We start from the raw sequence: 57,671 nt of genomic DNA on the forward strand, positions 1-57,671 counted from the left end.
AGCTAACCGATACTAATTGCCCGTGAGGCTTGATCCTATAACTGATCAGGCTGAACAAAGAAACAAACAAACGTGTGCGTCAACACGTTCTACTACAAACACAATCAGTGTTGTGCTTCTTTCTAATTGCTCAAAGACTGAGCCATACGAGCTTTAAGTCTGACGACCATAGCAAAGTGGTCCCACGCCTTCCCATCCCGAACAGGACCGTGAAACGCTTTTGCGCCGATGATAGTTGGTGGACACCCGTGAAAGTAGGTCATCGTCAGACTATTTATTACTAAACCCCGTCTTATACAGACGGGGTTTTTTATTGCCTAAAAAAATATAGCAAGTCACTGCCGAGCAGCACAGCGAGCTAAGTGATCTAAGGCATCTAAGTTAGCTAAGTACTCTAGGCAAACTAAGCAGTCTAATAAGCTAAGCGCCGTCAGCCTTCAAAGAAACTAATATTCACTCCGTGGCTAAGACCACGTCTTTATAAAAATGACGTACCTTTGCACACAGCGATAAATTTATAAAGTGCTGTCTTGTCCCATGCGCGTAGGGCGTAAATAAATATCATATAGGCTAAACCCATAAGAAAATACGTCAAACGAGACGCTGCTCAGCATACTCTAAGCACAGCAAGGACGGCTATTTTTGGCTGTGACCACGTACCGCAACAACAACTTGTTGCTATTGTTTCACAAAGAGCCGAGGCTGAGTCACTACTATCTGCTACCTAACATCTTTAAACTAACCACAACGTCTGTTATGGCACTTGTCATCTCAGCATGACTAGCTATCGCTTAGCGCTAGAGTGAGCGCTAGGCATTGTCAATCTATATAACGAGCATGCTTAACTATGCCCCTATCTTTATTGTTTTTTTGCAAAAAAAAGCCCCGACGCAGCGGGGCACTGGAGTTAAACGGTAGTCACAGCGCGTTAATTATTTTTAATGATATTACCAAGTAATCACGAGATCGCTTTTACTATGCGCAGAAACGGTTAGGTGTTTTTCATGAGAACGATTTTGGGAAGAAAGTGTGGCCGTGTATTTACCCTCTGGTAATTGAATATATAAGAAGGGACCCGTGTGTTGTTCAGTAAAAATGGTCTCGCCTTTGGCATTTTTGATCGTGACCTCGACATCACTCAAATAAGCTCGCTCTTTGGCTTCAGCAAACGTAAAGTGCACATTATAGTGTTGCGCTTCTTGCTTAATTTCGTACTGCTCTGACTGGCCATAACCCCCCGTCATATAGGCAATATCATGATCATTATTGCCTTTGCGAGCCGCCGCGTGCACATTGGTGTAACCCGTTATCAAAATACCAAAAGCGCATGCCGAAGCCAGCATAAATTGATTGAGCGTTTGACTGTCACGCTTTTTTAGCTTCTTGAGCTTTTTGAGTTTCATGGTAAATCTCCTGCAAACCATAACAACGAGCTAAATGAGATTCGTTCTTATGTATAGTCATGAACTAGTGTACTTGATAGCGGCGTGGCTAATTATTAATAAATGTAAGTATCACCTTACAAAATGTAACTAGTATCGATCTTTATGGCTAGGCGATGCGTTTGATGCCCGGGCCTTCTAACTGGCTACGTGAGTTGCTATTGGCAATGACCTTGATCGTGGTGGCAATCCGTTCCTTTAGGGCAGCTACGTGCGAAATAACTCCGATTAATTTACCTTCTTGATGTAGACTGGAGAGCGTATCGAGTGCCACATCCAGCGCTTCCTCATCTAACGTTCCAAACCCCTCATCCATAAACAAAGTGTCAATCTGTACTTTATTATTGGCCATATGCGATAAGCCTAGCGCCAGAGCAAGACTAATAATAAAGCTCTCCCCACCCGAAAGATTTTTGATACTACGCATTTCGCTTCCTTGGAAATTATCCAATACATGTAGCTCTAAAGGACTGGCTTTGTGAGTGATTAATAAATAGCGATCACTCATGCGCCTCAGTTGCTGGTTCGCAAAATGCACCATGATTTCAAATGTTAAGCCTTGAGCAAAAGCTTGATATTTACTGCCATCAGAAGAACCAATCAACTCGTGGAGGTCGCCCCAGCGTTGGTAGTTGGCAGAAACTTTTTCTATGCGTTTAAGCTGTTCACTATGCTGCTGGCGAGCTTGGTCATTACGACGAATTTGGTAGTTGATCTGGTTGTTTTCTTCTCGGAGCTTTTTAAGTTCATGCTGTTGTTGCTGGAGCTGTTCTTGTAGCTGCGTTAGATTTACATGAGCCGTGATATATGAACGTGTCTCGGCTCTTTGCTGACGCAGTCGTAGCATATCCTGTAATAAAGCACGTTTTTGCTCAGTCAAGAGATCGTTTTGTTTTTGTAAATCTAGTCTTTCAGTCTGAGTTAAATGCGCGGCTTCAAATTCGTCTATCGTCGCAAAACCACAGCGCTTTAAGTCTGTACGAAATCGCGTTTCAGCGTCCAGTAGTTCGCTTTGCAATTGGGTTCTTTCAGATTGGCTATTGGCAAGAATAGCCTGATTGTTTTGAACCTCAGTGTTTATTTTTTGAAAGGATTGACGTTGTAGTTCATAATATGTTTCGCTCGTATTGACCTGTTCGCTGCTTAACTTTTGCTCTTGATCAGGTATCTTATCTTTAAGTAAATCATAGCGTTGTTGAGCATAATCAGAGATACGCTGATTGAGCAAAGCGACTTCTTCATCAAGTTGTTTAATTTGCGTTTCAGCATTAAGTAAATCTGCTTTTTCTAGGGCAAATTCATAGTTTGCTTCCTGCAATTGCTCCTGATTGTGCGCTATTTCTTTTTGCGTATTGAACCAATCATCGCGCCTTTGTTTGAGTGCGTCTAGCAGTGCTGTCAGCTGCGACGCCTGAGAATCTTGTGCCAAGCTATCGGCGTCTTTCACATTAAGATCATAGGGACTTAATTGCTGGTTCAATTGAGAGATCTCATGGCCTAGTTGCTGTTTAAAATCCTCTGCCGATTGCGCCGTGCTCTGTAAATGTTGTTGCAAGCTGCTTATTTCAGATTTGAGCTCTTTATTGCTATCTTGATAAGTATTTAAGGTGTGTTGTACCGCTTTGTATTGCTCTTCGAGTTGATTAATATCGGCATGTTGCTCTTCTAATTGGCGCAGTTGTTGATCCAGTTCATTTTGTTTAATGCCTTCCTGCTCGAATAAGGTTTTACAAAACTCTAGTGCCTTTTGTGGCTGATCCTCATCATAAATCGCCAGGAATAAATAAAGCCAAGTCTCGTAATCTAGGGATTGAGCCTCTTTAGTATAGTCTTTAGCTACAATCATCTCTCGATGTTGCTGTGCCTTTTCGAGTGTTTGTTTGCGGCTGTTATCAAGATGCTTTACCTCAACGTTAAGCTCTTGAAGCTGTGCTTGCAAGCCTTGTATCTGTTCAAGGCAGTCTTTCTCTTGATGTTGCAGCTCAGCGATTTCTTGCGTTTTGGCGTGATAAAGCGCCTCACTCTCATGGTCAACATTGGGATTGTCGTGATCAATGCTGGGGTGATCTGTAGCACCACACAAGGGACAAGGTTCATGCGCTTGTAAACGATGACGATAATTCGCTAATTCTTTTTGTAACTGGAGGACTTGTAATTCAGCATTGGCCGCACGTAGCGGTGCTTCAAAAGTGTTAAGGGCTTCTTTTTGGCCTTGCACTTTGGTCTGTAAGGTCTGTCGATGGGCAGTTAGGCGTTCTATCTTTTCTACAAGTTGGCTCTGTTCAATCCGTAGACTTTGAAGATTTTCTATCCGTTTAATTTTTTCATCCCATGCGTATTGTCTAGTCACACTTTCATTTTTTAGTTGACTAAGACGGCTTATACTGCTGTTGGCTTGAAGTTGGACCAGTCTTTGCTTAGCGGCTTGCAGTGTTTGCAGCGATTGCTCGTGCTCATGCGTGTGTTTTTGAAGTTGACTGGTTTGCTCCTCAAGCTGTGTTTGTTTGCTGTTTAGCTCTAAGTTTAATTCTTGTAGGCGATGCTTGTTATCTTGCCACTGTAGGCTAAATTTCTGTACTAGCTTAACCGCTTGAGAAATGGCATTGAAATCCTGAATGAGCCCTTCATCGGTTTGGTGCTGGGTTTGTCTTTGCGTCAATTGCGACACCTTATTTTGCAGCTCTTCGATTTTGCTATCGATCTGCTGTATGACATGCGTTGAATCGGTTTGCACCTGTAGTTGTTGCTGCAATAGGGTTTTGTGCTTGTCAAGCGCCTCCTTTTTTTCTTGAATTTGCTGATCCAATGCCCGAGTTTTCTCCAGTTTAGGCATGAGCGTTTGATAGGCTTGCTTTGCTTCAGAAAAGCTCTGCTGCGCTTGGGCTAATTGCGCTTTCTGCTGTGCTAAACGTTGTTGCAATTCAGGCGCGAAGGTCTGCGCTTGTTCGATTTTTTGGTCTAATTGCCGTGTGGTATCGCGTAAATGGTTAAAACTTGTGTACGATACTTGGGCGCCTAAGGCCTGATTGGCACGTCTTAATTTTTGTTGTTGAGGCAGGAAGGCTTGAGAGGCGGCGCGTAGATTTTTCTTGCTGTGCTGATAGCTGGTAAATAGCTTTCGAAACTTATCAAGTTGCTCGTGATAGGAAATCTGTTGTTCCGTGTTTTTAATCGCTCTTTCTTGGCTGAGCGTTTGCTCTTGGAGTGCGTTGGCTTGGTGCTTTAGGGCCTGCTCCTCTGCCTCTGAAAGTAGATCGATACTCTCAAGCTTCTTAAGTTCAAACTTTTGGCTATTGTGAGCTTCGGTTTTGAGTTCATGCACTTTTTTGGAAATTTCTGCATAAATCGGGGTGCCTGTGATTTCTTGTAAAAGATAGGCTCGCTCCTTAGGGCTGCATTGCAAGAATTCGGCGAACTTACCCTGCGCTAATAGCACCGTGCGAGTAAATCGCTCATAATCCAAACCACTTTTCTCAATCGTTAGGGCCAGCACTTCCGAGGCCTTGCTCGCTAATAATTTGGCTTTATCGTCGTTGATATGCTGTAATTGAGCGATTTCATGCTTGTAATTTTGCAATTTGCCTTGTGGACTTCGACGCGCTTTATGCTGATACCAGTAATTGCGAAAAATCCCAGCACGCGTTTTATAAGTCACTTCAGCAAAACACTCGGCTTGTTGACGTGACATGATTTCGTTTTGGCTTGCATTGATCTGGCTCAGACGTGGCGTGCGACCATACAATGCCAAGCAAATAGCGTCAAGCAAAGTGCTCTTACCGGCCCCGGTCGGGCCTGAGATACAAAATAAACCCGATTCAAGATAAGCAGGATGGGTGAAATCAATAAACCATTCCCCTTCGAGTGAATTTAGGTTTTGAAAACGGACATTTAATATACGCATAGTTGCTGTGGCTTAAGAATTATTCGAGTGTTAAGTGATGAATGGCTTCTTGATAGGTTTGTTTAAGGGTCTGGCGGGCTTCACCTTGTATTTCGTGACTATCCAGACAGCGTTCAAAGACCTCCTCGTGACGTAGGTCTTCTAGGGCGGGTTGCTCCACCTCTACATTAAACACCTGATGGATTAAGCGTTGATTGTAGAGTTTTAGTAACTCAACTTGACTGCCTTGCAACGCCTGTTGCAGGCTGTGTTTGAGATTACTGGCCACCGCTTGGCCGGTATAGCGTGCTTCTAGCCAAACTGAGCAATTGTCTTGTTTAAGCTGCTCAATGCCCTCTAATAGTTCTGTCATATCACCTTGTAAACGCGCTAGACACTGAAACTTGGGGATCGCAATCGGCGTGACAGTAGACAGTGTGGCTCCCACAAACTCCACTATGAGCACTTCTTTTTGTTGAGCGGCTTCACCAAATCCCATCGCGATAGGTGAACCGCAATAGCGGATATGGTCTAAGCCATTGATTTTTTGGGGAACATGGATATGTCCTAAAGCGACATAGTCAAAACAAGCAGGAAAAATGTCGGCGCGTACGGCGCCTTCGTTACCTACATAGAGCTCACGCACCCCATCATCATCGGTAGTTTTGCCTCCCACCATGAAAAGGTGACCCGTGGCCATGAGTGGCACCTGATGTTGCTGCGCAATGAGTTGCGCTTGCTCAGCCACTGTTTGATAGTGCGTTTGGATGCCTTTGACAATATTTTGATCTTTGTCTGCGATGTTTTCAAAGGCTTCGACCTGACGGATATCGCGCTCATGTAAATAGGGTACGGCACACACCACTAACTCCACGTTCTGATCGGCGTTTTTGAGGACGAGAATTTCCTCTTCGGGTGCCGTCGCTTGGCCAACCACATGAATATTCATGTGTTTTAGTAAGAGGCGGGGTGCATTTAATAGTGTTGCAGAATCATGGTTGCCACCGACAATGATGCAGTGACGACAACAGGTATTTTGGAGGCGATACAAAAAATCATAATACAGCGCTTGTGTCGAAGCACTAGGGGTGGTGGTATCAAAAATATCACCGGCTACAATCAGCGCATCGACGTGTTGTTCTTGGATACATACTAGGAGCCAATCGAGCCAAGCCGAGAATTCAGCATGGCGATTTTTACCTAGCAGGCGACGGCCTAAATGCCAATCGGAAGTATGTAAAATTCGCATAAATATTGCTAATATAAAAGAATTAAAATTTCTCTAAAAAGGAATGCTTATGAGTGTTGATAAGCGCGAATATAAAGTCACAGATGCCGAGCAATTGCAGTTACTACAAGCACAACTCAAGCAACTGCTGCAGGAACAGCGTAGTCTATTGATATCCAGTATAGATGATGAAGGCTTACCGCATGCAAGTTACGCACCGTTTGTGCAGGTGCCAGAGGATCAAGGATTTTATATTTTTGTCTCAGAATTGGCGGCGCACACTCAGTATGTCTTAGATCGCCCCCAGGTGCAAGCCATGATCATCGAGGACGAAGCGCGCACCAAAAATATCTTTGCGCGTCTACGCGTGACCTATAGTTGTAACGCCCAAGAGATCAGTCGTGATGAGCCATCCTATGACCAAATTTTAGATGCGATGACCCAGCGTTGCGGCAAAACGCTGGAGTTATTGCGTAGTTTTGTCGATTTTAAATTAATCCGATTGCTCCCTTCTAAAGGCGTACTAGTTACGGGGTTTGGTAAGGCCTACCGAATCGATACCAAGGGGCATCTTGAGCACATTACCGAAAAAAATCTCAAACAAAAATAACGTACAATAGGGTCTATTGTTTTTTATATCAATTACTATGCGTATTTCATCTATTCTTCGTGCCTTGCCTTTATTGAGTTTGCCTTTGTTGGCGGCTTGCGCACAGCCCATTCTTAATGACATCAGTGACCAAGAGATTGCGGCTATGAACTGCAAACAACTCAGCAAACAAAATGATTATCTATTGCTCAAACTCGTGCAATTGCGTGAGAATCGTTTGCCCTTCAAAACCGACGATGATGTGGATGAAGCACGCCAAGAAGCGCAGCGTCGCCTCAAAAAAGTCGAAGAGAGCAGTGTTCAGAAATTTTGCACCTTTGGCTAATTGATTGCTTATCAGGTTTTCTATGAAACTAATTTCTTTGTCCAGTCTCATTTTGTCAACGGTTATGTTAGCCGCGTGTGGTAGTACCGAAGTTGAGCATAGTCGCGCCGCCGAATGCTCACGGATCAACTCCAAAATCGTCACTGCACCAAGCTCTACGCCCGGTATGGGCGGTGGCAATTTTATAAGTCGTAACCAAGCGAATCAACAAGCGGACGACGAAAGATCTAGAGCGCGTCGCTTAGGTTGTGGCACCTACTAGATCAATAACGCCATTTTTGATATTTGTGACATTCTCGCCATCTGCGCTATGAGCTCGTCTTTAGTCGCTGGATGAGTTGGTCTGAGCCGGATTATCTTGTAGCATGACTTGACTGACACCTTGATTGGCCAGGGTGTCAGCCATCTCATTGCCTTCGTTACCGGCATGGCCTTTGACCCAATGCCAATTAATGTGATGGGGCTCGCTCAGCGCTTGTAGTTTTTGCCAGAGATCAGCATTTTTGACGGGTTTATTGGCAGAGGTTCGCCAGTTTTTTTTGATCCAATTGGGTAGCCACTCGGTTAAACCTTTTTTGACATATTGCGAATCGACGTACAATTCAATTGTGCTGGGCTTGTTTAGGGCCTGCAATGCCTCGATTACTGCCATGAGCTCCATACGATTGTTGGTCGTATCTAGTTCACCTCCAAAGAGTTTTTTGTGATGCGAGCCGTAGGTGAGGTAGGCTCCCCAACCGCCGGGGCCTGGATTACCTTTGCAGGCACCATCGGTCCAAATTTTAAGTTTTGCTTCACTCATGATGGCTTTGCTTCTCGTAGTTCGATTGCGTCGAGTTCGTAGAAACTACAGGGTTATTTTTGATTTTTTTATTGTACCAAGGCACGCTTAATAAATGCATAGAGCAGACAGTCTTGCGACACCGCACCATATAAATGCTGCCACAGTCTGGCCACCAGCGATCGCCTGCTTGGTTCATAAAACGCCATTTTTGTAAGCGTCGCGCACTTTTAAAGCCTGGCTCATAACAGCCGAAATGACCCCGATCAATCTCAAAAGACAGTAATTGCATCCAGTCGCGCAAACGATGTGGACTAATATTGGGCCTGAGAACCGGTAAATAACCAGGGCTAAATTGATTGCGTAAACGCCACAGGCTGTGAGGATTAAACCCTGCAATAATGACCTGACCATTGTGGACAAGTACACGATCGATTTCGCGTAAAATTTGATGTGGGTTAGCAAAGAGTTCAAATATAAGCGGTAGAATAATAAGATCCACGCTCTCATTTGCTAAAGGCAATTTACTGCTTAGATCGCTGGCAATGATGTGCTGACGATCATAGGCGGGATCGGCTTGGCTGATAGCAAGTGGATGGGAAACCAAGAACTTCTCTCGGATGCGGTTGTTTTTGAGTAGGTTGTACTCTGCAAAGCCTATCTGTAAAGCACAATAACCAAAAATATTATCGACCAAGCTATCCGCTTGTTGCTGGATCCATGCGGCAGCCAACTGCCCTTGGGCGGTTTTTAACCATTGTGATAAGACGAGTTCAGGGTGTTGGTCTAGTGCTGTCAAGATCTCGTAATCCAAAAAAAACTATGACAAATTATAAAGTTTTTCCATTGCCTGCCTTTAGCGATAATTATATCTGGATTATCCAACAGGCTGACAAAATCATCGTCGTCGACCCTGGGCAAGCTGAGCCTGTTTTAAACTTAATTCAAGAACAATACCTGCAGTTACAGGCTATCTTAATAACGCATCATCATGCCGATCACACCGGAGGTCTATCAGCATTGCTGCAAGCCTTTTCGGTACCTGTATTTGGGCCACGTCACGAAGCCATTCAGGGCGTCGACCATTTGCTCGAAGAGGGCGATCGCTTTGAACTGATGCTTGGCGACTTGCGGATTTCTGTCTTGGATGTGCCGGCGCACACGGCGGGTCATATTGCCTATTTTGCGCAACCTCAAGGACAGGATCCATGGTTGTTTTGTGGCGATACGTTATTCGCTTCAGGCTGTGGTCGTCTATTTGAAGGAGATTCTAGACAAATGCTGCAATCCCTTGAAAAGTTTAAGAATTTACCGCAAAATACTAAAGTATTTTGTGCCCATGAATATACCTTAAGTAATATCAAATGGGCCTTAGCTGTTGAGCCCCACAACGCTGCATTACAGGCTTGGTCAACACGAGCTCAAGCGTTGCGTGATCAAGGGCAGGCCACTATTCCAACCACTATCCAACACGAGCTGCAATGTAATCCATTTATGCGTACAGAGCAGCCTGCAGTGATTCGCAGTGCTAGCGATTATGCTCAGCAGGATTTACAAGAACCTGTGCAAGTATTAGCGACTCTTAGGGAATGGAAGAATAATTTTTAGGATCAAGCATGAACATATTTCGGTACGCATTTATCGGTTGCTTAATCGCTCTAGGAGGCTGTGCTAGCACAGGTGGCAATCATGGCGCCAATAACGCTAAATTAGTTCACAAAAACTACAGTACTGTGTGGGAGCGCATTCGTGATGGCTATGGTATGCCAGAACTCAATGACTCCAAGGTTGATTACTGGGTAAATTATTATCGCAATCGCCCAGGTACCGTAGAAAATATGGCCGAGCACTCGCGCAAGTACATTCACTATGTGACGACGGAACTCGAAAAGCGCAACATGCCTACTGAGTTGGCGCTCTTGCCTTTTGTCGAAAGTGCCTACAAACCAACCGCCTATTCTAAATCAAAAGCCGCGGGGTTATGGCAATTTATTCCAAGTACTGGAACCGAATACAATCTCACCCAAGACTGGTGGCGTGATGACCGCCGTGATCCCGTGCACGCGACCCAGGCCGCCATCAACTATTTATCATACTTACATGACTTTCAAGATGGTGATTGGTTCCTAGCACTAGCATCTTATAACTGGGGTCAAAACGCTGTCAAAAGAGCCCGTGAATCGAATGCGGCTAGAGGCTTAGGCACTGATTTCTTGTCTCTAAAATTGCCTAATGAAACGCGCAATTACGTACCTAAGCTAATCGCCCTCAAACAAATTATCACCAATCCTAGCCAGTACGGCATCAATATCCCAGCGATACCTGATAAACCGTTTTTTGAAGAAGTCCCGGGCGGCAAAGACATGGATGTCGCCGTAGTTGCTAAACTAGCGGGTATGTCAGAGAAAGAATTTAAAGAATTGAATTCCGCATCGACTCGTCCCGTTTTATTGGCTAACCAAAAGCACTTTTTATTGCCAAAAAGCCGCGTCGCACAATTCAAAAAAAATCTGGCTAATTATCAAGGCGAATTATCAAGTTGGTTAGCTTATAATCCAACTTATGGTGAATCTTTAAGTAGTATTGCGCAGCGCTATGGGATTTCCTTGGCGCAACTCAAAACTCTAAATGGCTATTCTCCGCGCCAAAACGTGGCTATCTCGCAACGCGCTTTATTACTCCCAAAAACACCTGAGGGGTTAGCGGCACCTGCTGCCAACGCCGTGACTGCGCCTGTGGCCGCTTTACCGGATGCGATGCTAGCGCTCAATACCTCAAGCATCAAAGCTAAATCAGCACCAAGCCCAGTTGCGGAGAGCCGTCCAGTATTGGCCTCCAAAGCGTCAGCAGTATCGAGTCGTGACACCCATCTCGCGGTACCTACCGCGGCCCCAGCCTTGGCACAGCGCGCGCCGAGTCCAGAGCCTGAAGCTGCTACACCCGACCCAATGGCTTCTTTAATTGCGGCGAATAATGCCGCTCAAGCGGCCGAAGTCAGACAAGTGGCTTACAGCCCAGAAAATACGCATATGAGTGCTGTGCGTTCAGCGGTGTATAGCCCAAGTGACAGAGCGGTCGCGACTTCCCACGTTGTCCAGGCGGGTGACACCCTATATTCCTTAGCTAAACGGTATAATACCACCGTAGAAAATATTTCCGCCCTAAATAATCTCGGTGCCAGCGGTCTCAAAGCCGGTATGACGCTTAGATTGCCAGGTTCCGGAGTCAAGGGGTAAAATCACAATCTTTTAAAAGCCAAGGAATAATAATGGGTTTTTTAGCGAATAAGCGAATTTTAGTGACAGGTGTCTTATCCAATCGTTCGATTGCATATGGCATTGCCAAAGCCTGTCGTGAGCAAGGTGCAGAATTAGCACTAACCTATGTCGGCGAGCGCTTCAAAGAACGCGTAGAAAAATTTGCCGAAGAGTTAGGTACCAATATCATCATTCCATGCGATGTCTCTAAAGATGAAGACATCGAAAACACTTTTACAGAATTAGCCAAACACTGGATCGATGGTCTAGATGGTTTAGTGCACTCGATTGGTTTTGCGCCACGAGAAGCGATTGCAGGTGACTTTTTGGATGGTATGACACGAGAGAACTTTGCCACGGCCATGGATATCTCTGCTTATAGTTTCCCGGCAATGGTCAAAGCTGCACTTCCTATGTTGCAACAACGCAAGGGCGCTGTCTTAACCTTAACGTATTTAGGCGCCGAAAAAGCCCTACCTAACTACAACACGATGGGTCTTGCCAAAGCGGCACTCGAATCAAGTGTCCGTTATTTAGCTGTTTCTCTTGGTCAACATGGAATTCGTGCCAATGCCATTTCTGCTGGTCCTATCAAGACCCTTGCGGCCGCTGGTATTAAAGACTTTTCGGTGATCTTCAATTTTGTGGAGCAATATGCCCCGCTACAACGTAATGTCACCATTGAGGATGTTGGCAATAGTGCATCGTTCTTATTGTCACCATTAGCCAATGGTGTGACTGGTGAAGTCTTGCACGTAGATAGTGGTTTCCACGCTGTGGTACCTGGCATGGGCTACTAAGTCTGTATGAGTAGGCTGATTGTCCTAGATACCGAAACCACAGGGATGAATGCCAGCAATGGCGATCGTTTGGTGGAGCTCGGTTGTGTCGAGCTCATCAATCGCGAACCGACGGGTAACAACTTGCAGTTATATTTCAATCCTGGCCGAGACAGTGACCCGGATGCTCTCAAGGTGCATGGCCTAACCACAGAGTTTCTGAGTCAATTTAATGACTTTAAGAGCCATGCTCAAGAGATTCAGTCCTATCTCAAAGGGGCCGAAGTCGTCATTCATAATGCTAGCTTTGACGTGGCCTTTATGAATGCTGAGTTTGCGCGGGCTGGCTTACCAAATATAGAAGAGATAGCGGACAAAATCACCGATAGTTTAATGGTGGCACGCCGCAAATTCCCAGGCCAAAAAAATAACCTCGATGCCTTATGTACGCGTTTTAATGTCTCTAACGAACATCGGGTCTTGCACGGTGCCTTATTAGACGCTGAGTTATTGTCTGAGGTGTGGTTGGCCATGACGCGCGAGCAATTTGGCTTACTGGATAGCGCTTCACCTAATCAACGTGGCCGTCAGACGCCGACTCAAGCGCCTATGGTGACAGGGGAATTGCCCGTGATCATGGCCTCGCCAGAAGAACTAGCCAGTCACGATGCTTATTTACAAACGCTTGAACAAGATATTGGCACGGCTCCTGTCTGGCGTCAATTTAGTGGCTAAACACGGACATTAGGCGATCAGCCCCCCCTGATCCCATGACTAAAAAACGCCCCGCGGGGCGTTTTTTAGTATCTACGCAGCAGTTAGCGAGGCTTAACTCAGTGCTTTAATAGGGGATGATAGGTTTTTTTGCAGAGTGATGCTATCGAGCCATTGATTAAATTTATAACCCACACCCAGTTGTCGAGCTGTTTCACTAAAGCCATATTTACGGTGAAGATGATAAGAGCCCTGCATGTCTGTGCCACCTAACACCGCCATGATGGTATGCCATCTTTGAGCGGCTTCACAACATTGTAATAAGTCTGCTAATAATTGACTACCCAGGCCTTGTTGACAGTAGTCAGGATGCAAATAAATGGTGTTTTCTACACAAAAGCGCCAGCCGCTATGTTTGCGATAAGGGCCAATATAAGCCAGGCCCGCAATAATTTGCTCAATTTCTAGGACGCGATAAGGATAGCCAGCCTGCGTCAGCTCCAAAAATCGTTGTGTAAATTCTTCAAGGCTGGGCGGAGTTTCTTCGAAATTGGCGGTACTGTGCAAAATATAATGTGAAAAAATTGCATGCACTGCGCTCATATCTTCGAGCTTGGCATCGCGGATAAGGTACGGCGTTGCACTCATAGCGAATCCATAATAAATAATAGTTTTTGGATGACGATTAGCGTATTATAAGATAATAACAATCCAGTAATTTAGCTCAATTAGATTTATAGGCTATTGTCATCAATGTTACCTATTCAAGCATTAAACGATCACTTTGCCGTCGCGGGCTTATTGAATGAGCAAGATATGGCAGCGGTCAAGCAAGCGGGCTTCAAAAGCGTCATTATTAATATTCCCGACCAAGAAGCGGGTCCACAGCAAGCGCTAGCGGCAGATGTTATCCAAGCCGCCCAACAGCAAGGTCTAGAGGCGGTTTATCAACCCGTCGCTCCGGGACAACTTACACCTGAGCATATCCACGAATTTGCCGAGTATTTACAATCATTGCCAAGCCCTGTGTTGGCGTATTGCCGATCAGGAATAAGGTGCAGTGTTCTTTATAATGCAGCTATGCAACTTTCCAATCAGGAGGAATAACTCAATGTACAAGAAAATTTTATTACCCGTCGATGGCTCTGATATTTCCAAACACGCGGCCGAGGTTGGTATTGGCTTTGCCAAGCAATTAGGTGCCGACGTTGTGCTCGTGAGCGTGACGCAACCATTTTCTACCCTTGTTGGTTTTGATGGTATGGCGGCCTCCTATGCCATCTCTGATGGTGATTATGAGGAAGTTGCTCGCAAAGAGGCTGAACAATATATCCAACCCATTCTCGATTATGCTAAATCCCAGGACGTCAAAGCAGAGTCTTACGTCGTCTCAAATTACAATGTGGCCGAGGGTATTGTAGACGCGACCCAAGAGCATGGTTGCGATTTAATTTATATTGCTAGCCATGGTCGTAGTGGGTTATCCCGCCTCTTATTGGGTAGTGTTACCTCTAAAATTATCACCGTCGCACCAGTGTCTGTATTGGTTCATCGTGCGGTGACCCCCAACGCCGACGCTTAATCTTTAAGCGCCGTGTTCACCAAAAAAGCCTTGTTGCTTGATGCTACAAGGCTTTTTGGCAATTAGCTCATAAATAAGCAAACAATGGCCGTGAGGGCAAGGCCTAGGCCAAGGGCGTTTATTTTATTTATTTTTTCCCGAAAGAAAAGTGCACCTATCAATGTGCCCACGGTGATGACACCAATATTCATGGCAGTAAAGACTAAGGTAGGGCTGCTGTGCCAGACCTGATGCGCACGAATATAAAAATAAATATTAGCAAAATTAAAAATACCCATCACAAGCCCTAACAGCACACTCATGGGTGCAAGGCGGATCTTCTGAAGTAGGCAGTAAAGCACACTCAGTACTAAGGCTACGCTAAAACTCAAGAGTAAACCGCTAGCGGTATCGAGTCCCGATTTGGCAAACTGCTTAAAGAGAATATCAATCGCGCCATAACCCAGCCAGACTAGCAATAGTAAGGCCAGGGCCAGTCGATTGGCTCGGGTACCGCTGCCTTGACTCGGCTTATATAATAAGGCGGCAAGCGCCAACAGCGCCAAGATAATGCTAAAGAGTCTTTGCTGGCCTAAATGCTCACCAAAAAGCGTAGCGGCAGCCAAGATCGGTAAAAATAAGGATAATCGTTGGGCGGCTTCGGCCAGCACAATCCCGTTATGCTGTACTGCCTGACCCATCAACACAAACACTACCGGTAGTAAAACGCCTAGACCTAGCAGGGTAAGCCACTGATCCAGCGCCGCCGAGTGCTGCCAACCATACCAGGGGTTGGGGGCAAGAAACATCAGAATTAATGCAATGGCACTGACATAATTGCAGGTCACCATTAACACGATCTGTTGTTGCTGCTGTTTAGCAAGTTTTAGTAAAACACTGACAAAAACGCTGCAGCAAATGGCGAGAATGATATATGACATGGCTTTCTAAATCATCAGGTCAGCGGGTTAATGTAGACCACTATAAACACAAAAGCTCGTTACGACTTGGGTAACGAGCTTAGCTTAAAGCGACGACAATCTGCCCTTTGGCTTACTTTGATTCATAAACACTAAACGGGAAGTATTGTTTGTTGAGTTTCTCGTAAGTGCCATCGTCATGAATTTCTTGTAGGGCTTTGTTAAGATCGTTGAGAAGATCTTTGTCGGATTTACGTACCGCAAAACCGGTACCCGCACCGAATATATCTTTGTCGGCGTCGTTTTGGAGGGTATCGCCTAATAAGACGTAACCTTTACCGGCATCGCTTTTGAGGAATTCATTGGCAACACCACCATCGGCAAAAATCGCCACCACACGACCCGTTTTAAGATCATTTAAAGCATCTTCAAAGGTTTTGTAGCGACGGATATTGGCTTTGGTAAAATACTTGCTGGCATATTTGTCTTGGGTGGTGCCTTGTTGAATACCGATGTCTTTGCCGGCAGTGGCTTCTGGCGTGGTATTAATGTCTACCCCTTCTTTGCCGATTAAGACATTAGGGGTGGCCCAGACTTTGTCGGTAAAGGCAACCGCGCGTTTGCGTTCATCCGTGATTGACATGGACGAAGAGATGACGTCGAATTTTTTGGCATGCAACGCTGGAATAATGCCGTCCCAACTTTGGTTTTGGAAAGTGCATTTGGCTTGTAATTTGGCACAGATGGCTTTGGCAATATCAATATCAAAGCCCACGATATCGCCGCTAGGGGTAGTGGACTCGAACGGGGCGTAAGCCGCATCGGTACCAAAACGAATAGTGCGTTCTTTTGCTTGCACAGCCGTACAAGCAAAAGCGGCGATCAATCCCGCCGCCATTAAAGTTTTACGATTGCATTTAAACATATGATTTCTCCTCGGATGATTAGCAACATAATAAAGGAAAACTGCTTTTTATACTATAGTGGTCCCCTGCAATAGGCTAAAATCCTAGTTTGCTAAAAATCCCCATCAAAATAATAAAAGACGCCACTTGTCGTCTTCATAAACGAATATATGGACTATTTAACAATAATATATCAATATATGCCGCGAATATTAGAGGGCGCTTGGTTAACCCTCGAAATTGCGGTTTTTTCAGTCTTGTTTTCTATCTTGATTGGCGTGCTGGGCGCGTTGATGCGAGTCTCTGGCAGTCCAGTGCTCAATGCCATTGCAGCGACTTACTCCTCTGTGGTTCGAAGTGTACCCGATATTATCTGGATGTTGATGGTGTACTTTAGTGCCCAAATTGCCCTTAATTCTATGACGGAAGCGTTTGGTATGGGTGATATAGAAATCAGTCCTTTCGGTGCGGGAGTCTTTACCTTATCCTTTATATTTGGGGCCTTTTTTACCGAAACATTCCGCGGCGCGATTCTGGCGGTACCTGGTGGGCAAATTGAGGCGGCCTATGCCTATGGCATGAAACCGTCTGCAGTGATTAAACGCATTACCTTTCCACTCATGATGCGTTTTGCGCTCCCTGGAGTGCGCAATAACTGGCTAGTGCTCACTAAAGCGACGGCCTTAGTGTCCATTATTGGGCTGGATGATATGACGCGGATTGCCCAACAAGCGGGCAGCGCCACGCATTTGTCCTTCTTATTTAATCTATTGTCGGCGGTATTGTTCTTGGTGATTACGGCCAGTTCTTTGCAAGTGTTTAGCTGGCTAGACAAACGTTACCAACAAGGCTTTGTATTTGGAGAGGACAATGCTTGAGACCTTAGATTTATTTAAAGAAGCCTTGTTGCAATGCTTTAAAGGCATCCCCCTGACCATAGAGTTGACGGTGCTTTCTGTTGCTTTGGGCTTTTGTATTGCGGTGTTTTTGGCTGTCCTATTGCAAGGCCAAAATCGTCTGATTAAACGTTGTATTAATGGTTTTACCTTCTTTTTTACGGGCACACCTTTACTCGTTCAGTTGTATATTTTTTACTATGGCATTCCAGAGTGGAATGTGATCGGTAAATTAATGCATACCCCACAATTTGCTTTTCTGAAAGAAGGCTTTATTTGGGTACTCATCGCCTTAACACTCAATACAGCGGCGTATTCCACGGTGATTTTTGCGGGGTTCATACGCAATATGGATAAGGGTGAGCTCGAAGCCGCCAAAGCCTATGGTATGTCGTATAAACAGGCCATGCGCCGGATTATTGTGCCCTCTGCCTTACGTAAAGCGCTGCCAGCCTATAGCAATGAAGTCATTATGACCATGCATGCCACTGCCTTGGCGTCGGTCGTCACCTTACTCGAAGTGACGGGACAAGCGAATATTTTCAATCAGACGTATTATGAGCCCTTTATTGCTTATGGGGCGGCGGCAGTGATTTATTTTGTGCTCAATGGCATTATGATCATGGGCTTTAAACAACTCGAGAAAAAATATCTCAAACATCTCAGGGTCAGACGTGCTTAATGAGAGCGCTTGAGCTATGCTATTTGCTGTAGTTTGATAATCATTTCAAAAAGACGTCCATCTATGTTAGAAGAAATTGTACAAATCGCAGCCGATAGTCCGAATATCCATTACCAATTACACGCCCTAAAATTTGGCCCAACGGCAGTAGACGATCAGGCAGCGCCCAAAAAGGTCTATTTGCAAGCCAGTCTGCATGGTGATGAAATGCCAGGTTCTTTAGTGGCTTATTATCTGCATCAAGCCTTGCTGACCTTAGAACAAGAAAATCAGCTCAAGGCACAAATCATTTTGGTGCCGTTTTGCAATCCAATTGGAGCGGGACAATATGTCAACTATAAACATATCGGGCGCTTTCATTTAACGACAGGCCAAAATTTCAATCGTCTGCAGGCCGTAGACCTATATTCAGGCCTAAAACAACGCATCGCCGCCGACACTTGGCAATGGAGCACAGAGCCCACACAAAATGTCCAGAAAATCCGCAATGCCTTACTAGAGATTGTCTCGCAAACTCAGGCCAGTAATGCGGTTAATGCTATGCACTTACAGTTGCTCAAATGGTCTTGTGATGCGGATATTGTGTTTGATATGCATTGTGATATCGAAGCAGTTTTGCATATTTACACGACCCCCAATAGTTGGCCAGTATTTGAACCCTTAGCGCGACTCTTGAGAAGTCAATGTCAGCTTATCGGAGAGGATTCTGGGTGTGCCTCTTTTGATGAGGTCTTGTCGGTGCTGTGGTTACGGTTGCAACAAGACTACCCTGAATTAGATTTGCCGCAGGCTTGTCATAGTGCCACGGTAGAGTTTCGCAGTAACCATGATTTAAGCCATGAATGGGCGCAACAAGATGCGCAGGCGATTATCGATTATTTGCGTATACAGGGATGTATTGGCTCATCAGAAGCAGCGGCCACAGCCGCGGCCCCAGCCATTGCTGAATTGCCTGCCTTACTCACACCGCCGCATCCACTCACCGGTCTGTGCTATGTCAATGCCACAGCGCAAGGGATTGTGGTCTATCATGTTAAACCTGGGGATTGGGTTGAGCCTGATCAGGCACTTGCAGATATTATGAATCCTATGACCTTGCAAAAAACCACGGTATACAGTCCGGCCGCAGGTATCGTCTTTGCGAGGGGTGGACAGACGCTTGTCAATCCGCACATCAAACTCCTAAGCATTTCATGCCCAGAGCCTGTGGGCAATGGTCAGTTATCTCCTTAGTAAGCTCTACAACTCGTTGCAGAGGCGCTTAAATTAAGCCGCGTTCTGCAGTAGCCAATGTTGCAAGGCAATCAATGATTTAGCGTCGGTGATCTGATCATTTTGCAGAGCTTGCTTGACCTCTTGGCGACTCAGTAGGACTGTATCGACAAACTCGTCCTCATCACTGGCGACTTGGCTATTTTTTTGGAGCTCTGTGGCCTCGTATAAATACATAAGCTCATCGCAAAAGCCCGGTGCCGTATAAAACGTATGTATTAACTTGACCTGTTGGGCGGTGTATGGCGTTTCTTCGGCGAGTTCACGCAAGGCACAAGTCTCTGGCGCTTCGCCTTTGACATCCATTTTGCCCGCGGGCACTTCTAGCAAGATCTGTCCGGTCGGGTGCCGATATTGACGCACTAAAATCACTTGATCATCTGGGGTGACAGCCAGAATAGCGACGGCGGGACAGTGCCGCACGACTTCGCGGCTGGCTGGCTTGCCATTGGGCAGCGTTACCGTATCGACATACACATCGACGATTTGCCCCTTAAAGATTTCTTGGCTCTGGGTGGCTGTTTCTATGAGATGTGAATCAGACATATAGATTTCCTGAAAATGCAGATTCTATCATTATAAGATAGGTGAGAATAAACGCGCGGTGGCTTCAATCAGCCTATCGACAAAGGATTTCTCTTTGAGTGTTAGGGCTTGGGCAGATTGCAAACATTGCTCGAATTCTTGGATCAGCTGGTCGGTGACATCAGCCCCATAACAAGCCACCATTAATTCAAAGTTTAAATAAAAACTACGATTATCAAAGTTTGAGCTGCCTATAAAGGCCGTTTCGTGGTCAATCACCATATGTTTGCTGTGCAGCATCCGTGGCGTGTAAGCATAGACGTTGACGCCTGCTTTGAGCATATCTTCGTACCAAGACTGGCTCGCTTGTTCAACAATAAAACTATCGGGTTTTTGTGGTACCAAAATACGGACATCGACCCCACGTTTGGCCACAGAAGTCAAGGCATGTAGGGCCGAGATGTCTGGAATAAAATACGGTGTTGTTAAATAAATAAATTCTTTGGCTTGGTAAATGGCATTGACCATCACTCGCAACACAGGGGCATATTGATTATCTGGACCGGCTGGAATCAGCTGCATGGGATAGGTCACTGCGACATTGGCGTTGCTAGCCTCTGCATGAGTAGCCGCATGTGTTTTTTTGTGCTCAGTTTCGTAGGCAATTAACTCCACAAAGGAATGCAAATTTTTGCGCGTCGAATACGCCCAGTCTTCGGCAAAGAGTAATTCAAACCAATCTACAATAGGGCCTTTGACACGCATATGAGCGTCGTGAAAAGCCTCAGGATTAAATTTGAGATTCTCTTGGTCGGTGATGTTAACCCCTCCAAAAAAGGCCACCTGACCATCGCAGATGGCAATTTTGCGATGATTGCGCATATTAATTAATGATTGCAAACGTCGAAAATTAATATCGTGGAAATATTCTAAATGGCCGCCAGCCTCTGTAAATTCGCGCATATATTTACGGGTGGTTCTCCAGGAAGCAAGCGCGTCAATAAGCAGATAAACTTGGACCCCCTGACGTGCTTTTTTGGTGAGGAGTTCCTTGAAGAGTTGGCCCGTATGGTCTTTATTAAAGGTGTAGTACTCCATCAAGATGAGGTACTGTGCTTGATCAATCGCCTCGTATAGCGCTTGGAAGGTCTCGACGCCACCAGAAAGAACCTGAAAATCCGTGGCATAAGAAGCGGCATAATCGGTGAGTGATTCGGCCAGACAACTCAGCTCTTGATGGTGTGACTCTAGCACGAGCCCGTTTTGATTGTGTTGTTGTAAGTCAGGGTGACTACGGACCTTTTGTTTGCTGAGATTACGATAGTGCTGTTGGCGTTTGATCTTGCGCGGACCGAAAATATAATAAATGACAATTCCGAGACCCGGTAGGATGGCTAAGCAGAAGACCCAAGCGATAGTGGACGCGGGTGGGCGTTTTTCAAGAATGACCCAAGCGGCCAGTACGACGGCATAAATACACCAGACTAAGCCGATCCAAAAGTGCCAACTATCAAGCATGCAATTCACCTTTTTAGAGCTTTAGAAGTAGCAGTAATGAGCGCAAGTTACTTGGCTTACCGCCATGAAAAAATCCAAAGTTGCTTTAATTTGCATTATTCTATACCGAGTCCATGTCAATCATATGAAGTTTATGAGTAAACCTAAAATCGCTATTGCTGCCCTAGGCGGCACTATTAGCATGCTACAAAATCAAGAGGCCAGCCAAGGCGTCAAACCACAACTCACCGCACAAGACTTAATCGCCGCTGTGCCGCAATTGGCGTCAATCGCAGAGATCAGGGCACAGACCATCGCTTCAGTGGCCAGCGCTTATATCCGTTTTGAGCATGTATTGGCGTGCTTGGATTGGGCGCATCAAGCCGTGCAGGCGGGCGCTCAGGGCCTGGTTATCACCCAAGGTACCGATAGCCTCGAAGAGACGGCTTTTTTACTGGATTTATTATGGCCGCATCCAGAGCCCATCATTCTTATGGGCGCCATGCGCTCACCGCAAGCCTTGAGTGCGGATGGCCCCGCGAATCTGTATGCAGCTGTTTTGGCGGCTTTGGCGCCCAACAGTCGTCAACGGGGTGTGATGGTGCTGATGAACGATAGTATTTTTGAAGCGCGATGGGTTCATAAAGCTCATGCTACGAATTTAGCAGCGTTTAGTAGCTGGACTGGCGCCGCAGGGATGGTGCTCGAAAACGCTGTGCATTACTTTAAAGACGTGCCTAAACGCCAAGTGTTTGCAAGGCCGCCACAACTTGATAAACAGGTGTTATTGTGGACGCATAGCCTCGATGAAAATATTTCGGGGTTGGCGCAACTCATGCAGTCAGATCACTATGCAGGTGTAGTGTTGGCAGGGATGGGTTCAGGCCATTGCGATGATCGAAGCGCCAAGGTTTTGCATGACATTGCTGCCCATAAAGCCGTGGTCATGGCCTCACGCACGGGCGCTGGTAGCACCACGCTTAGGACCTATGGCTATGAGGGGGCAGAAATTGATCTACAAAGTAAAGGTGTCATTATGGCGCAGTGGCTAGCGCCGCTCAAAGCCCGTTTGTTATTAACGTTATTGTTAAGCTTAGAGCTGCCACTAAGCCGTTTTAGTGATTACCAAGCAAGCTTAGTTTATTAGCTTAGAGCGGGTGATTGCCATAGGTTTTTTTGTCAAAAAAGGCCAAGAGGGCGGCGCCTAATGAGCAGAGGCCAGCAATGCTGATGACTACCATGATATTCGTCTGAGCCAACAACAGACCACCGACAGAACTAGCAATCATAATCGAAAAATTATAAGTGGCCACCTGCATGGAGATACTGATGTCGCGGCCCTTATTGACGTTGCGCACAATGGCGGCTTGATTGGTCGACAAAATACCATAACCCAAGCCCCACAGCACAAAGGCCAGATGGCTAATGAGCGGTGTCCCCTTAAAGACGACCAACAACAGCATAGAAAGCGCTGTCATGGCAAATAAAATCACCGTCAGTTGCTGAAAGTATTGATCAATCCAGCGAGCAGCGATAAAAATCGTCGCAATTGCGCCCACCCCAAATAAGAAAAGTGCCGTTGGCACACCGCCCATAAATTGACTATCGCGAACCAAGACGGTGATATAAATATAGCCAGCATAGGCACCAATCACCCCAAAGCAGGTCAGCACCAATGCACTCACAACATAACGGTTTTTGAGCATGGACCAGACGGTTTCACTATATTTATGTGAGACCCCCTCAATAGAGGGTAAATAACGGTAAGCTAAGTACAATTGCGTCAGCAAAATGAGCGCAATCATAAAGAATTCCACCCGCCAGTGAGTCCACAAACCAATCGAACTAATAACCGGCATACCAATGCTGGTCGCTAAAGACGTGCCAGAAAATATAATAACGGTGGCACGGCCTTGATAACGACGATCCACCAAACGCATGCCATACGTCCCGATCATAGGCCACATAGTACCGGCGCAAACCCCTGCAAGCATACGGCAAGCGGATGTCAGATAAAAACTCGAGGAGATGGCAATAATGAGATTGCATACAGCAAAACCTGCTAAGAGTGTCATTAGCAGCGTCTTGCGATTGCATTTTGCCGTTAGGGCAATCATAGGAATGGCACAAAGTGCGGCTGGGAAAGCATATAGCCCGACCAAGTTACCCGCTTGAGCCACACTTACACCCAATGACTGCGCCATTTGGGGCAGTATGCCGCTGGGAGAAATCTCTGAAATCACGGCCATAAAGGTGACAGAAGACATGATGCATAGTACCCATAAAGGCAATGGGCGACGATCATAGCCCATAGTATTGGGCGCCGTCTCTGGGTTGGCTTGCTCAGTATCCATGCGTTAACTCCTAAGGTTTATATAGTTATTAGTGGTCGTAAGAGCGTTAGCATCGCTAGTATTGAACCTTAACGGATAGCAACAGTCGTTAAGGCGTTTTGAGACGCACTCGCTGTCAAGGAGTGCGATGAAAAAACAAAAGACCATACAAAAAACCACCTGTAAACAGATGGTTTCTTGTGTTTAAAAAGCGGTTTGCCCCCTGGGGCAGGTATTTGAAACTATTATACGATTTAGTTTTTTTCTTTGTCAAAGTATTTGGATTCTCTAGGAATCGCAAGACTGCAAACAAAGCAAATGATTAACATGATCACCACATAGACATAAAAGGCTTGTTCGTGACCAATATCTTTGAACCAGATCGCAATAGCAGGTGCTGAGCCTCCAAACACCGCATTCGCCAGTGCATAGGAGAAGCCAACCCCTAGCGCACGAATATGAGCGGGGAAAAGCTCAGCTTTGACAATGCCACTGATTGACGTATAAAAGCTCAAGAAGAACATCAAAGACATAATAAGCAGTGTTAATAGCACGGCGCTGTCTTTGACGGCTGGCATGGCCCATACCATGACGGGATAGGTCAATATAGCTAAACTCACACTGAAGATCAGCATAAACTTGCGGCGTCCTAATTTATCTGCGAAATGTCCAAACACGGGTTGGATGCACATTAAGAAGAAGAGGGCGATCGTCATCATGATAGAGACGTCAGAATCCTCTAGCGTACCAAAATGTGAGATATAGGTTTTGGTGTAAATAGTGAGTACATAAAAGGTCAGTGAACCGGCACCGGTAAGACCGACTACCGTTAGGAATTCACGCCAGTGCTCTTTAAACAAATTACGCAAAGTACCTGATTCACCCTTGTGCTTGGTTTTGTTTTCGTCGGATAGCGTCTCTTCTAGGCGACTACGTACCAACAATGAAAGTAAGCCGCAAACACCTCCAATCACAAATGGTAGGCGCCACCAACCATCACTCAGCTGCTCTTTAGAGAGGGCATACAACATAATCGTCGAGACGGCGCTGGCAATCAATTGACCGCCCACGAGGGTGACGTACTGGAATGAAGCATAGTAACCGCGGCGGTTTTTGGTGCCAACCTCACTCATATAGGTGGCCACCGTACCATACTCACCACCCACGGATAAGCCTTGTAGTAAGCGAACTAATAATAAGAGAATTGGCGCTATTTCACCAACACTGTTGTAGGTCGGTAAAATGGCGAATAAGAACGAACTGATCGCCATCAGTAAAATAGCAATCATCATGGAATGTTTGCGGCCATGTTTGTCGGCAATGGCGCCAAATAGCCAACTACCGATTGGACGCATAAAGAAACTTGCGGCAAACACACCCCATACATAAATCAGTTGGGTAGAATCCGACATATGCGGCGATGCCAGCGCATGTTGGAAATACGGCGCGAACATGGCATAAATATAAAAGTCGAACCACTCTACAAGATTACCCGTGGCCGCACCGACCACTCCCCGAATACTCTTTCTTTTTTGGGCCTCACTAACATGTGTGCTCATAAAAGCTCCTTTGATGCTAGGTCTCAAAAGTCTGACCTATGATTAATAATAAAAATGACGACAGCTCTGTTATTAGAAATATCAAAAGTAGTTTACAAGAAGTCAGGGCATGTCACTCTAATCACAAGTAGCTAGACACAAAATAAAAAGCAGAGAAGATAGGGGGCGCCTAAATTCTCTGCCTTTTGCCAAATTTTGCCGTAGCGTGATCTAGAACTCGTAACCGATTCTTGCCGCAAAGCCCCAGGCGTGGTTGTTACGCCCATCCACACTATAGAGGCTACTGCCATTATCACTACCTTTTTGGCCTTTAGCATTGTGGAATTTGAGATATTGGGCCCCTAAAGCTACACTCCAACCACTATTAGGTGCCTTGTAGGCAACGCCGGCGCCATACCCCATGAAGCCATCATAAGGACCCAAGACGCCCGGATAGTTACCGGCACCGGAGTCATGGGTGAGCATGATATTAGCGGCCCATTGTTCATTAAAGCGATAGCCAATGCCGCCGGATACCGTAAATTGGTCTTTTTGGTAGCGTAAGACTCGGAAACCTTTGGGGTTGATAGGGTTTTTGCCAAGCGCCCCTTGGGTTTGAGTGAGGTGAGCAAAGGTTTTTGGGGTACCTGTGACTTGTTTCCAGTTGACCCAACGCAAGTCAGCAAATAATAAGGTGTTAGGTGCAATCCCCGTTTGTAGGTGGAGGTTAACGTTTTGCGGACTGCGGAATTTATAAGTGGTTTTTTCGTCGAAGTAGGGGTTGCGATTATGGTTGTAAGCGGCCCATAGAGCACTTGTGCCCCATTCATTGGCGCCTGAACTATGGTGAATGGAGGAACGATATGTCACAGAAGCACGCATAGCGTACTCTGGAATAGAGTAGGACATACCTGCGACCCAGCCCCAGCCATTGGAGGGTTTGGTTTTTACATCGTATTGACCATAACCTTGGGCTAAGCCATTATCAACCCCACGCACTGCTAAACGGTTCCAGCTTCGATCGTAAGCCGGGCCGCCATAAATTTCAAAATTAGGGGTGACGTGATACCCCAATAACAGTGTTAAGTTGTGCGAGATAAAGTTAATTTGCTGCGTTGAACCGTCGCTGTTGTAATATTGACCATTGCCATGAGCGTCAGTGGCACCTTCACCACTACGAAAACGAGCCTTACCCCCAAATGGTTGGTCATACAAAATGCCCAAATCAAACTGATCAGATAGTTTGAGTTTAAGAGAGGCCTGTTGGAAAAATTGATTCTGAGAAATCTTACCTAAGCCACCGCCACTAAATTGGGTGCCGCGAGGCGCTCCTGGAGGTGCATATTTATCTGGCGCCTTACCACGCACAGAAGGGAGTACCCAACTCAAACGGGCTTCAGCGAAGTTATTTTCGTGAAAAAAGCTCTCGATGGATTGGCCGGTACGATCAAAACCCGCCGCCTGCGTATTGGCAAAGGGTAAAATGCCACAGCATAATACTAAGCCGTGTGTACTTGCTAATTTAAAAGTTTTGCTCTTTAGCATAGTCCTGTCTCCCGTGGATAGATTTGATTGTTGTTGATTGTTGTATTTTTTGCGTATTGGTATCTATTGTCTGAACTATGTAAAAAATCGTAAATAGCCACAAACCTTAATATGGCTATCCCTAGGAATTCAAAATTTCCTATTTTTGCGTCTTATTTTTATAAAATTTATTAAAAAACAAAGCGTTAAGAGGGCTAGCAAACATAGAGATCTCTGCCGAACACGTCGCAGTTAACAGCACTGTGGTTTTTTTGTAAATGGTAGGACAATCTAGCTGCTGGGTTTGAGCCTTACCCACGCAATGGGTTGAGGGCTTGTACAAAAAATTGACAACATAAAACCCCCTGTGCCTTCGGCGACAGGGGGTGATAACTAACACTCTCACTAAACAGAATTAACCCATCAATTCTTGAGCGGGGTCTTCTCGCTTAGGTGATTTGACCATATCCTCGCGTTTGATACCTAGCCACATCGCAATTGAGGCCGCGACAAACACTGAAGAGTAAATACCGAACCAAATACCGATGGTCAAGGCTAAACTGAAATAGTGTAAGCTGGGACCGCCAAAGAAGAACATGGTCAAGACCATCATTTGCGTTGAGCCATGGGTAATAATCGTTCGTGAGATATTTTGAGTGATGGATGAGTTGATGACCTCCACCACTGAGGTTTTGCGTTGCTTTTTGAAGTTCTCTCGAATCCTATCCATAATCACGACGGATTCATTGACAGAGTAACCCAAGACGGCAAGCACTCCAGCCAGTACAGGCAAGGAAAACTCCCACTGGAAGAAGGCAAAGAAGCCCAAAATAATCACAACGTCATGAAAGTTCGCAATCACGCCAGCAATCGCAAACTTCCATTCAAAACGAAAGGCCAAATACAAAATAATACCTAAGGCAACAAATAGGAAAGCCTTAATTCCATTGGTATAGAGCTCATTACCGACTTGTGGACCTACAAATTCAACGCGTTTAGCGGTGACTGCAGAACCTTGGTCGCGTAAAGCCTGTAGCACTTTCTCGCTTTGTTCGGCCGTGCTGACGTCTTTGACTACCGGCAAGCGAATCATGACATCACGTGAGGTACCGAAGTTTTGTACTTGGAAGTCTGAGTAATTGAGACTCGTAAGAGCATTGCGAACTTGGTCTAAGTCAGCAGGTTCCTCATAGGTGACTTCCATGACAGTACCCCCCGTAAATTCAATCGAGAGATTAAAGCCACGAGTAGCAATAAAAAATACCGCTAATGCAAAGGTAATTAAGCTAATAATATTTAGCACCAAGGCATATTTCATGAACGGTATGGTTTTGTGGATACGAAATACTTCCATGCTTATTTACCTTTTTTTGTATCAGTGTGAGTGCCTTGAGGTTCAATGGCCTTAGCCGTTGACGGTGTCCACACCGTACCGATAGAAATGTTTTTGAGTTTTTTGCGACCGCCATACCAAAGATTAACAATGGCTCTGACGCCGACTACGCTAGAGAACATTGAGGTCAAAATACCCAGACAATGCACGACCGCAAAGCCACGAATCGGGCCTGGTCCACTAAATGCCAAGAGCGCTAAACCCACAATGAGGGAGGTTAAGTTAGAGTCTAGAATGGTGGCCCAAGCACGATCAAAACCTTCATTAATGGCTTTGTGGGGGCTAGCACCATTGCGTAACTCTTCGCGAATCCGCTCATTAATCAAAACGTTGGCGTCAATCGCCATCCCTAGAGTTAGGGCAATAGCAGCAATCCCCGGTAAGGTCAGCGTAGCTTGGAGGGTTGACAAAACGCCTAATAAAATCAACACATTGAAAGACAAGCCTAAGGTAGAGAAAATGCCAAACAAGTGATAATAAATTATCATAAAGATGGCAATCCCAATAAAGCCATAAAGCGTTGAGTTAAAGCCTTTTTTGATATTCTCAGCACCTAGGCTAGGACCGATGGTACGTTCCTCAATAATAGACATGGGTGCAGCAAGGGATCCAGCGCGTAATAACAGGGCCGTATCTGCCGCTTGTTGTGGATCCATAGACCCAGAGATCTCAACTTGACCGTTGGGGATCTCACTGCGAATGACAGGTGCGGTGACGACCTGACCCTTGCCGTTTTCGAATAGGACAATGGCCAAGCGCTTACCAATATTGTTGCGAGTGGTTTCGCGGAAAATGCGAGCACCTTTGTCGTCGAGTGTGAGGTTGACAGTAGGTTGTTGGGTTTGTTGATTGCGGCCTGACTGGGCGTTTTCGAGATTTTCGCCGGTTAAGATAATCTGCCGACGCAAAAGCAACTTACGACCGTCCGTATCCTTGAATTGCTCGAGACCAAAAGGCACTGTACCAGATGCCATCGCGGTTTGTGCGGCGGGCGAATCATCCACCATGCGTAATTCTAGAGTGGCAGTACGACCGAGGATTTCCTTGGCTTTGGCGACGTCTTGAATCCCAGGTAACTGCACGACAATCCGGTCATTGCCTTGTTGTTGAATCACGGGCTCGGCCACACCAAGCTCGTTAATACGGTTATGGAGCGTGATGATGTTTTGTTTGAGCGCCGTATCTTGGATGTGTTGAATTTCTGAGGGTTTGATGGTGGCAATCAAATTGTAAACACCCTCATCGTCCTTATTGCTGTAATCAAACTGAGGTAAGCTGTTGCGCAATGCCTGCAGGGCCTTGTCACGCTGCTTGGCGTCTGTAAAGGTGGCCGTAATCGTTTGCTCGTTGCGTGATACCTCTTTAGCTCTAATGCCTTGGGAGTTTAGCTGGTTGCGAATATCCGTCGCGAGCGAGTCATAACGGCTTTTGAGGGCGCCCTCCATATCCACTTTGAGCAAGAAGTGAACACCGCCGCGTAAGTCCAAACCTAAGAACATAGGATTCGCGCCAATGGCACTCAGCCATTGCGGCGAGCTCGGTAATAAGTTCAGGGCTAACGTATATTCAGGCTCTTCAGCATTAGCGTTGAGGGCTTTTTCAAGATGGTCTTTGGCTTTGAGTTGCAAGTCTGTATTTGCAAAGCGAATGCGGATCGTGCCGATATTGTTATTACTTTGAAAAAAAGCGCCTGTGTAAGGGATCTGAGCCTGTTCGAGTTCTTTCTCGACGACAGGCAGTAATTCCGGTTCGATTTTTTTGGTGACGTTGGCGCTAGAGATTTGAACCGCGGGAGATTCTCCAAAAAAGTTCGGCAGGGTATAGAGAATACCAAAGATGAGCACAACGGCTACAAGAATATATTTCCAGATGGGGTAACGATTCATGCCAGACTCTTATAATAAAGAGGACCCGGCCAGAGGGCCGGGTGAATTAAGAAACTACAAGATACTACAGAGATTTGATGGTGTTTTTTGGTAGCACACTATTGACGGCACTACGTTGAACGATAATTTCTATAGGTTGATCAAATTTGCGGCTAATATCCACATGGATGTAGTTTTCGGAGACCTTGGCGATACGGCCTAAAATACCGCCGTTGATGACGACTTCGTCACCAATGCCGAGCGCTTCTACCATTGCTTTGTGTTCTTTTTGGCGTTTCATTTGTGGGCGAATCATAAAGAAATACAAAGCCACAAACATAATAATGATGGGTAAGAAGCTCAAAAATCCCGCTTGCTGTGATTGTGCTTGCGCAATGACAGAAGAAAACAGAGGGTGTAATGACATATATACTCCAGTTTAAAAGTATTGCTAGGCAATAGTAGTTAATAATTCGTAATAGATTTAACAGTAATTAAGCATTGTAGCGTTTTTAGACTTATGCTATGCCTTTTGCACGGTCTTCTTTGAATTGTTTTTGCCAGGTCCCAAAACGATTTTCCTCAAGCGCTTGGCGAATCTCTGTCATCAGATTTAGGTAGTAATGCAAATTATGTAAGGTGTTCAAGCGAGCCCCCGTGATTTCATTGGATTTTTGCATATGATGCAAATAAGCACGTGAGAAGTGTTGACAGGTGTGGCAAGTGCAGCTTGGGTCAAGCGGGCGAGGATCATCCTTGTAGCGCGCATTGCGAATCTTGAGGTCGCCATAGCGTGTAAAGAGCCAGCCATTGCGCGCATTGCGAGACGGCATTACGCAGTCGAACATATCCACCCCTTGAGCCACCGCTTCGACCAAGTCTTCGGGTGTGCCCACACCCATTAGATAGCGAGGCTTATCGTCGGGTAAACGATGAGCGATAAATTCTAGAATACGCTGCATATCTTCTTTGGGTTCACCCACAGACAGGCCGCCAATCGCGTAGCCATGAAAACCGATATCGGTGAGTCCGCGTAAGGATTCGAGTCGTAAATCCTCGTACATACCGCCTTGCACAATGCCAAAAAGCGCATTGGGGTTGCCTAAACGCTCAAACTCATCTTTAGAGCGCTGCGCCCAACGTAAGGAGCGTCGCATAGAATGTGCGGCCACTTCGGCACTCACCGCTGCTCCATTGAGTTGATAAGGGGTGCATTCATCCAGGACCATCACAATATCGGAGTTTAGATCCTTTTGAATTTGCATAGAGATTTCAGGCGACAAAAATAAGCGCTCGCCATTGATCGGAGAATAAAAGGTCGTGCCTTCTTCTTTGATTTTGCTACGTAAGTCACTCAAACTAAATACCTGGAAACCGCCAGAGTCTGTGAGGATAGGTCCGTGCCATTGCATAAAGTCATGCAAGCCACCGAATTGCTTGATGATTTCGGTACCTGGCCGCAACCATAAATGAAAGGTATTGCCAAGAATCACTTGCGAGCCAATCTCTTTGAGTTCGTGCGGCAACATCGCCTTGACGGCTCCATAAGTGCCGACAGGCATAAACATAGGCGTCTGGACGGTGCCATGATTGAGGGTTAACGTAGCGCGACGTGCTTTGCCGCTGGTGTTTAAGACCTTAAAAGATAAACCAGTCATGTCAGTGTTGGATTTCTGAAAGTCGCACTAGGACTAGCTAGTGCCTTGATTTTAAAAAGGAACAATAGGATTTTAGCGCGGTTCTATAAACATGGCGTCGCCGTAACTAAAAAAGCGATAGCGCGCTTCGATGGCATGTGCATAGGCCTGCTTAATGGTGTCAATGCCCGCTAAAGCAGAGACCAACATTAAAAGCGTTGATTGTGGCAAGTGAAAATTTGTGAACAAGCCATCAATCACTTTGAATTGATAACCCGGCGTGATGAATAGGCGCGTGTCATCGCTATGCGGAATGGGACAACGTTGCGGTGCTTGCGGATCCTGATCTTGCAGTAAACCGCCTTGACTCGCGGCCGATTCTAAGGCCCGAAGACTGGTGGTGCCCACGGCAATCACGCGACCGCCTAGGCGTCGAGTCTGGGCAATCGCTTCTGTGACTGAGGCATCAACACGATAACGCTCGGCATGCATAATATGGTCTTTGATGTATTCAACGCGAACTGGCTGGAAGGTGCCAGCGCCGACGTGTAAGGTCACATAACAGCTATGAATGCCAAGCTCTTTAAGTGTTTGGAGCATGGCTTCATCAAAGTGCAAACCTGCCGTTGGCGCGGCGACAGCGCCAGGATCTTTAGCGTATACCGTTTGGTAACGTTGTTCATCGCTGCTATCATCATCGTGCTCAATATAAGGCGGTAAAGGCACATGCCCATATTGATCGAGAATATCCAAGATGGGCTGTGTAAAGCGCAAAGCGAATAAATCATCTTCGCGGCCGGTCACCATGGCTTGGATTTGGCCATCGGCAAAATACACGGTGCTTCCTGGTTTAGGGGCTTTGGCCGCACGCAGATGGGCTAAGGCATGATAATCATCGATTAACCGTTCTATTAAGGCTTCTAATTTGCCACCGCTGGCTTTCTGCCCATATAAACGTGCCTTAATCACTTTGGTATTGTTAAAAACCAAGAGATCATTAGGTTTTAGGAGGCTAGGAAAGTCGATAAATTGCCGATCATGATATTGCCCTTGCGAATCAATATGTAAAAGGCGGCTCTGGTTGCGTTGCTTAGCCGGACTTTGGGCGATCAGTTCGCTAGGCAGATGATAATCAAAATCTTGCAGGGTGAAATTAGGCGCAGTGGCAGGCACGCTCTGGGCGTGGGCTAAGTGCTGGCTGGCCTCTACATCCCTTGCTTGTGGATCCTTCATAGATGGTTGAGCTCAAAAATTCTAAACCTCTATTATAAAGCCTTGTGTAGCCTTGAAATTTAAAGCCTGGCTTTTGTTTATTTTTAGGGAAGTGAGCCAGCTTATTGGTAGAATAGGCATACATCTGTTTGTGAACTTATTTCTGAGGATTATTATGGCTGTTCATGAAATCAATCATCCCTTAATCAAGCACAAAATCGGTTTAATGCGTAAAGCCGAATTAAGTACTAAAAGTTTTCGTGAATTGGCCCAAGAAATTGCTGCTCTCTTAACGTACGAGGCTACCAAGGATTTTCCTCTAGAAGAAGTCACGATCGAAGGTTGGAATGGCCCGGTTCAAGTCCAAAAAATCGCTGGCAAAAAAGTCACCATCGTACCGATTCTGCGTGCAGGTATTGGTATGCTCGATGGCGTTCTAAGTCTAGTCCCAGGTGCCAAGGTAAGTGCTGTGGGCTTGGTGCGTGACGAGAAAACCCTGGAAGCCGCCACCTACCTCCAAAAATTAGTCGCCGATATTGACCAACGTCTAGCCATTATTATTGACCCTATGCTGGCCACGGGTGGCTCTATGGTGGCTACCATCGATATGCTCAAAAAAGCTGGCTGTAAGGATATACGTGCTTTGGTCGTGGTGGCCGCCCCAGAAGGCATCCAAAAAGTCACTAGTGCGCATCCAGATGTACACATTTATACCGCTGTCGTCGATCAAGGCCTTAATCAAGATGGCTATATTATTCCTGGTTTAGGCGATGCCGGTGACCGAATTTTTGGGACGCGCCAAAAGACATCAGACTAGTGTCGAGCGTGTTGTAGGCGTCACAGATTCACATTTGTGCAGGTCTGTAACAAAATATAACTAGAGTAAAAAAGTCACATTTATCTTGAAAAACTCTTAATTAGCAGCATATGATAGACAAGTAGCTAGTTTTTAATTTCTTGAGGAGAAAAACATGTCTAAAAAAGATTTCAATCGTGATCTAAACAAAGCTATCGAAGATGCAGAAATTTTACTCAAACGCATTGGCGATGAGGGCGGTGACGAAGCCGATAACCTACGCGATCAAGCGCGTAATATTTTAAGCAAAGCCTTAAACTCTGTTTCTGATGCTAGCGATGCCGCTGTTGAACAAGGCAAAGAAGTCGCTAAAACTGCAGACAACTATGTCCAAGAAAACCCATGGTCTACTGCAGGTATTGCTGCTGTCGCTGGTATTTTACTTGGTGTAGTCATTGCACGCCGCTAATGCGCTACGCTTAGTGCGCTAGTGTGCTTACCAGTTGCACTTAGCAGGCAGGGTCTAGCAGTTTTACTAGACATTGCTTAATTTCAAACGCATAGCGGCTTGTGCTGCTATGCGTTTTTTTATTTATTTACGGAAACCACGCTTATGTTTCAAGGAATCAAAGACGTAGCATGCACATTGCTGGGTTTGGCTAGCAGCCGTACCGAGTTGTTTGCACTTGAGCTCGCCGAAGAGAAGGATCGCTTAATCAAAGCCATCGCACTTATGTTGACCGCTGTGTTGAGCTTTGTTTTATTTTTATTTAGTTGTGCCTTAATTTTAATTGTTTTGGTTTGGGAATCCCCTAATCGTATTTGGTATTTAGTAGGTATTGCCGCTTTCTTTGCGATTGTGGGTCTGTATGGTTTGATCCGCGGCAAAGTCCTCGCCAAAAAAGTGCCGTTTGCAGATACCATCCATATGTTCAAAGAGGATGTCTCCAACATCAACCCATCTAAGGCTTCACAACAACTCGCTGAGGTCCAAAAAGCATCTACTCAAGGGGGTAAAGATGAATAAACAATCCAGCACGGTTTATAACACACCCGATCCAGAGACCAACAAAAAAGTGCCGACACAACATGTGCCCGAAGACCTTAACGCTAAAGTGCGACCGTCAAACACGGCCTCAAAACCTGTAGTGAGCGCGTCCACCGAGAGCAAAGCTGTAGATGTGGCGCCTCAAAATGTCGAAGAAGCCCTGGCCCAAGCCTTGCAAGAGGTCAAAGATAACCTCAAAAAAGTCATTCAAGAGACGCCTAAGGTGGAATCTGTTAAAACCATGAGTGCTTTTGAGCGCAGCAGCTACAAAAAACAACTCATTACTAAGATCCGTGCACAACGTAGTCTACTAAAAGCCCAAACTTATCAAACCAAACACGATTTGAAGCCAGCCACGATTAAGCGCTCTTTGTTTGGCGGATCTTTTTTGGGTAATTTATTTGGTGCCAATAAATCGTCACGCCGTCGCAGCACAGGTAATCAAGACTGGAGCAGTAAGGCGTTTGATTTCTTCAGCAGCCACCCAATGCTGAGTACCGTCTTAGCCAAGTTATTAATGCGTTCAGGCAAGAATTCTAAATTTTTGACTAAACCTTTAGTAATGGTGTTAGCAGGCCTTGCTTTACTTAAAAAATTCCGCAAATAATGCTAGCGGCTGTTCACAGCACCGTAAAAAGCCACTTCTTCGGAAGTGGCTTTTTTGTGGTCCCTATAAGGATTTGCACAAAGGCAAGGCTTGACGACCTTGCTCCTTGTCATATGTGGATAGGGCTTAAACTGCGCATCTCTGGGTGATGCACTGAGGTTCGCTTTATAATCCTAAATCTTGCCAAATACGATCTATCTTGTCTTTGATGGCGGCGTCCATATGAATAGGCCTGCCCCATTCTCGTTGAGTTTCTCCAGGCCATTTGTTGGTCGCATCTAAGCCCATTTTGCCACCCAAGCCAGAGACCGGAGAAGCAAAATCAAGATAATCGATAGGCGTATTTTCTACAAGATGAGTATCGCGGGCGGGATCCATACGTGTGGTCATGGCCCAGACAACCTCCTTCCAATCGCGTGTATCCACATCGTCGTCGACGACAATAATGAATTTAGTGTACATAAATTGCCGCAAGATACTCCAAATACCAAACATCACTCGTTTCGCATGACCGGGATATTGCTTGCGAATGGATACCACCGCTAAGCGATAGCTGCAGCCTTCGGGTGGCAAATAAAAATCCACGATTTCAGGGAGTTGCTTGCGTAATAAAGGCACAAAGACCTCGTTTAGGGCCACGCCCAAGACCGCAGGCTCATCGGGAGGTTTACCTGTATAGGTGCTGTGGTAGATGGGGTTTTTGCGCATGGTAATACGCTCCACCGTAAACACAGGAAACCAATCTTGTTCGTTGTAATAGCCTGTGTGATCCCCATAGGGGCCTTCGAGGGCCATTTCGTAGCTTGTATTGGCTGGGCCTGTCATGCCTTCGGGGACCTGTGGCGCAATGGCGCGTGGATCACTGGCGGGTAGGATATGACCCTCAAGAATAATTTCGGCACTGGCAGGGACTTCCAGATCGGAGCCAAGGCTTTTGACGAGCTCTGTTTTGCCACCGCGCAGCAGACCTGCAAATTGATACTCAGAAAGGCTATCAGGCACAGGGGTGACTGCGCCCAAAATGGTGGCAGGATCACAACCAATGGCTACGGAGATTGGGAAGGGCTGGCCGGGATTAGCAAGGCTAAAATCTCTGAAGTCTAGGGCGCCACCACGATGGGATAACCAGCGCATAATTAGCTTGTTACGACCGAGTAATTGTTGCCTATAAATACCAAGATTCTGGCGTTTAGCCTTGGGGCCTTTAGTGACTACCAAGCCCCATGTAATTAAAGGCGCGGCATCTCCTGGCCAGCAGGTCTGAATCGGTAAGCGATTTAAATCGACGTCATCACCTTGCCAAATAATTTCTTGGCATGCCGCATGTTTGGTACGTTTAGGCGCCATATCCCACAAGGCCGATTTGAGCATACCCACTGTGCCGACGGCTTCCTTAAAATTGCGAGGCGGCTGTGGCTCTCGCAACTCGGACAATAAGACGCCAATCTCTTTGAGGGCACTGATATGGTCCGCACCCATGCCCCAAGCGACGCGTTGTGGGGTACCAAACAGATTCGTCAAAACCGGCATTTGCGCTTGCTGTTGCTGATGTTGAGCATTGTCGAATACCAGAGCGGGCCCTTGAGCACGTAAAACGCGATCGCTAATCTCGGTCATTTCGAGATGGGTAGAGATCGGTACTTGAACGTGTTTGAGATCATTTTTTTGTTGTAGTTGCTGTAGAAAGTCACGCAGATCTTGGTATTTCACAATCATTCCTCGCCATTAGCTATCGATTTGATTTGTTATTGTAATATCAAACCCTGATTAATGTGTTTAATGAATACTTAGCATGTATAGGGGGCGAAAGCACCCTGTGTTGCCTTTGAGAATGATCTATGCTTAACCGACGTGATTTTTTACGCTTAAAACGCCGTCATGATTACCCCGATTGGCCGCACTGGTCAAGCTTTACTGAGCGCGTACGACGCATTGCTCGAGGTCCATGGCAGGAGTTAACACCAGAGCGCTTAGCTCCCGAACAACAAGCCTATGACAGCAAACCGATGATGGCGGCGCCGCAAGCCGTTTTGCGGCTGGAGCGCTGGCACGAGTTCGAGCATATACGGCAAATGTGTTTGCAATATGAGGTGAGTTTGTTGTTGTGGGGGGCGGCTGCACGGGCTTATGTTCTGGATCGCCCTGTGTTGTGGTTACAAATTAGCGAGGACTTAGCCGAATGGCAAAGCTTGTCTGATCAAGCCTGCTTGGCCACCAGTGCGGTGTCTTGTGGCGAATTGTTGCAACAGGGGTTTCAGCAATTTCGTCGAGTGCCTGACCATCTTAGTTTAGGGCAGTGGTTAGCGAGTCCCGCATGGCATGATGTACGGCCGGGGTTGAGCTATTTATCGGGTGTAGAGCGCATCGAGGTGTTTTTTGCGAATGGCGATCATGTGGTGCTCGGTGGTTTTGGGGTTCATGATAAAGCACCGCTGAATACCGCTTTATTAAATCGCAGTATTCCACAGTTATTTAATTTACTGCAACAAAGCAGCACCCAAACGGCCCTGACTGCAGAATACTGGCATCAGGTCTATCGTCTCGATAGTTTGGCCAATTTACAAACGGAAAGTAATTTGGCGCGGCTGTTTTTGGGGCATAGGGGCACCTTAATTTGGCTCAAGTCGCTGGTCTTGCGCAAGATGCCTTACGATGATTTATTGTTACCTGAAGATGTGCCTGATTTTCAGCGTGAAGCCAGTTATAGTGATGCCGAAATCAAGTCCTTATTTGATAGCCAAGTCTTATTTCCCTACTTAGATGAGCTCGAAGGCGACTGAGTCAAGCAGTGGCCTTTATTTTATAATAGTGAGCAGTATTGGCCGATAGGCCCTGCCAAAGCAAGGGTCATGGTTTAACTTTCTACTACTAAGAGTCTGTTATGCAAGATGAATTACGAGAAGCGTCGTTGGCTTATCACCGCAGTGGTAAACGCGGCAAAATTTCAGTGGAACCCACCAAGCAATTAATCACGCAACGTGACTTGGCCTTGGCTTATTCGCCAGGGGTGGCGGCGGCCTGTGATGAAATTGTCAAGGATCCGGCTAATGCGGTGCAGTATACGGCACGCGGTAATCTGGTTGGCGTGATCACCAATGGTACAGCCGTTTTGGGCTTAGGCGATATCGGCGCCTTAGCCTCCAAACCAGTGATGGAAGGTAAGGGCGTTCTCTTCAAAAAATTTGCTGGCATTGATGTATTTGATATCGAAATTAATCAGCATGATCCAGACAAATTAGTGGAAATTATCAAGAGTCTGGAGCCAACGTTTGGCGCCATCAATCTTGAAGACATTAAAGCGCCCGAGTGTTTCATCGTCGAAGAGCGCTTACGCCAAGAAATGAATATTCCAGTTTTTCATGATGATCAGCATGGTACCGCTATTTGTGTGGCAGCGGCTTTTTTGAGTGCTGTCAAAGTCGCCCAAAAAGACATTAGTCAAATCAAGTTAGTCGTCTCTGGCGCGGGCGCGGCTGCCTTAGCGTGCCTGGATTTATTAGTGGATTTGGGGGTGCAACGCAAAAATATCTGGGTCAGTGATATTGAAGGTGTGGTCTATGAAGGTCGCACAGTGTTGATGGACAAGAAAAAAGCTATTTATGCACAGGCGACTGATAAACGTAGTTTGGCTGAGATTATGCCTGGCGCCGATGCTTTCTTAGGCTTATCTGCAGGCGGTGTCCTCAAACCAGAAATGCTCGCGGCGATGACGGCCAATCCGATCATTATGGCACTCGCAAACCCCGAGCCTGAGATTCATCCTCAAGCGGCTCATGAAGTGCGCCCCGACGCTATTATGGCGACAGGCCGTTCTGATTATCCTAATCAAGTCAATAATGTCCTATGCTTTCCTTATATTTTCCGCGGCGCACTCGATGTGGGCGCCAGCAGTATTACACGGAATATGGAAATTGCAGCGGTCGAGGCGATTAGTCGATTGGCGCAAGAGGAGCTCGATGAGACGGCGGCAGTGGCTTATGCCATGGAAAGCATTAGTTTCGGGCGCGAGTATTTGATTCCAAAGCCTTTTGATTCACGCTTGATTTCGCGTATTGCGCCAGCGGTTGCCAAAGCCGCGATGGAAGATGGGGTCGCTTCTCGTCCTATTGAGGATTTACAAGCCTACAGCGAGCAGCTCAAAGAATTTGTTCACCATTCTGGCGCCTTTATGAAACCACTGTTCTCAATGGCACGTAAATTTGTCAGAGAAGGGGGTAAATCACGCATTGTCTTTAGTGAGGGTGAAGAAGAACGCGTCTTGCGAGCGGTACAAATTCTGGTCGACGAAAAAGTCTGCAAACCGATTCTAATTGGTCGTCCTTCTGTGCTCGAGCAGCGCATCAAACGCTACGGCTTACGTCTTAAACTCGACCAAGATGTTGAGGTCTGCAATTACGAAAATGATCCGCGATATAAGCAATATTGGAGCAGTTATTGGGAGCTCACTAAACGCAAGGGCATTAGCCTTAAAATGGCGCAGGTCGATATGCGTCGTCGTTTTACGTTGATCGGTGCCATGATGGTCAAACTAGGCGATGCCGATGGGTTGATTTGTGGCACGGTGGGCTCTTATGTGAATCACCTAAAATTTGTGGATCAAGTGTTAGGCAAGTATCCCGAGTGCTCCACTTATGCGGCCATGAACATCCTACTCTTGCCAGAGCGCATGATTGCGATTGCTGATACCCATATCAATCCTAATCCGAGCGCCCGAGAGCTGGCCGATATTACCTTGATGGCCGCCCAAGAAATGCGTCATATGGATCTTACGCCTAAGGTAGCCCTAGTCTCGAGTTCATCTTTTGGTACAGATGCGCCCATGAGTGGCGAAACTATGCGTCAGGCGCTGGCCTTGATCCAACAAGAAGCCCCAGAACTTGAGGTCGATGGCGAGATGCAAGGTGACGTCGCCTTGGATGAAAGCTTACGACATGCACTGATGCCTGATAGTATTCTTAAAGGCAGTGCTAATCTCGTGATTTGCCCAAATATGGAAGCCGGTAACATTGCTTATAATTTACTCAAAACCTCCATGGGACATAACGTAGCTATCGGACCGTTCTTATTGGGTTGCAATGCACCTGTACATATTTTGACGGCGAGCTCAACCATGCGACGCATCCTCAATATGGCAGCGCTAACTGTGGTAGATGCCAATAGTCGATAAGTTTTTTTGTAGTATTTGTTACAAATAAAGCAAGACTTTATTAGGATTTTTATTGACTAAACTCAAACAACTGTTTTAATTTCTAAAAAAGTCACGCCGGTGGCGGACTTCGCATGTCAATGAAACAGTCGTCTATAGGACAAAGAGAGGGCGTTGATGAGTCCAAATAAAGCGAGTCATGCACAACTAGAGCAGGTCTTAATTAAGGGAGGGGCCTTGGTTGCCAGCCCCACCTTATGCAAACAATTGCCTAAATTGGCTGAACAACACAAATTGGCGCTTTTTATAGCACAATGCGACAAGGCGCGCAGCCCTTCAGCAGTACTTAGGGCAGTGGCCAAAGCCGTGGATTATCCGGTGTTTTTTGGTAGTGATCTCGAGGATTTATTTGATTGCCTTAATGACACTCTAATCGACTACAAGCACGGGTTTATTTTGTATTTGGCCGATTTACATTGGCAGGACGATGCGCTTTTAGAATTTATCCCCAAGGTGCAAGAAGTGTTTTCCGCTATGCAGGAAGCCGCACATAGCAAACAAAAAGTCTTCGTCTATGGTATAGAAAACGCTGGCAAACACCCGGCACCAGAGCCAGGTATTGCGCCCGAACCATATGGCGGCGCCAGTGACGACTAATCCGATTGCTCGAGCAGTGTCAGAATACTACTGCTGAGTACTAATCCCGCCGTTTCGGTACGTAATACTAACTGTCCCCATCGTATGGCATGGGCCTGTGGTGCGGCCATAATCAGCGCTTGTTCAGACGCTGACCAGCCACCTTCGGGGCCAATCAGCACATCAAACGCCGCGCCTTTTAAGTGGCTGATCACCTCGCCGAGTGTGTCCGCCGCATCGGGCTGACACAATAATAAATGGCGTCCCGTCTCTTGTGGCAACCACTCCTTGAGGGTGGTGACTGCGTGTATTTGTAATGGTAAGTTGCGGCCACACTGTTCAGCCGCCGCTAGACTAATGTTTTGCCAACGTTGCAAGCGCTTGTCTTGACGTTTCGGATCTTTGAGATTGACGACACTGCGATCGGCTTGAATGGGCACTAGACTACGCACGCCCAATTCACTGGTTTTTTCAATGATCCACTCCATTTTGTCGCCTTGAGGTAAGCCTTGGAGCAGACGAATATCGACGTCGGGTAAGTAATTATTGGCATCGAATTCTAGTAATTGGGCTTTGGCGATAGCGTCCTCAAAAAATAGGCGCGCAATAAATTGTCCACCCTCCCCATTAAAGAGACAGATTTGATCGTTCTCTCTGAGACGAAGGCTGCGACCCGCGTGACTTGCCACCGTGCGGGGTAGAGTCACAGTAACACCCAGTGACAACGGCATTGGGCAGAAAAAACGAGGGAGCGCCATGATTTCCAAAACTCTTAGGTGGTAATGCTAAAATTATACGGGATTGAGAACACCATGCTTAATTTTCAATAGGTAACCCATGAATACTTCTACCGATGTGCAGCCGCAACAGTTAGCCAATGCGATTCGTGCCCTCTCTATGGATGCGGTCCAAAAAGCTAATTCAGGCCATCCTGGTGCGCCAATGGGTATGGCCGATATGGCCGTCGCTCTATGGACACGTCATTTACACCACAATCCCAAAAACCCTGATTGGTTAAACCGTGACCGCTTTGTGCTATCCAATGGTCACGGCTCAATGTTGATTTATTCATTGTTACACCTTACTGGTTACGATTTATCGATTGACGATCTTAAGCATTTTCGTCAGTTACACTCCAAAACACCCGGTCACCCAGAAGTGGGGGTTACGGCAGGCATAGAAACCACGACTGGTCCTTTAGGACAAGGGATTGCCAATGCTGTGGGATTTGCCCTTGCCGAGAAGCTTTTAGCCCAAGAATTCAATCAAGATGGGCATCAGATTATTGACCATTTTACCTATGTCTTTACTGGTGATGGCTGCCTGATGGAAGGTGTGTCCCATGAGGCTTGTTCATTTGCGGGTACCCTAAAATTGAGTAAATTAATTGTCTTGTGGGATGACAATGGCATCTCTATTGACGGTAAGGTCCAAAACTGGTTTGCCGAAGATGTGGCCAAGCGCTTTGAAGCCTACGGTTGGAATGTGATTCGCGAGATTGATGGTCACAATATCGATGCCGTCGATCAAGCGATTGCCCAAGCCAAGGCCAATGCTAAAGAAGCTGATGCCGGCCCAACCTTGATCTGTTGCCGTACCCAAATTGGTAAGGGGTCCCCCAATAAAGCGGGCTCCGAAAAAGTGCACGGTGCGCCTTTAGGTGACGAAGAAATTAACCTAACGCGCCAAGCCTTGCACTGGCAAGCGGCTGCTTTTGAGGTGCCTACGACCATTGCCCAAGCATGGGATCAAACGGAAGTGGGTCAAGAACTCGAGCACGCATGGCAAGAGCAATGGCAAGCCTACGAACAAGCGCATCCAGAACTAGCCCAAGAATTAAGTCGTCGTATGCGTTCTGAGTTGCCTGCAGATTTTGCCAAAAAATTCGAAGCGATTTTAAATAATATCGTGGCCCAAGCACAAACCGTGGCCACTCGCAAAGCTTCGCAAATAGCGATCAATGCCTTTGCCAAGGAATTACCTGAATTTTTGGGGGGGTCAGCGGATTTAACCGGTTCTAACCTAACTAATTGGGATGGTGTACAGCCTGTTCGAGCTCATCAATTTGGCCAACATATTAACTATGGTGTGCGCGAGTTTGGTATGGCGGCCATTATGAATGGGATCGCCTTACATGGTGGTTATTTGCCATTTGGTGGGACGTTCCTGACCTTTTCTGATTATTCACGCAATGCGATTCGCATGTCTGCACTCATGAAGCAACGCGTGGTTCATGTCTTTACGCATGATTCTATTGGTTTAGGAGAAGACGGTCCGACTCACCAGGCGATCGAACACGCCAACAGCTTGCGTTTAATCCCTAACCTACATGTCTGGCGTCCATGCGATACCACCGAAACCGCCGTGGCTTGGTATAGTGCGGTGACAAGACCGGCTAGCCATGGTACACACGTGCAAGCCGGTGGGCCGTCAGCCTTATTACTATCACGCCAAAACTTACCCTTTATTGAGCGTGATCAGGCAACGATAGCATTGATTGCCAAGGGTGGTTATATCGTTTCACCAGCCAAAGCCAAACCACAAGCCGTGTTGATGGCAACTGGTTCAGAAGTACAACTAGTGTTGCAAGCACAAGCGCAATTAGCCAAAGACAATATTGACGTCCAGGTCGTGTCTATGCCTTGCACAAACTTATTTGACACCCAAGACGCAGATTATCAAGCACAAGTCATCCCTCGTGATATTCCAGCCTTGGCCATAGAAGCGGGAAGCACCGGTTTATGGCACAAATACGTGGGTCGCGATGGTGTCGTTTTGGGAATTGACAGCTACGGGGAATCTGCACCCGCTAGTGACTTATTTAAACATTTCGGTCTGACAGCAGAACATATTGTTGCTGCCGTCCAAAAGCTTGTATAACAGGAGAAATATTGAATGACAATTCGTGTTGCAATTAATGGTTATGGTCGTATCGGCCGCATGGTGTTACGTGCTCATTACGAGAGCAACAAAAAACACGATATCGAAATTGTGGCGATCAATGCCAGCGGTACTCCAGAAGTCAATGCCCACCTGACTAAATACGATACGACTCATGGTCGTTTTAATGCAGAGGTGAGTCTTGAGGATAATCACTTAGTGGTCAATGGCGACAAAATCCCTATGTTTTTTACGCGTGACCCTGCCGAATTGCCTTGGAAAGATTTAGGCGTTGATGTAGTACTCGAATGTACCGGTGCCTTTAAATCCAAAGCAAAAGCCATGAAACACATTGAGAGTGGCGCCAAAAAAGTTCTTATTTCGGCTCCAGGCGACAAGGATGTGGATGCGACAGTGGTTTACGGCGTCAATCATGACGTTCTTAAAGCCTCAGATATTGTGGTTTCTAATGCCTCTTGCACGACCAACTGCTTGGCCTCTTTAGTCAAACCAATTCAAGAAGCGATTGGCATTGAAAACGGCTTGATGACCACTATTCATGCTTACACCAATGACCAAGTCTTAATCGATGTGCGCCACAACGACTTGCGTCGTGCGCGTTCAGCCACCCAAAATCTTATCCCTACCAAAACGGGTGCCGCTTCTGCCATGGGCTTAGTGCTTCCGGAACTCGCCGGTAAATTGGATGGTTTCTCCATTCGCGTACCTACCATGAACGTGTCTATCGTGGATTTATCATTTGTGGCTTCCCGCGATGTTACTGTTGAAGAAGTACACCGAGTAGTCAAAGAAGCCGCCGAAGGTAGCATGAAAGGTATTCTGGGTTACAACGCTGAACCATTGGTGTCTAGCGACTTTAATCATACCTCTGAGTCTGGTATTTATGAGGCTTCATTGACTCGTGTGAGTGGCCGTCTCGTCAAAGTCAGTTCTTGGTATGACAACGAATGGGGCTTCTCAGAGCGCATGTTAGACACTACTGTGGCGATGATGCAAGCTAAATAATTGCAGTAGTCAATCATTCGAGTGCGGCATTCAGAAACTGAATGCCGTTTTGCTGTAATAACGCTCAAATAAGGAACAAGTATGTTATCCGTCAAAACCCTGTCTTCACTGGCTGAGAACCAGCAACTCCAAGGTAAACGTGTTTTTATTCGTGCAGACCTCAATGTACCGTTAGATGGACATCGCCAAATTACTGAAGATACTCGTATCAAGGCTTCTATCCCGGCCATTAAAATGGCTCTCGAGGGCGGTGCAGCCGTGATGGTAACCTCTCATTTGGGACGTCCTAGCGAGGGCGAATTAAGTGCGGAAGATAGTCTTGATGTCGTGGCTCATCGTTTAAGCGAATTATTAGGCCAAGAGGTGCCTCTAGTACAAAATTGGCTAGATGGTGTCGAGGTACAACCTGGTCAGGTGGTTCTGCTCGAAAATTGCCGTGGCAATGTCGGTGAAAAGAAAAACGATGAAAGCCTTGCCAAAAAAATGGCCGCACTCTGCGATATTTATGTCAACGACGCTTTTGGTACGGCTCATCGCGCGCAAGCGACAACCTATGGTATTGCGCAATTTGCCCCGATAGCCTGCGCCGGTCCACTGTTAGCCTCCGAGCTCGAGGCGCTTAACAAAGCCCTTAAAGATCCAAAACGTCCAATGGTGGCGATTGTGGGGGGGTCTAAAGTATCGACCAAGCTGTCGGTCCTCAAAAACCTCGCCCAAAAAGTGGATCAACTGATTGTGGGCGGTGGTATTGCCAATACTTTCATGTTGGCCGCTGGCTTACCGGTGGGCAACTCTTTAGTCGAAGCCGATCAAGTCGATGAAGCCAAAGAAATCATCGATATCATGGCCAAACGTGGTGCCGAAGTGCCTATTCCGGTGGATGTTGTCTGCGGTAAAGTCTTTAAAGAAGACGCCAAAGCCACACTTAAAAAGGCTCAGGAAGTCGCAGACGACGATATGATTTTCGATGTGGGTCCAGAGACTTCAGCCAAATTCGCAGACATTATTAAAAGTGCAGGTACCATTGTTTGGAACGGTCCGGTAGGTGTGTTTGAGTTTGATCAGTTTGGTAAGGGTACCCAACAGCTGGCCGAAGCCATCGCGGCCTCTAAAGGCTTCTCATTGGCGGGTGGCGGTGATACGCTCGCCGCCATCGCTAAATACGGTGTGACCGATAAAATTGATTATATTTCAACGGGCGGCGGTGCCTTCTTAGAATATCTCGAAGGCAAGGTCTTACCCGCCTTTAAGATTTTACAAGAGCGAAACGAAGGTTAATATTTAGCGTTAGGGCGTATGTCTTAGCGAGTGCCTAGGCGCTACATTGCCCGTCAACTCATAAAATCAACCCCGTTTGCAAGTCTATGCTTGCGCAACGGGGTTGATTTTTTGTATCTCGTGACCGGGTAGACTAAGTCACCATACACGGATTGCTTAGTCCGCCTCTACTGCCGCTAACACCTAAGTTAATTTGCTGTAGAGGCTCGCTAAGCCATGCCAGTCACCTTAGTTGTGAGTCATATCGATAGGCACAATGTATTTATCGAATTCTTCCTCAGTCAAGGCATTTAATTCGAGGGCAGCCTCACGCAAGCTCTTGTGTTCGTGGTGCGCTTTTTTGGCAATCTTGGCGGCCGTATCGTAACCAATGTGCTTGTTGAGCGCAGTCACTAACATCAGGTTTTTGTCGAGGTATTCTTTAATGACTTTTTCGTCTGGCTCTAGCCCGATGGCGCAGTGGTCATTAAAGGCGTGGCAAGCGTCAGAAATCAGTTTGATGCTCTCTAAGACATTGTGTAGCATTACAGGTTTGTAGACGTTGAGTTGGAAATTACCTTGGCTATTGGCAAAGGCCACGGCCGCATCATTACCGAAGACCTGCACGCAAACCATAGTCATGGCTTCACATTGGGTCGGATTGACCTTACCTGGCATGATAGAGGAGCCGGGTTCATTTTCGGGGATAGTGTATTCACCAATGCCGCAGCGAGGGCCGCTGGCTAACCAACGAATATCATTCGCGATTTTCATGAGGGCAGTAGCTAGTGTCCGTAAAGACGCAGAGACACTGGTCAAAGCCTCGTGGCTAGACAATGAAAAGAATTTATTCGCGGAGCTCTTGAATGGTAAACCCGTGATTTCGGCGATATTGGCGGCGCAACGATCACCGAATTGTGGGTGTGCATTAAGGCCTGTACCCACAGCTGTACCGCCGATGGCTAGATCAAATAAACCTTGCATGCTGCGTTTGACATCTTCAGTGCAATAGTCTAATTGCGCAACCCAGCCACTAATTTCTTGACCGACAGTGATTGGCGTGGCGTCTTGTAAGTGGGTACGACCAGTTTTTACGATGTTTTTGTATTGTTCGCTTTTTTTGGCGAGCGTGTCGCGTAGTACTTTGACGGCTGGGAACAGTGTCGCTTGTAGTTCGCAAGCCGCGGCGATGTACATGGCAGTAGGGAAGGTATCGTTAGAGGATTGGCCACGGTTAACATGATCATTGGGGTGAATCGGCTTTTTGGTGCCCATTTCACCACCAGTGATTTGGATCGCACGGTTAGAGATCACTTCATTGGTGTTCATGTTTGATTGTGTGCCTGAACCGGTTTGGAAGACGACCAATGGGAAGTTATCGTCAAGTTTGCCTTGAATGACTTCATCTGCGGCTTGAATTACAGGCTCAGCCACCTCGGGGGCGATTTCACCGAGCTCTTTGTTGGCCAGTGCAGCGGCTTTTTTGAGCGTACCTAAGGCCTTGATGACAGGACGACCCCATTTAAAACGCTCAACTCCAATTGGGAAATTTTGGATTGAGCGTTGTGTTTGGGCACCCCAGTATTTGTCTTCTGGGACCTCGATGGTACCCATTGAATCTGATTCAGTTCTCATTGAATAAACCTCCATAAAAGTTGCTTTCTATTTTAGCTGATAAATAGTGCTAAGGTAGGCAGACCTCTGTAAAAGTCAATAAAGCCAGCCTTTTTAGGCGAGTTCAAATTAGATAATGTTGAGTTATTTCAAATGTTTAGCAGAGTCCATCAAGTAAAATAGTGGATTACTAGTTTTCATTGTGTTTGTATTATATGTCTCAAGAAATTATCGTCGCCGCCATGTATAAATTTGTAGATCTACCTGACTACAAGGATCTGCAGTCGCCTTTGCTGACCTTATGTCAAGAGCAGGGTATTAAGGGGACGCTATTACTCGCGCGTGAGGGGCTCAATGGCACCGTGGCCGGGTCGCGTCAGGGCATTGATGTCTTGCAGCAATTTCTGCGTGAGGATGGTCGCTTCGAAAATATGAGTTACAAAGAGTCTTGGGCCGAGGATAAGCTGCCGTTCCATCGCATGCGTGTGCGTCTCAAAAAAGAAATCGTAACCATGGGACAGCCTAATGTTAATGCCCACAATGCGGGTACCTACGTCAAACCCAAAGATTGGAATGCTCTGATTAGTGACCCTGATGTCGTGCTCATAGATACCCGCAACGATTACGAAATTGATATTGGTACCTTTAAGGGCGCGATCAATCCCAATACTGTCGCCTTCAGAGATTTTCCTGAATGGGTTGAACATCAAAAACAAGACGGTGTATTGGCCCCCAATCCAGATGGTTCTCCCAAAAAAGTGGCGATGTTTTGTACGGGTGGCATCCGTTGTGAGAAATCTACCGCCTTCATGAAAACGCAAGGCTTTGATGAGGTTTATCATCTGCAAGGTGGTATTTTGAAATACCTTGAAGATATGCCAGAGCAAGACAGTCTATGGCAAGGGCAGTGTTTCGTCTTTGACGAACGCATTTCAGTTGGACATGGCCTGGTTCCCGGCGACTATATCCAATGTCACGCTTGCCGTCATCCGCTCACCCCTGAAGAGACCCAATCACCGCACTACGTACGCGGTGAGAGTTGCCCTTATTGCTGGGGGAGCCATACGGAGGAACAGTTGCAACGCTACCGCCAGCGTCAGCTACAAGTTGATTTAGCCGCTGAACGCCATGAAGATCATATTGGTGCCGATATGACGACAATCACAGAAGAGCGACGCCAGCAAAAAATCGCGGCCAAAGAAAAGGCGCGCGAAGCCGCAAAAAAATCACAAAAATGAGTGCATTCCCTAAGTGATTTTTTGCATAAAAAGCCTCATAATGGACTCATGCAGGTGAGGAGACGCGCTCTGCATGAGCAACTTAAGCGATGAGCATAAGTGATAATAGCGATAAGAGCCATAAGAGTTAGTTGAAGTGCTCGTTTGAACTAATAGTTTTTGACTGATAGTTTTAAGTGTTTTGACTAATTATATTTTTACCGCTTTTTTACTCATCTCATAGTGCTTAGACAATACGTAGATAATAAATAATAACTGCATTCAGCAGTTTATAAATAACAAAAACGGTGCAATGACTTTAATGCCATTGCACCGTTTTTTTGCACGCTTCGTTTAGCGTCTTGGAGGTATGTATGGTTACCGCGGATCCACTAAAGGTATTCATACAAACACGGAGAGCAGTATCCTAAAGCTAAAGCGAGTCGTGTTTAAATAGCTGATTCTGTCTTACTAAGCAATACCAGGGTAGCGCCCGCACCACCACTATGCTCGGGGGCAGGGATAAAGGCCGCAACCGCAGGGATTTGTTTGAGCCAAGATTGAATCACATTTTTGAGAACGGGTGTTTGGTTTTTGGATCCATAGCCTTGACCATGGATGATATTGACACAACGCACGTCGTGCTCAATACAGGTATGCATAAAACGATCAAAACGATCGGCAGCTTCGTTTTGTGTATAGCCATGCAAATCAACAGTTGCCTCAATCATCCATTGACCATTACGAAGCTTGCTTAGCACATCTGCCGCGTGCAAATCACGCACGTAGGTGCCCGCTTCAAATTGCTGTTGAGCCTGGGCAGGTTGACTGGCGGCCGTGGCAGCTTTGGGTTGCAAAGCGGTTTTATCAAACCAAGGCGCGCCTTCTGCCTGCTCACGTTTTTTCTGATAATACTCTGGATGACTTAAAGGTACGGCGTGGCGGTCACGACGGTTGCTGTCTTTAAGTTTAGTGACGCCTTTAAGGGAGGCTCGAAAGGCGCGTACATCTTCTTCGCTCAGTCTAAATTTAGCGGGTGTAGACGGGGACTGAGAGGGCGAGACCGCGGCTTTGGCTTTGGCGCGCTTTTTTTGAATGTTAATGTATTGTTTTTGCAGGTTTTTTAGGTCCTGCAAGCCACCTTTTAGGGAATTAGTCACTTAGATAAGACCTTGATTTTCGAGCCAACGTTGGGCATCCAGTGCCGCCATACAACCGGTACCGGCGCTGGTGATCGCTTGGCGATAAATATTATCTTGGACGTCTCCCGCGGCAAAGACGCCTGGGACTGAGCTCATCGTTAAGAAATGCGGATCGTTTCTGGTGAGAATATAACCATGATTCATATGCAGCTGGTCTTGGAAAATATCCGTATTTGGTTTATGACCAATGGCGATAAAAACACCTGTGACCTCAAGCGCCTTAGTGTGTCCATCAGTGTGTTTGAGGCGCACACCGGTGACGCCATTGTTAGTATCGCCTAGGACTTCATCGAGGGTCTGAAAAAGCTCGAGTTTAATATTGCCGTGGGTAACTTTGTCCATCATTTTGTCAATAAGAATAGGTTCGGCGCGGAATTTGTCCCGACGATGTACGACGGTGACAGTTTTACAGATATTGGATAAATACAAAGCCTCTTCGACGGCTGTGTTACCGCCACCGACGACGACGACATCTTGATTGCGGTAGAAAAAACCATCACAGGTCGCGCAAGCAGAGACACCTTGCCCCATAAATTGTTGCTCACTGGCTAAACCTAAGTATTTTGCGGAGGCCCCTGTGGCAATAATCAAGCTATCGCAACTATAGACAGCGCCGCTGTCTGCATATAATACATAAGGTTTTTTGGAAAAATCCACGCGAGCAATTTGATCATGGACAATTTCGGTATTGAAACGTTGGGCGTGTTTAAGAAAGCGCTCCATTAAGTCAGGGCCCATCACGCCTTCAAAATCAGCGGGCCAGTTGTCAACATCGGTAGTGGTCATTAATTGACCACCTTGTTCGTAACCGCTAATTAATAATGGCGATAAATTGGCTCTGGCGGCATAAACTGCAGCGGTGTAGCCCGCCGGTCCCGAGCCCAAAATAATGACTTTGGAATGTTTACTATTTTCCATGACAAATACATTCTATTATTAACAAACTACAATTATAATATACAGCTATGGCTAAATCTTCAAAAACCAACACCTACAATAGTCGCGGCATACGTAAGCATCGCGGCAGTGGTCGTGGTAACACTCGCATAAATACCTCGAATCGCCGCGTCCATGTGGCGTCTCCGACCTATAACACGCGTTTAGCAAATATGTTTAACGAAGTGCGCTGGCTACTCTACGCCATTGCGGCGGTTCTGCTCAGCGTGATGTTGTTTACCTGGCATGCAACTGATCCTGGCTGGGTCAGTACCTCAGGCAATACTGTGGTGCAGAATAAATTAGGCGCCTTTGGCGCTTATCTTTCTGACATTATGCTGTATTTGTTTGGATTTTCAGCATATTGGTTTGTGATCCTATGTTTGCGACGCATGTATGTAGGCTATCGGCGCATGATGGACAAACTGGTTCTTGAACCGCGTGAGGTGCAAGATAGTATTCATTGGCGTGAAGGTCTAGGCTTTATCCTCTTAATGATTGGCTCCTTGGGGATAGAAGCGACCCATCTACGCTTTGTGGGTGTCGAACTCCCAGGCGGCGGTGGTGGCGCGGGTGGCGTGCTTGGTTTGCAACTGACACGCATGCTCAAACCCTTAGTTGGAGACATCGGCTTTACACTCATTATGGTGGTGTTGTTCTTTTTGGGTCTCAGTTGGTTTTTAGGCTTTTCTTGGTTACGTTTAGCAGACAATATTGGTGGCTTTATCGAGCAGTTTTTTGCATCGATTTTTGGCTTTTTTAGTTCACGCCAAGATAGACGTATTGGGGCTGCCGCCAAAGAAGAACGTCAGGAGCATATCAGCTCTCTCAAAAACGAGTTGCCGGATCATCAAACCCAGCCTTTACAAATTAAACCTGCGATTACTGCCTTCCCAATCTCGGAGGAGGCCGATAACTTGCGGCAACCCGCCTTGTTTAAAAACCCACGTCATCGCAAAAATGCTATGCCTGGGGCGGCTCCAGAGGGGGTTCAAGCAGACGCCTCGCCAGCTTCGGAGGCTACTGTAGCGCCGCAGGACACAAAAAACGCCGACGCGACAACGCCTAAAGTCAATCCAGTGCCAGCCTTTAGTGTTTTTCCACCGGCCACCGGGGCTGAGTCTGATCACACGGCAGCTGCATCCCAGGTCGTATCTGAGCCACAAATCGTATCTGAGTCTGTTGCAGAGAACAACGCTACTGATTCCGGTGCTGATATTCATGCAGCCAACCAGGACTTGGAGAGCGATCCTGAGGCTCACAGTACTTTGACTGCAACATCCACAAACACGGTTGCAAGCTCAGTGAGTGAGCATGTAACTGCCCCTAGCGGCGCGATCGCTGAGTCTGTGCCTGCTACAAGTACGACGATGACGCCGCCAGCGTCTTCTTCGACGCCCCGCTTTGAGGCTAAACCACAAGCCACACCACCAGCGGTGCAAACCAAAGGACAGGTTGGCGTCTCAAGTCATGATGATTTTGAGTTGCCGGGGTTAGAGTTATTGGATCCCGCACCTGCCCATCAAGAATCAGTCTCTGATGATTTAATTGAATACAATTCCCGCCTGATCGAGAAAAAACTGTCTGATTTTAATGTCAAAGTTCAGGTCAAAATGGCGCAAGCGGGTCCTGTTATTACTCGATATGAGATTGAGCCTGCCTCTGGGGTGAAGGGTTCACAAATTGTTAATCTGAGCAAAGATTTAGCTCGGGCCTTAAGCTTGATTCGTTTGCGTGTGGTAGAAACCATTCCTGGCAAGAATCTCATGGGGATTGAGTTACCGAATAAGCGCCGGCAAACCGTTCATTTATCGGAAGTGATCGGCGCTCAAGTCTATCATCAAAACCCTTCGTTGTTAACGATGGCGCTAGGTAAGGACATTGCCGGCAATCCTGTGGTCGCAGATCTTGCCAAAATGCCGCATTTATTGGTGGCGGGTACTACTGGTTCAGGTAAATCAGTGGGCATCAATGCCATGATTCTATCCTTGATCTACAAGGCCGACCCATCGCAAGTGCGCATGATTTTGATTGACCCTAAAATGCTCGAAATGAGTATTTATGAGGGTATCCAACATTTGTTAGCACCTGTTGTCACCGATATGAAGCAGGCAGCCAATGCCCTAAATTGGTGTGTCAATGAAATGGAAAAACGTTACAAACTCATGAGTAAAATGGGCGTTCGTAACGTGACAAGCTTCAATAACAAAATTAAAGAAGCCGCCAAAAAAGGCGAGACGATTCCTAATCCATTCTCGTTGACCCCGGATGAGCCGGAGCCCCTACAGCATTTACCCTTTATTGTGGTGATCATCGATGAGTTAGCCGACTTAATGATGGTTGCGGGCAAAAAAATCGAGGAATTGATTGCACGTCTTGCCCAAAAAGCGCGTGCTGCAGGGATCCATCTGATTTTGGCGACACAACGCCCAAGTGTAGATGTGATTACTGGCCTGATTAAAGCCAATATTCCGACACGAATTGCCTTCCAAGTTTCCTCTAAAGTTGATTCACGTACCATTCTCGATCAAATGGGGGCTGAATCCTTACTTGGCATGGGCGATATGTTGTTTATGCCACCTGGCTCAGGATATCCAGAACGTGTGCATGGCGCCTTTGTTTCCGATGACGAAGTGCATCGTGTGGTGGAATTCCTCAAAGAACAGGGTGAACCGGATTATATTGATGGTGTGCTTGAGGGTGGTAGTGCCGGTGAAACGGGTGATGGCGTGGGTTCTGTCACAGGGATCACTGACAATGAGTCTGACCCGCTCTATGATCAAGCGGTCGAAATTGTGATTCGCACCCGCAAGGCCTCGATTTCTTCAGTCCAAAGGCAGTTGCGCATCGGTTACAACCGCGCGGCGCGATTATTGGAGCAAATGGAGCAAGCGGGACTAGTGTCACCGATGCAATCGAATAATCAACGAGAGGTCTTAATTCCTGCCGAGAACGCTACGCAAGACTAATTGTGTGCAGTATAACCTCACCCCAACTTGCCTAAAGCGGTTGGGGTTTTTTTATAGCACAAATCGTTAAGGTAAGTTCGCTAAGCCAAGTTGCAGTGCGCTTAGCTTGAAATTTACTGAAGTCACACTATATATAATGGTATAGACAAAAATGATACCGCTCACTTACGGGAGTTTTATGAAAAAAATTATCGCACTCACATTAGCGGCTGTTTTGGCGCAACCAGTGTTGGCACAAGATTTTAAGGTCAACTCTGAGATGCTCGATCCGCAACAAGGCTTAGTCACCGATTTAGGCAAGGTGGAATTTACACAAATTCCCGATGTCCAGAACAAAAGCGCGGGCGATGCCAAAAAGCAACTCAGCGATTTTGTCAAAAATATCAAATCCGCGAGTGGCCAATTTGCGCAACAAGGGGGTACGAATCAAGCCAAATCACAATCCGGTAGTTTTGAGTTCAAACGTCCTGGTAAATTTATTTGGCATGTCAAAAAGCCTTACGAGCAGCAAGTAATTTCTGACGGTAAAACAGTGTATCAATATGACCCCGACCTCAACCAGGTTTCTAAGCGACCTGTGAATCAGGCGGTAGGGGCCTCACCAGCATCTATTTTATTTGGTTCAAGTACGCTAGATGATTCCTTCAAAGTAGAAGTGCTACCAGAAAAAAACAATATGGTTTGGCTCAGAGCCACGCCAAAAGTGGCTGATCAGGGCATGGCTTATGTTGATATTGCCTTTGCGAATAATTTGCCAGCGCAGCTTAATATCAAAGATTCCTTTGGCAATATTACACAGATCAAATTGCGCAACCTCAAAAGCAACCACGCTCTACCCGATTTGCATTTCAAATTCAAAGCGCCTGCCGGTGTTGACGCCGTCGATATGTAATGACAGACGCCTCTCAAAACGATTTATTCGCGAACTCATTTGCCAAGAAAAACGCACCCTTGGCCGAAAGACTACGCCCACGACAGTTAGATGACGTCGTGGGTCAGTCGCATTTATTGGCCCCAGGTAAGCCCTTGCGTACGGCCTTCGAGTCGGGGCGGCCGCACTCCATGATTTTTTGGGGACCACCAGGGGTCGGCAAAACCACCTTAGCGCGTTTAATGGCGGATGGTTTTGACGCGGCGTTTATTGCTATTTCTGCAGTGCTTGGTGGCGTGAAAGATATTCGAGAGGCCGTGACCCAGGCGCAAATTGCCCAGAGCCAAGGGCGCAAAACTATTTTGTTTGTTGATGAGGTGCATCGCTTTAACAAAGCCCAGCAAGATGCCTTTTTGCCCTATGTAGAAAGTGGTTTATTCACCTTTATCGGCGCCACTACCGAGAATCCCTCGTTTGAGGTGAATTCAGCCCTATTATCGCGGGCTCGCGTCTATGTTTTGCAGCCCATAGGCGCTGAAGATCTGAAGTGCTTGGCGCAAAGGGCTTTGACCCTGTTTAATCAGGATTTGCAGCTGAGTCCAGCGCTGCAAATGAGCGAGGGGGCGGTTGAGCAATTAGTGGCCTGGGCTGATGGCGATGCCCGCCGTCTTATCAATACCATTGAAATTGTGTTAGAGGCGGCGCAAACGGCACAACAGCCCCTCATCGACGAAGCCTGGCTCGAACAATCCTTACCACAAAATTTGCGACGCTTCGACAAGGGCGGCGATGCTTTTTATGACCAGATCAGTGCATTGCACAAATCGGTACGCGGTTCAGATCCTGATGCGGCTTTGTACTGGTTCTGTCGTATGCTCGATGGTGGCGCAGATGCGCGATATTTAGCGCGTCGCATCGTGCGCATGGCCTGGGAAGATATTGGCTTAGCCGATCCTCGAGCCATGCAGATTTCCAATGATGCAGCCAGTACTTACGAGCGCTTAGGCAGTCCCGAAGGTGAGCTGGCGCTGGCGCAGGCGGTCATTTATTTGGCAATTGCTGCCAAAAGCAATGCTGGGTATATGGCATATAACCAAGCCAAAGCCTTTGTGCGCAAAGACCAAAGCCGTGCGGTGCCAATTCATTTGCGCAATGCGCCAACCAAGCTCATGAGTGACTTGGGATACGGCAAACAATATCGTTATGCCCATGATGAGCCCAATGCCTATGCCGCAGGAGAGAAATACTTTCCCGATGAGCTCCCTGTGCAACGCTGGTATCAACCCGTGCCTAGAGGCCTGGAGATTAAAATTGCCGAAAAACTCAAGACGCTCAGAGCGTTAGACCAGGAATATCAACGCCAACAGCGCCCGCAGGCACAGAAGCCGAAAAACAATAACAAGCCGACAAACAATGAATAATGGCTAGCATCATATTCTAAATTTCTATCACTCAAACCCAGAAGCGCTGAGTCACAGAGTACAATAGCAAACAACAATACGCGCTTAAATTATTCAGAAGTAGGAATTATGTTAGATCCCGTTTTACTCAGAAAAGATCTTAATACCGTGGTCGAACGCCTCAAACGTCGGGGCATTGATTTTGATGTAGAGCGTTTTAATGCGCTCGAAGCTCAACGCAAACAAATCCAAGTGGCCACCGAAAACTTACAAGCCAGTCGTAACACCCTGGCCAAACAAATTGGTCAGCGCAAAGCCAAGGGTGAGGATGCGGCTGATTTGCTGGCCCAATCGCAGCAGATTCCGAGCCAACTCAAAGAACTTGAAAATCAACTCAATGGCATCAAAACCGAGCTTGAGTCTTGGTTAATGGCGATTCCTAATTTGCCTCATGAGTCTGTGCCTGTCGGAAAGGATGAGCATGAGAATGTTGAGCAGCGACGCTGGCTACCACAACAAGGGTATGTTCAAGATCAATTACCTCCTGATTTAGGATTCGACCCCCAAGATCATGTAAGCGTGGGAGAAAAACTAGGCCTAGACTTTGAGACAGCCGCCAAATTATCAGGGGCGCGTTTTAGTTTCTTGCGTGGCCAAATGGCGCGCTTACATCGAGCGCTAGCACAGTTCATGCTCGATACGCAGACTACAAAGCACGGTTACACAGAGTGCTATACCCCTTATATGGTAAATAGCTCCACCTTAATGGGCACAGGTCAATTACCAAAATTCAAACAGGATATGTTTTGGGTCACCAAGGGCAAAGTCGAAGAGGACGAAGTCAATCCCAATGCCGAAGATATGTATTTAATCTCAACCTCCGAGATTACCTTGACCGCCAGTGTGCAAAACAGCATTTTAGCCGAGCAAGATTTACCACTACGCTTGACTGCTCATACACCCTGCTTTCGTTCAGAAGCGGGCAGTGGTGGCCGTGATGTGCGCGGTATGATACGCCAGCATCAGTTTGACAAGGTTGAAATGGTACAAGTCGTGCAACCTAGTCAATCCTATGAGGCACTCGAGCAAATGACCCAGCATGCGGAGCATATCTTGCAAGCTTTGCAACTGCCGTATCGGGTTGTTCTATTGTGTACGGGTGATATGGGATTTGGCGCCGCCAAAACCTATGATCTCGAAGTCTGGATCCCGGCGCAAAATACTTGGCGCGAGATCTCCTCAGTCTCTAACTGCGAGGCTTTCCAAGCACGTCGAATGAATGCACGGTTC

The 57,671-nt window shown here is 46.6% G+C and carries 51 protein-coding genes and 1 rRNA gene (1 of these 52 running past the window's edge); 29 read left to right on the forward strand and 23 right to left on the reverse strand.

Annotated features, from left to right (window positions below; all coding sequences use genetic code 11):
- The first annotated feature begins 158 nt into the window (after positions 1-158).
- A 5S ribosomal RNA gene (gene rrf / locus Q335_RS0100005) occupies positions 159-271 on the forward strand.
- A 676-nt stretch (positions 272-947) separates the two neighbouring features.
- Here rrf and Q335_RS09915 read toward each other — a convergent pair.
- The 3 genes from Q335_RS09915 to Q335_RS0100020 all read right to left on the reverse strand — a co-directional run bounded on the left by Q335_RS09915 (position 948) and on the right by Q335_RS0100020 (position 6,571).
- The gene (locus Q335_RS09915; RefSeq protein ID WP_051532175.1) at positions 948-1,403 is read right to left on the reverse strand and encodes a hypothetical protein; all 456 of its coding nucleotides are present in this window, start codon (positions 1,401-1,403) and stop codon (positions 948-950) included.
- A gap of 148 nt (positions 1,404-1,551) precedes the next feature.
- Positions 1,552-5,343 (reverse strand): AAA family ATPase, encoded by a 3,792-nt coding sequence (locus Q335_RS0100015; protein WP_028356854.1) that lies wholly within the window; start codon positions 5,341-5,343, stop codon positions 1,552-1,554.
- A 19-nt stretch (positions 5,344-5,362) separates the two neighbouring features.
- Positions 5,363-6,571 (reverse strand): exonuclease SbcCD subunit D C-terminal domain-containing protein, encoded by a 1,209-nt coding sequence (locus Q335_RS0100020; protein ID WP_028356855.1) that lies wholly within the window; start codon positions 6,569-6,571, stop codon positions 5,363-5,365.
- 49 nt (positions 6,572-6,620) lie between these two features.
- Here Q335_RS0100020 and Q335_RS08735 point away from each other — a divergent pair, with 49 nt between their 5' ends.
- From Q335_RS08735 to Q335_RS0100035, 3 genes are read left to right on the forward strand one after another with little or no spacing between them, the layout of a single operon-like run.
- Entirely contained in the window at positions 6,621-7,160 is a 540-nt protein-coding gene (locus Q335_RS08735; RefSeq protein ID WP_038369095.1) for a HugZ family pyridoxamine 5'-phosphate oxidase, read from the forward strand.
- Positions 7,161-7,197: 37 nt separating this feature from the next.
- Complete coding sequence (locus Q335_RS0100030) at positions 7,198-7,485, forward strand: hypothetical protein (RefSeq protein WP_028356856.1); 288 nt, start codon at positions 7,198-7,200, stop codon at positions 7,483-7,485.
- Between the two features lie 22 nt (positions 7,486-7,507).
- Positions 7,508-7,747 carry a hypothetical protein gene (locus Q335_RS0100035; protein ID WP_038369096.1) on the forward strand — a complete coding sequence of 80 codons (240 nt, stop codon included), beginning with the start codon at positions 7,508-7,510 and terminating at the stop codon, positions 7,745-7,747.
- A 60-nt stretch (positions 7,748-7,807) separates the two neighbouring features.
- Here Q335_RS0100035 and rnhA read toward each other — a convergent pair whose 3' ends face one another.
- Both rnhA and Q335_RS08740 read right to left on the reverse strand, forming a co-directional pair.
- Positions 7,808-8,287 (reverse strand): ribonuclease HI, encoded by a 480-nt coding sequence (gene rnhA / locus Q335_RS0100040; RefSeq protein ID WP_211248232.1) that lies wholly within the window; start codon positions 8,285-8,287, stop codon positions 7,808-7,810.
- A complete protein-coding gene (locus tag Q335_RS08740) occupies positions 8,280-9,065 on the reverse strand; it encodes a class I SAM-dependent methyltransferase (RefSeq protein WP_169733490.1) in 786 nt (261 codons plus the stop codon). Before Q335_RS08740 ends, rnhA begins: the two co-directional genes overlap by 8 nt.
- A 23-nt stretch (positions 9,066-9,088) precedes the next feature.
- Here Q335_RS08740 and gloB point away from each other — a divergent pair, with 23 nt between their 5' ends.
- Genes gloB through dnaQ form a run of 4 tightly spaced genes read left to right on the forward strand, consistent with a single transcriptional unit; the run spans position 9,089 to position 13,037 of the window.
- Positions 9,089-9,874, forward strand: a complete 786-nt coding sequence (gene gloB / locus Q335_RS0100050; RefSeq protein ID WP_028356859.1) for a hydroxyacylglutathione hydrolase — start codon at positions 9,089-9,091, stop codon at positions 9,872-9,874.
- 8 nt (positions 9,875-9,882) lie between these two features.
- Positions 9,883-11,502, forward strand: a complete 1,620-nt coding sequence (locus Q335_RS0100055) for a lytic transglycosylase (protein ID WP_028356860.1) — start codon at positions 9,883-9,885, stop codon at positions 11,500-11,502.
- 32 nt (positions 11,503-11,534) lie between these two features.
- Entirely contained in the window at positions 11,535-12,323 is a 789-nt protein-coding gene (gene fabI / locus Q335_RS0100060) for an enoyl-ACP reductase FabI (RefSeq protein WP_028356861.1), read from the forward strand.
- 6 nt (positions 12,324-12,329) lie between these two features.
- A complete protein-coding gene (gene dnaQ, locus Q335_RS0100065; RefSeq protein ID WP_028356862.1) occupies positions 12,330-13,037 on the forward strand; it encodes a DNA polymerase III subunit epsilon in 708 nt (235 codons plus the stop codon).
- Positions 13,038-13,130: 93 nt separating this feature from the next.
- On the opposite strand, the gene Q335_RS0100070 is transcribed toward dnaQ, so the two are convergent.
- Positions 13,131-13,664 carry a GNAT family N-acetyltransferase gene (locus Q335_RS0100070; protein WP_028356863.1) on the reverse strand — a complete coding sequence of 178 codons (534 nt, stop codon included), beginning with the start codon at positions 13,662-13,664 and terminating at the stop codon, positions 13,131-13,133.
- Positions 13,665-13,769: 105 nt separating this feature from the next.
- On the opposite strand from Q335_RS0100070, the gene Q335_RS0100075 reads away from it, so the two are divergent.
- Together Q335_RS0100075 and Q335_RS0100080 are read left to right on the forward strand one after the other, a co-directional pair.
- Positions 13,770-14,123 carry a protein tyrosine phosphatase family protein gene (locus Q335_RS0100075; protein ID WP_038369097.1) on the forward strand — a complete coding sequence of 118 codons (354 nt, stop codon included), beginning with the start codon at positions 13,770-13,772 and terminating at the stop codon, positions 14,121-14,123.
- A 4-nt stretch (positions 14,124-14,127) separates the two neighbouring features.
- A complete protein-coding gene (locus Q335_RS0100080; protein WP_028356865.1) occupies positions 14,128-14,598 on the forward strand; it encodes a universal stress protein in 471 nt (156 codons plus the stop codon).
- Between the two features lie 62 nt (positions 14,599-14,660).
- Here Q335_RS0100080 and Q335_RS0100085 read toward each other — a convergent pair whose 3' ends face one another.
- Both Q335_RS0100085 and Q335_RS0100090 read right to left on the reverse strand, forming a co-directional pair.
- Positions 14,661-15,518 carry a hypothetical protein gene (locus Q335_RS0100085; protein WP_028356866.1) on the reverse strand — a complete coding sequence of 286 codons (858 nt, stop codon included), beginning with the start codon at positions 15,516-15,518 and terminating at the stop codon, positions 14,661-14,663.
- 112 nt (positions 15,519-15,630) lie between these two features.
- Positions 15,631-16,422, reverse strand: coding sequence for a transporter substrate-binding domain-containing protein (locus Q335_RS0100090; protein ID WP_028356867.1), 792 nt, complete (start codon positions 16,420-16,422; stop codon positions 15,631-15,633).
- A gap of 150 nt (positions 16,423-16,572) precedes the next feature.
- Between Q335_RS0100090 and Q335_RS0100095 the strand changes: the two genes are divergently transcribed.
- The 3 genes from Q335_RS0100095 to Q335_RS0100105 all read left to right on the forward strand — a co-directional run bounded on the left by Q335_RS0100095 (position 16,573) and on the right by Q335_RS0100105 (position 19,213).
- Positions 16,573-17,280, forward strand: coding sequence for an ABC transporter permease (locus Q335_RS0100095; protein WP_028356868.1), 708 nt, complete (start codon positions 16,573-16,575; stop codon positions 17,278-17,280).
- The gene (locus Q335_RS0100100) at positions 17,273-17,980 is read left to right on the forward strand and encodes an ABC transporter permease (RefSeq protein ID WP_028356869.1); all 708 of its coding nucleotides are present in this window, start codon (positions 17,273-17,275) and stop codon (positions 17,978-17,980) included. Before Q335_RS0100095 ends, Q335_RS0100100 begins: the two co-directional genes overlap by 8 nt.
- A 63-nt stretch (positions 17,981-18,043) precedes the next feature.
- Positions 18,044-19,213: a succinylglutamate desuccinylase/aspartoacylase family protein gene (locus Q335_RS0100105; protein ID WP_028356870.1), complete on the forward strand. Its 1,170-nt coding sequence runs from the start codon at positions 18,044-18,046 to the stop codon at positions 19,211-19,213.
- A gap of 33 nt (positions 19,214-19,246) precedes the next feature.
- On the opposite strand, the gene Q335_RS0100110 is transcribed toward Q335_RS0100105, so the two are convergent.
- Together Q335_RS0100110 and cls are read right to left on the reverse strand one after the other, a co-directional pair.
- Positions 19,247-19,798 carry an NUDIX hydrolase gene (locus tag Q335_RS0100110; RefSeq protein WP_028356871.1) on the reverse strand — a complete coding sequence of 184 codons (552 nt, stop codon included), beginning with the start codon at positions 19,796-19,798 and terminating at the stop codon, positions 19,247-19,249.
- A 30-nt stretch (positions 19,799-19,828) separates the two neighbouring features.
- On the reverse strand, positions 19,829-21,295 hold the full coding sequence (cls, locus tag Q335_RS0100115; protein ID WP_038369098.1) for a cardiolipin synthase: 1,467 nt from the start codon (positions 21,293-21,295) through the stop codon (positions 19,829-19,831).
- A 64-nt stretch (positions 21,296-21,359) separates the two neighbouring features.
- Between cls and Q335_RS0100120 the strand changes: the two genes are divergently transcribed.
- Complete coding sequence (locus Q335_RS0100120) at positions 21,360-22,421, forward strand: asparaginase (RefSeq protein WP_051532177.1); 1,062 nt, start codon at positions 21,360-21,362, stop codon at positions 22,419-22,421.
- A gap of 1 nt (position 22,422) precedes the next feature.
- Here Q335_RS0100120 and Q335_RS0100125 read toward each other — a convergent pair whose 3' ends face one another.
- From Q335_RS0100125 to queA, 8 genes are all read right to left on the reverse strand, one after another.
- Complete coding sequence (locus tag Q335_RS0100125) at positions 22,423-23,628, reverse strand: MFS transporter (RefSeq protein WP_051532178.1); 1,206 nt, start codon at positions 23,626-23,628, stop codon at positions 22,423-22,425.
- A 233-nt stretch (positions 23,629-23,861) separates the two neighbouring features.
- The gene (locus tag Q335_RS0100130; RefSeq protein ID WP_028356875.1) at positions 23,862-25,166 is read right to left on the reverse strand and encodes an MFS transporter; all 1,305 of its coding nucleotides are present in this window, start codon (positions 25,164-25,166) and stop codon (positions 23,862-23,864) included.
- 210 nt (positions 25,167-25,376) lie between these two features.
- A complete protein-coding gene (locus tag Q335_RS0100135) occupies positions 25,377-26,690 on the reverse strand; it encodes a hypothetical protein (RefSeq protein ID WP_028356876.1) in 1,314 nt (437 codons plus the stop codon).
- Positions 26,691-27,084: 394 nt separating this feature from the next.
- Positions 27,085-28,023: a protein translocase subunit SecF gene (gene secF / locus Q335_RS0100140; RefSeq protein ID WP_028356877.1), complete on the reverse strand. Its 939-nt coding sequence runs from the start codon at positions 28,021-28,023 to the stop codon at positions 27,085-27,087.
- Between the two features lie 2 nt (positions 28,024-28,025).
- On the reverse strand, positions 28,026-29,948 hold the full coding sequence (gene secD / locus Q335_RS08745; RefSeq protein WP_051532179.1) for a protein translocase subunit SecD: 1,923 nt from the start codon (positions 29,946-29,948) through the stop codon (positions 28,026-28,028).
- Between the two features lie 64 nt (positions 29,949-30,012).
- Positions 30,013-30,354 (reverse strand): preprotein translocase subunit YajC, encoded by a 342-nt coding sequence (yajC, locus tag Q335_RS0100150; protein WP_028356878.1) that lies wholly within the window; start codon positions 30,352-30,354, stop codon positions 30,013-30,015.
- A gap of 91 nt (positions 30,355-30,445) precedes the next feature.
- Positions 30,446-31,585 carry a tRNA guanosine(34) transglycosylase Tgt gene (gene tgt, locus Q335_RS0100155; RefSeq protein ID WP_028356879.1) on the reverse strand — a complete coding sequence of 380 codons (1,140 nt, stop codon included), beginning with the start codon at positions 31,583-31,585 and terminating at the stop codon, positions 30,446-30,448.
- Positions 31,586-31,657: 72 nt separating this feature from the next.
- Positions 31,658-32,797, reverse strand: a complete 1,140-nt coding sequence (gene queA / locus Q335_RS0100160; protein ID WP_084493480.1) for a tRNA preQ1(34) S-adenosylmethionine ribosyltransferase-isomerase QueA — start codon at positions 32,795-32,797, stop codon at positions 31,658-31,660.
- A gap of 154 nt (positions 32,798-32,951) precedes the next feature.
- On the opposite strand from queA, the gene upp reads away from it, so the two are divergent.
- The 4 genes from upp (at position 32,952) to Q335_RS0100180 (ending at position 35,227) form a co-directional block, all read left to right on the forward strand.
- Complete coding sequence (upp, locus tag Q335_RS0100165; RefSeq protein WP_028356881.1) at positions 32,952-33,593, forward strand: uracil phosphoribosyltransferase; 642 nt, start codon at positions 32,952-32,954, stop codon at positions 33,591-33,593.
- 154 nt (positions 33,594-33,747) lie between these two features.
- Positions 33,748-34,041, forward strand: coding sequence for an ElaB/YgaM/YqjD family protein (locus Q335_RS0100170; RefSeq protein WP_028356882.1), 294 nt, complete (start codon positions 33,748-33,750; stop codon positions 34,039-34,041).
- A 144-nt stretch (positions 34,042-34,185) separates the two neighbouring features.
- Positions 34,186-34,599: a phage holin family protein gene (locus Q335_RS0100175; protein WP_028356883.1), complete on the forward strand. Its 414-nt coding sequence runs from the start codon at positions 34,186-34,188 to the stop codon at positions 34,597-34,599.
- On the forward strand, positions 34,592-35,227 hold the full coding sequence (locus Q335_RS0100180) for a hypothetical protein (RefSeq protein ID WP_028356884.1): 636 nt from the start codon (positions 34,592-34,594) through the stop codon (positions 35,225-35,227). The genes Q335_RS0100175 and Q335_RS0100180 overlap by 8 nt, the downstream gene beginning before the upstream one ends.
- Positions 35,228-35,392: 165 nt before the next feature.
- On the opposite strand, the gene Q335_RS0100185 is transcribed toward Q335_RS0100180, so the two are convergent.
- On the reverse strand, positions 35,393-36,937 hold the full coding sequence (locus tag Q335_RS0100185; protein ID WP_028356885.1) for a UbiD family decarboxylase: 1,545 nt from the start codon (positions 36,935-36,937) through the stop codon (positions 35,393-35,395).
- Between the two features lie 128 nt (positions 36,938-37,065).
- Between Q335_RS0100185 and Q335_RS0100190 the strand changes: the two genes are divergently transcribed.
- The 3 genes from Q335_RS0100190 (at position 37,066) to Q335_RS0100200 (ending at position 41,030) form a co-directional block, all read left to right on the forward strand.
- The gene (locus Q335_RS0100190) at positions 37,066-38,007 is read left to right on the forward strand and encodes a hypothetical protein (RefSeq protein WP_028356886.1); all 942 of its coding nucleotides are present in this window, start codon (positions 37,066-37,068) and stop codon (positions 38,005-38,007) included.
- Positions 38,008-38,108: 101 nt separating this feature from the next.
- Positions 38,109-40,394 carry an NADP-dependent malic enzyme gene (locus Q335_RS0100195; RefSeq protein WP_028356887.1) on the forward strand — a complete coding sequence of 762 codons (2,286 nt, stop codon included), beginning with the start codon at positions 38,109-38,111 and terminating at the stop codon, positions 40,392-40,394.
- A gap of 156 nt (positions 40,395-40,550) precedes the next feature.
- Positions 40,551-41,030, forward strand: coding sequence for a barstar family protein (locus tag Q335_RS0100200; RefSeq protein ID WP_028356888.1), 480 nt, complete (start codon positions 40,551-40,553; stop codon positions 41,028-41,030).
- Here Q335_RS0100200 and Q335_RS0100205 read toward each other — a convergent pair.
- The gene (locus Q335_RS0100205; RefSeq protein ID WP_028356889.1) at positions 41,027-41,767 is read right to left on the reverse strand and encodes a 16S rRNA (uracil(1498)-N(3))-methyltransferase; all 741 of its coding nucleotides are present in this window, start codon (positions 41,765-41,767) and stop codon (positions 41,027-41,029) included. The genes Q335_RS0100200 and Q335_RS0100205 overlap by 4 nt on opposite strands.
- A 79-nt stretch (positions 41,768-41,846) precedes the next feature.
- Here Q335_RS0100205 and tkt point away from each other — a divergent pair, with 79 nt between their 5' ends.
- From tkt to Q335_RS0100220, 3 genes are all read left to right on the forward strand, one after another.
- Positions 41,847-43,889, forward strand: a complete 2,043-nt coding sequence (gene tkt / locus Q335_RS0100210; protein ID WP_028356890.1) for a transketolase — start codon at positions 41,847-41,849, stop codon at positions 43,887-43,889.
- A gap of 15 nt (positions 43,890-43,904) precedes the next feature.
- Positions 43,905-44,915, forward strand: coding sequence for a type I glyceraldehyde-3-phosphate dehydrogenase (gene gap, locus Q335_RS0100215; RefSeq protein WP_028356891.1), 1,011 nt, complete (start codon positions 43,905-43,907; stop codon positions 44,913-44,915).
- 81 nt (positions 44,916-44,996) lie between these two features.
- A complete protein-coding gene (locus tag Q335_RS0100220; protein ID WP_051532180.1) occupies positions 44,997-46,193 on the forward strand; it encodes a phosphoglycerate kinase in 1,197 nt (398 codons plus the stop codon).
- Positions 46,194-46,421: 228 nt separating this feature from the next.
- Here the strand turns inward: Q335_RS0100220 and fumC are convergent, their stop codons facing one another.
- A complete protein-coding gene (gene fumC, locus Q335_RS0100225; RefSeq protein ID WP_028356893.1) occupies positions 46,422-47,807 on the reverse strand; it encodes a class II fumarate hydratase in 1,386 nt (461 codons plus the stop codon).
- 194 nt (positions 47,808-48,001) lie between these two features.
- Between fumC and trhO the strand changes: the two genes are divergently transcribed.
- On the forward strand, positions 48,002-49,024 hold the full coding sequence (gene trhO / locus Q335_RS0100230; protein WP_038369100.1) for an oxygen-dependent tRNA uridine(34) hydroxylase TrhO: 1,023 nt from the start codon (positions 48,002-48,004) through the stop codon (positions 49,022-49,024).
- Positions 49,025-49,452: 428 nt separating this feature from the next.
- Here the strand turns inward: trhO and Q335_RS0100235 are convergent, their stop codons facing one another.
- Entirely contained in the window at positions 49,453-50,163 is a 711-nt protein-coding gene (locus Q335_RS0100235) for a Smr/MutS family protein (RefSeq protein ID WP_028356895.1), read from the reverse strand.
- Entirely contained in the window at positions 50,164-51,123 is a 960-nt protein-coding gene (trxB, locus tag Q335_RS0100240; RefSeq protein ID WP_028356896.1) for a thioredoxin-disulfide reductase, read from the reverse strand.
- Between the two features lie 47 nt (positions 51,124-51,170).
- Here trxB and Q335_RS10080 point away from each other — a divergent pair, with 47 nt between their 5' ends.
- The 4 genes from Q335_RS10080 to serS form a co-directional block, all read left to right on the forward strand.
- Positions 51,171-54,110 (forward strand): DNA translocase FtsK, encoded by a 2,940-nt coding sequence (locus Q335_RS10080; protein ID WP_084493481.1) that lies wholly within the window; start codon positions 51,171-51,173, stop codon positions 54,108-54,110.
- Between the two features lie 178 nt (positions 54,111-54,288).
- A complete protein-coding gene (gene lolA / locus Q335_RS0100255) occupies positions 54,289-55,002 on the forward strand; it encodes an outer membrane lipoprotein periplasmic chaperone LolA (protein WP_028356897.1) in 714 nt (237 codons plus the stop codon).
- Positions 55,002-56,402, forward strand: a complete 1,401-nt coding sequence (locus Q335_RS08760) for a replication-associated recombination protein A (protein ID WP_051532181.1) — start codon at positions 55,002-55,004, stop codon at positions 56,400-56,402. Before lolA ends, Q335_RS08760 begins: the two co-directional genes overlap by 1 nt.
- Positions 56,403-56,510: 108 nt before the next feature.
- Positions 56,511-57,671, forward strand: the 5' portion of a protein-coding gene (gene serS, locus Q335_RS0100265; protein WP_028356898.1) for a serine--tRNA ligase. It continues 177 nt past the right edge of the window; 1,161 of the gene's 1,338 nt are visible here — the first part of the coding sequence; the start codon lies at positions 56,511-56,513; its stop codon lies beyond the right edge, outside the window.

It is taken from the genome of Brackiella oedipodis DSM 13743 (assembly GCF_000621025.1).
GTDB lineage: Bacteria > Pseudomonadota > Gammaproteobacteria > Burkholderiales > Burkholderiaceae_B > Oligella > Oligella oedipodis.

Bases quoted from the DNA above. Each gene is read 5' to 3' on its own strand.
- Q335_RS0100110 (WP_028356871.1), bottom strand. From the start codon at position 19,798: ATGTCTGATTCACATCTCATAGAAACAGCCACCCAGAGCCAAGAAATC.
- tgt (WP_028356879.1), bottom strand. From the start codon at position 31,585: ATGACTGGTTTATCTTTTAAGGTCTTAAACACCAGCGGCAAAGCACGT.
- Q335_RS0100220 (WP_051532180.1), top strand. From the start codon at position 44,997: ATGTTATCCGTCAAAACCCTGTCTTCACTGGCTGAGAACCAGCAACTC.
- Q335_RS10080 (WP_084493481.1), top strand. From the start codon at position 51,171: ATGGCTAAATCTTCAAAAACCAACACCTACAATAGTCGCGGCATACGT.
- Q335_RS0100180 (WP_028356884.1), top strand. From the start codon at position 34,592: ATGAATAAACAATCCAGCACGGTTTATAACACACCCGATCCAGAGACC.
- secF (WP_028356877.1), bottom strand. From the start codon at position 28,023: ATGGAAGTATTTCGTATCCACAAAACCATACCGTTCATGAAATATGCC.
- Q335_RS0100135 (WP_028356876.1), bottom strand. From the start codon at position 26,690: ATGCTAAAGAGCAAAACTTTTAAATTAGCAAGTACACACGGCTTAGTA.
- Q335_RS0100175 (WP_028356883.1), top strand. From the start codon at position 34,186: ATGTTTCAAGGAATCAAAGACGTAGCATGCACATTGCTGGGTTTGGCT.
- Q335_RS08735 (WP_038369095.1), top strand. From the start codon at position 6,621: ATGAGTGTTGATAAGCGCGAATATAAAGTCACAGATGCCGAGCAATTG.
- Q335_RS0100080 (WP_028356865.1), top strand. From the start codon at position 14,128: ATGTACAAGAAAATTTTATTACCCGTCGATGGCTCTGATATTTCCAAA.
- Q335_RS0100070 (WP_028356863.1), bottom strand. From the start codon at position 13,664: ATGAGTGCAACGCCGTACCTTATCCGCGATGCCAAGCTCGAAGATATG.
- secD (WP_051532179.1), bottom strand. From the start codon at position 29,948: ATGAATCGTTACCCCATCTGGAAATATATTCTTGTAGCCGTTGTGCTC.
- Q335_RS0100170 (WP_028356882.1), top strand. From the start codon at position 33,748: ATGTCTAAAAAAGATTTCAATCGTGATCTAAACAAAGCTATCGAAGAT.
- Q335_RS0100100 (WP_028356869.1), top strand. From the start codon at position 17,273: ATGCTTGAGACCTTAGATTTATTTAAAGAAGCCTTGTTGCAATGCTTT.
- Q335_RS0100120 (WP_051532177.1), top strand. From the start codon at position 21,360: ATGAAAAAATCCAAAGTTGCTTTAATTTGCATTATTCTATACCGAGTC.
- Q335_RS0100015 (WP_028356854.1), bottom strand. From the start codon at position 5,343: ATGCGTATATTAAATGTCCGTTTTCAAAACCTAAATTCACTCGAAGGG.
- Q335_RS0100035 (WP_038369096.1), top strand. From the start codon at position 7,508: ATGAAACTAATTTCTTTGTCCAGTCTCATTTTGTCAACGGTTATGTTA.
- Q335_RS0100075 (WP_038369097.1), top strand. From the start codon at position 13,770: ATGTTACCTATTCAAGCATTAAACGATCACTTTGCCGTCGCGGGCTTA.
- gloB (WP_028356859.1), top strand. From the start codon at position 9,089: ATGACAAATTATAAAGTTTTTCCATTGCCTGCCTTTAGCGATAATTAT.
- trhO (WP_038369100.1), top strand. From the start codon at position 48,002: ATGTCTCAAGAAATTATCGTCGCCGCCATGTATAAATTTGTAGATCTA.
- Q335_RS08760 (WP_051532181.1), top strand. From the start codon at position 55,002: ATGACAGACGCCTCTCAAAACGATTTATTCGCGAACTCATTTGCCAAG.
- Q335_RS0100020 (WP_028356855.1), bottom strand. From the start codon at position 6,571: ATGCGAATTTTACATACTTCCGATTGGCATTTAGGCCGTCGCCTGCTA.
- Q335_RS0100095 (WP_028356868.1), top strand. From the start codon at position 16,573: ATGGACTATTTAACAATAATATATCAATATATGCCGCGAATATTAGAG.
- fabI (WP_028356861.1), top strand. From the start codon at position 11,535: ATGGGTTTTTTAGCGAATAAGCGAATTTTAGTGACAGGTGTCTTATCC.
- Q335_RS0100105 (WP_028356870.1), top strand. From the start codon at position 18,044: ATGTTAGAAGAAATTGTACAAATCGCAGCCGATAGTCCGAATATCCAT.
- Q335_RS0100130 (WP_028356875.1), bottom strand. From the start codon at position 25,166: ATGAGCACACATGTTAGTGAGGCCCAAAAAAGAAAGAGTATTCGGGGA.
- Q335_RS0100195 (WP_028356887.1), top strand. From the start codon at position 38,109: ATGCAAGATGAATTACGAGAAGCGTCGTTGGCTTATCACCGCAGTGGT.
- Q335_RS0100090 (WP_028356867.1), bottom strand. From the start codon at position 16,422: ATGTTTAAATGCAATCGTAAAACTTTAATGGCGGCGGGATTGATCGCC.
- dnaQ (WP_028356862.1), top strand. From the start codon at position 12,330: ATGAGTAGGCTGATTGTCCTAGATACCGAAACCACAGGGATGAATGCC.
- Q335_RS0100190 (WP_028356886.1), top strand. From the start codon at position 37,066: ATGCTTAACCGACGTGATTTTTTACGCTTAAAACGCCGTCATGATTAC.
- Q335_RS0100205 (WP_028356889.1), bottom strand. From the start codon at position 41,767: ATGGCGCTCCCTCGTTTTTTCTGCCCAATGCCGTTGTCACTGGGTGTT.
- queA (WP_084493480.1), bottom strand. From the start codon at position 32,797: ATGAAGGATCCACAAGCAAGGGATGTAGAGGCCAGCCAGCACTTAGCC.
- upp (WP_028356881.1), top strand. From the start codon at position 32,952: ATGGCTGTTCATGAAATCAATCATCCCTTAATCAAGCACAAAATCGGT.
- yajC (WP_028356878.1), bottom strand. From the start codon at position 30,354: ATGTCATTACACCCTCTGTTTTCTTCTGTCATTGCGCAAGCACAATCA.
- lolA (WP_028356897.1), top strand. From the start codon at position 54,289: ATGAAAAAAATTATCGCACTCACATTAGCGGCTGTTTTGGCGCAACCA.
- cls (WP_038369098.1), bottom strand. From the start codon at position 21,295: ATGCTTGATAGTTGGCACTTTTGGATCGGCTTAGTCTGGTGTATTTAT.
- Q335_RS09915 (WP_051532175.1), bottom strand. From the start codon at position 1,403: ATGAAACTCAAAAAGCTCAAGAAGCTAAAAAAGCGTGACAGTCAAACG.
- Q335_RS0100085 (WP_028356866.1), bottom strand. From the start codon at position 15,518: ATGTCATATATCATTCTCGCCATTTGCTGCAGCGTTTTTGTCAGTGTT.
- Q335_RS0100200 (WP_028356888.1), top strand. From the start codon at position 40,551: ATGAGTCCAAATAAAGCGAGTCATGCACAACTAGAGCAGGTCTTAATT.
- fumC (WP_028356893.1), bottom strand. From the start codon at position 47,807: ATGAGAACTGAATCAGATTCAATGGGTACCATCGAGGTCCCAGAAGAC.
- Q335_RS0100125 (WP_051532178.1), bottom strand. From the start codon at position 23,628: ATGGATACTGAGCAAGCCAACCCAGAGACGGCGCCCAATACTATGGGC.
- Q335_RS0100030 (WP_028356856.1), top strand. From the start codon at position 7,198: ATGCGTATTTCATCTATTCTTCGTGCCTTGCCTTTATTGAGTTTGCCT.
- gap (WP_028356891.1), top strand. From the start codon at position 43,905: ATGACAATTCGTGTTGCAATTAATGGTTATGGTCGTATCGGCCGCATG.
- trxB (WP_028356896.1), bottom strand. From the start codon at position 51,123: ATGGAAAATAGTAAACATTCCAAAGTCATTATTTTGGGCTCGGGACCG.
- tkt (WP_028356890.1), top strand. From the start codon at position 41,847: ATGAATACTTCTACCGATGTGCAGCCGCAACAGTTAGCCAATGCGATT.
- Q335_RS0100055 (WP_028356860.1), top strand. From the start codon at position 9,883: ATGAACATATTTCGGTACGCATTTATCGGTTGCTTAATCGCTCTAGGA.
- rnhA (WP_211248232.1), bottom strand. From the start codon at position 8,287: ATGAGTGAAGCAAAACTTAAAATTTGGACCGATGGTGCCTGCAAAGGT.